General features: G+C 36.3%; 41 protein-coding genes. 19 read left to right on the forward strand and 22 right to left on the reverse strand.

The window, feature by feature from the left end; all coding sequences use genetic code 11:
- The coding region (locus FJ213_04770) for a hypothetical protein (GenBank protein MBM4175471.1) at positions 1-1201 on the reverse strand (1201 nt) is incomplete at its 3' end.
- Between the two features lie 14 nt (positions 1202-1215).
- Positions 1216-2079 (reverse strand): hypothetical protein, encoded by an 864-nt coding sequence (locus FJ213_04775; protein ID MBM4175472.1) that lies wholly within the window; start codon positions 2077-2079, stop codon positions 1216-1218.
- 306 nt (positions 2080-2385) lie between these two features.
- Here FJ213_04775 and FJ213_04780 point away from each other — a divergent pair, with 306 nt between their 5' ends.
- A complete protein-coding gene (locus tag FJ213_04780; GenBank protein MBM4175473.1) occupies positions 2386-2865 on the forward strand; it encodes a hypothetical protein in 480 nt (159 codons plus the stop codon).
- Between the two features lie 95 nt (positions 2866-2960).
- Here FJ213_04780 and pcaF read toward each other — a convergent pair whose 3' ends face one another.
- Genes pcaF through FJ213_04805 form a run of 5 tightly spaced genes read right to left on the reverse strand, consistent with a single transcriptional unit; the run spans position 2961 to position 8394 of the window.
- Positions 2961-4163 (reverse strand): 3-oxoadipyl-CoA thiolase, encoded by a 1203-nt coding sequence (gene pcaF / locus FJ213_04785; GenBank protein MBM4175474.1) that lies wholly within the window; start codon positions 4161-4163, stop codon positions 2961-2963.
- The gene (locus FJ213_04790) at positions 4163-5524 is read right to left on the reverse strand and encodes an aspartate aminotransferase family protein (protein MBM4175475.1); all 1362 of its coding nucleotides are present in this window, start codon (positions 5522-5524) and stop codon (positions 4163-4165) included. The genes pcaF and FJ213_04790 overlap by 1 nt, the downstream gene beginning before the upstream one ends.
- Before the next feature lie 14 nt (positions 5525-5538).
- On the reverse strand, positions 5539-6192 hold the full coding sequence (locus FJ213_04795; GenBank protein MBM4175476.1) for a CoA transferase subunit B: 654 nt from the start codon (positions 6190-6192) through the stop codon (positions 5539-5541).
- A complete protein-coding gene (locus FJ213_04800) occupies positions 6189-6899 on the reverse strand; it encodes a 3-oxoacid CoA-transferase subunit A (GenBank protein ID MBM4175477.1) in 711 nt (236 codons plus the stop codon). The genes FJ213_04795 and FJ213_04800 overlap by 4 nt, the downstream gene beginning before the upstream one ends.
- Positions 6889-8394 (reverse strand): hypothetical protein, encoded by a 1506-nt coding sequence (locus tag FJ213_04805; protein ID MBM4175478.1) that lies wholly within the window; start codon positions 8392-8394, stop codon positions 6889-6891. Before FJ213_04805 ends, FJ213_04800 begins: the two co-directional genes overlap by 11 nt.
- A 528-nt stretch (positions 8395-8922) precedes the next feature.
- On the opposite strand from FJ213_04805, the gene FJ213_04810 reads away from it, so the two are divergent.
- The 13 genes from FJ213_04810 to FJ213_04870 all read left to right on the forward strand — a co-directional run bounded on the left by FJ213_04810 (position 8923) and on the right by FJ213_04870 (position 23892).
- Positions 8923-10056, forward strand: coding sequence for a sulfite reductase subunit A (locus FJ213_04810; protein MBM4175479.1), 1134 nt, complete (start codon positions 8923-8925; stop codon positions 10054-10056).
- The gene (locus FJ213_04815; protein ID MBM4175480.1) at positions 10056-10532 is read left to right on the forward strand and encodes a cyclic nucleotide-binding domain-containing protein; all 477 of its coding nucleotides are present in this window, start codon (positions 10056-10058) and stop codon (positions 10530-10532) included. Before FJ213_04810 ends, FJ213_04815 begins: the two co-directional genes overlap by 1 nt.
- Positions 10529-11368: a Ni/Fe hydrogenase subunit gamma gene (locus FJ213_04820; GenBank protein ID MBM4175481.1), complete on the forward strand. Its 840-nt coding sequence runs from the start codon at positions 10529-10531 to the stop codon at positions 11366-11368. Before FJ213_04815 ends, FJ213_04820 begins: the two co-directional genes overlap by 4 nt.
- A gap of 1 nt (position 11369) precedes the next feature.
- Entirely contained in the window at positions 11370-12146 is a 777-nt protein-coding gene (locus tag FJ213_04825) for an oxidoreductase (GenBank protein MBM4175482.1), read from the forward strand.
- Positions 12139-13428, forward strand: a complete 1290-nt coding sequence (locus FJ213_04830; GenBank protein ID MBM4175483.1) for a Ni/Fe hydrogenase subunit alpha — start codon at positions 12139-12141, stop codon at positions 13426-13428. Before FJ213_04825 ends, FJ213_04830 begins: the two co-directional genes overlap by 8 nt.
- A gap of 78 nt (positions 13429-13506) precedes the next feature.
- Positions 13507-13965 (forward strand): hydrogenase maturation protease, encoded by a 459-nt coding sequence (locus tag FJ213_04835; protein MBM4175484.1) that lies wholly within the window; start codon positions 13507-13509, stop codon positions 13963-13965.
- Positions 13966-14191: 226 nt separating this feature from the next.
- Positions 14192-15082, forward strand: coding sequence for a DMT family transporter (locus FJ213_04840; protein ID MBM4175485.1), 891 nt, complete (start codon positions 14192-14194; stop codon positions 15080-15082).
- 161 nt (positions 15083-15243) lie between these two features.
- The gene (locus FJ213_04845; protein MBM4175486.1) at positions 15244-16179 is read left to right on the forward strand and encodes a hypothetical protein; all 936 of its coding nucleotides are present in this window, start codon (positions 15244-15246) and stop codon (positions 16177-16179) included.
- Positions 16180-16184: 5 nt separating this feature from the next.
- The gene (locus FJ213_04850) at positions 16185-17681 is read left to right on the forward strand and encodes a GAF domain-containing protein (protein MBM4175487.1); all 1497 of its coding nucleotides are present in this window, start codon (positions 16185-16187) and stop codon (positions 17679-17681) included.
- Entirely contained in the window at positions 17633-19252 is a 1620-nt protein-coding gene (locus tag FJ213_04855) for a PEGA domain-containing protein (protein MBM4175488.1), read from the forward strand. Before FJ213_04850 ends, FJ213_04855 begins: the two co-directional genes overlap by 49 nt.
- Positions 19253-19314: 62 nt before the next feature.
- Complete coding sequence (locus FJ213_04860) at positions 19315-20592, forward strand: T9SS type A sorting domain-containing protein (protein ID MBM4175489.1); 1278 nt, start codon at positions 19315-19317, stop codon at positions 20590-20592.
- On the forward strand, positions 20592-21440 hold the full coding sequence (locus FJ213_04865; GenBank protein MBM4175490.1) for a hypothetical protein: 849 nt from the start codon (positions 20592-20594) through the stop codon (positions 21438-21440). The genes FJ213_04860 and FJ213_04865 overlap by 1 nt, the downstream gene beginning before the upstream one ends.
- A gap of 298 nt (positions 21441-21738) precedes the next feature.
- Positions 21739-23892 carry a T9SS type A sorting domain-containing protein gene (locus FJ213_04870; protein MBM4175491.1) on the forward strand — a complete coding sequence of 718 codons (2154 nt, stop codon included), beginning with the start codon at positions 21739-21741 and terminating at the stop codon, positions 23890-23892.
- Positions 23893-23981: 89 nt separating this feature from the next.
- Here the strand turns inward: FJ213_04870 and FJ213_04875 are convergent, their stop codons facing one another.
- Entirely contained in the window at positions 23982-24455 is a 474-nt protein-coding gene (locus tag FJ213_04875) for a nuclear transport factor 2 family protein (GenBank protein MBM4175492.1), read from the reverse strand.
- Positions 24452-25372, reverse strand: a complete 921-nt coding sequence (locus FJ213_04880; protein ID MBM4175493.1) for a polyphosphate kinase 2 family protein — start codon at positions 25370-25372, stop codon at positions 24452-24454. Before FJ213_04880 ends, FJ213_04875 begins: the two co-directional genes overlap by 4 nt.
- 147 nt (positions 25373-25519) lie before the next feature.
- On the opposite strand from FJ213_04880, the gene FJ213_04885 reads away from it, so the two are divergent.
- The 4 genes from FJ213_04885 (at position 25520) to FJ213_04900 (ending at position 31096) form a co-directional block, all read left to right on the forward strand.
- The gene (locus FJ213_04885; protein MBM4175494.1) at positions 25520-26374 is read left to right on the forward strand and encodes a WYL domain-containing transcriptional regulator; all 855 of its coding nucleotides are present in this window, start codon (positions 25520-25522) and stop codon (positions 26372-26374) included.
- 90 nt (positions 26375-26464) lie between these two features.
- Positions 26465-27244 (forward strand): hypothetical protein, encoded by a 780-nt coding sequence (locus tag FJ213_04890; protein ID MBM4175495.1) that lies wholly within the window; start codon positions 26465-26467, stop codon positions 27242-27244.
- A 78-nt stretch (positions 27245-27322) separates the two neighbouring features.
- Positions 27323-28699, forward strand: coding sequence for a sigma-54-dependent Fis family transcriptional regulator (locus FJ213_04895; GenBank protein MBM4175496.1), 1377 nt, complete (start codon positions 27323-27325; stop codon positions 28697-28699).
- A gap of 15 nt (positions 28700-28714) precedes the next feature.
- The gene (locus FJ213_04900; protein ID MBM4175497.1) at positions 28715-31096 is read left to right on the forward strand and encodes a PAS domain S-box protein; all 2382 of its coding nucleotides are present in this window, start codon (positions 28715-28717) and stop codon (positions 31094-31096) included.
- A gap of 3 nt (positions 31097-31099) precedes the next feature.
- Here FJ213_04900 and FJ213_04905 read toward each other — a convergent pair whose 3' ends face one another.
- The 10 genes from FJ213_04905 to FJ213_04950 all read right to left on the reverse strand — a co-directional run bounded on the left by FJ213_04905 (position 31100) and on the right by FJ213_04950 (position 41391).
- On the reverse strand, positions 31100-31798 hold the full coding sequence (locus FJ213_04905; protein ID MBM4175498.1) for a response regulator: 699 nt from the start codon (positions 31796-31798) through the stop codon (positions 31100-31102).
- The gene (locus FJ213_04910; GenBank protein MBM4175499.1) at positions 31798-32169 is read right to left on the reverse strand and encodes a response regulator; all 372 of its coding nucleotides are present in this window, start codon (positions 32167-32169) and stop codon (positions 31798-31800) included. Before FJ213_04910 ends, FJ213_04905 begins: the two co-directional genes overlap by 1 nt.
- A 13-nt stretch (positions 32170-32182) precedes the next feature.
- Positions 32183-33445, reverse strand: a complete 1263-nt coding sequence (locus FJ213_04915; protein ID MBM4175500.1) for a type II and III secretion system protein — start codon at positions 33443-33445, stop codon at positions 32183-32185.
- Positions 33442-34335, reverse strand: a complete 894-nt coding sequence (locus FJ213_04920) for a hypothetical protein (protein ID MBM4175501.1) — start codon at positions 34333-34335, stop codon at positions 33442-33444. The genes FJ213_04915 and FJ213_04920 overlap by 4 nt, the downstream gene beginning before the upstream one ends.
- Positions 34332-35867, reverse strand: a complete 1536-nt coding sequence (locus FJ213_04925; GenBank protein MBM4175502.1) for a hypothetical protein — start codon at positions 35865-35867, stop codon at positions 34332-34334. Before FJ213_04925 ends, FJ213_04920 begins: the two co-directional genes overlap by 4 nt.
- The gene (locus FJ213_04930) at positions 35867-37135 is read right to left on the reverse strand and encodes a twitching motility protein PilT (GenBank protein ID MBM4175503.1); all 1269 of its coding nucleotides are present in this window, start codon (positions 37133-37135) and stop codon (positions 35867-35869) included. The genes FJ213_04925 and FJ213_04930 overlap by 1 nt, the downstream gene beginning before the upstream one ends.
- Before the next feature lies 1 nt (position 37136).
- Complete coding sequence (locus tag FJ213_04935; protein MBM4175504.1) at positions 37137-38930, reverse strand: type II/IV secretion system protein; 1794 nt, start codon at positions 38928-38930, stop codon at positions 37137-37139.
- A gap of 2 nt (positions 38931-38932) precedes the next feature.
- A complete protein-coding gene (locus FJ213_04940; GenBank protein MBM4175505.1) occupies positions 38933-40306 on the reverse strand; it encodes a type II secretion system F family protein in 1374 nt (457 codons plus the stop codon).
- Positions 40307-40322: 16 nt separating this feature from the next.
- Complete coding sequence (locus tag FJ213_04945; GenBank protein ID MBM4175506.1) at positions 40323-40706, reverse strand: hypothetical protein; 384 nt, start codon at positions 40704-40706, stop codon at positions 40323-40325.
- Positions 40707-41007: 301 nt separating this feature from the next.
- On the reverse strand, positions 41008-41391 hold the full coding sequence (locus FJ213_04950) for a hypothetical protein (GenBank protein MBM4175507.1): 384 nt from the start codon (positions 41389-41391) through the stop codon (positions 41008-41010).
- Positions 41392-41545: 154 nt separating this feature from the next.
- Here FJ213_04950 and FJ213_04955 point away from each other — a divergent pair, with 154 nt between their 5' ends.
- Positions 41546-42277, forward strand: coding sequence for a DUF547 domain-containing protein (locus FJ213_04955; GenBank protein ID MBM4175508.1), 732 nt, complete (start codon positions 41546-41548; stop codon positions 42275-42277).
- Positions 42278-42347: 70 nt separating this feature from the next.
- On the opposite strand, the gene FJ213_04960 is transcribed toward FJ213_04955, so the two are convergent.
- Genes FJ213_04960 through FJ213_04970 form a run of 3 tightly spaced genes read right to left on the reverse strand, consistent with a single transcriptional unit; the run spans position 42348 to position 44561 of the window.
- A complete protein-coding gene (locus tag FJ213_04960) occupies positions 42348-43481 on the reverse strand; it encodes a hypothetical protein (protein ID MBM4175509.1) in 1134 nt (377 codons plus the stop codon).
- A gap of 15 nt (positions 43482-43496) precedes the next feature.
- Positions 43497-44072, reverse strand: a complete 576-nt coding sequence (locus FJ213_04965; GenBank protein MBM4175510.1) for a hypothetical protein — start codon at positions 44070-44072, stop codon at positions 43497-43499.
- Between the two features lie 3 nt (positions 44073-44075).
- Complete coding sequence (locus FJ213_04970; GenBank protein MBM4175511.1) at positions 44076-44561, reverse strand: hypothetical protein; 486 nt, start codon at positions 44559-44561, stop codon at positions 44076-44078.
- Between the last annotated feature and the right edge of the window lie 185 nt (positions 44562-44746).

The following is a 44746-nucleotide window of genomic DNA, read 5'->3' on the forward strand; positions in this document are numbered from 1 at the left end:
CCCCCGAAACATCTTTGAATTTTACATCAATATCAAACTTACCCCCTTTTGTAAATCGGGTGATTTTACCATTGTCTCCCACAGCAGTTCCGTTATTTGCATCTGTGAAGGAGACTGCGTAAAGATCTTCAGTTATTCCGCTTGTCTGCTTTGTCCATGAAACCCCTCCGTTTGTTGTGCGGAGGATTGTGCCATTGTCTCCCACAACAGTTCCGGTATTTGCATCTGTGAAGGAGACTTCGGAAAGACGTTGAGGTGTTCCGCTTGTCTGCGGTGTCCAGTTTGTCCCTCCGTTTATTGTGCGGAGGATTGTGCCTCCACCTCCCACAACAGTTCCGTTATTTGCATCTGTGAAGGAGACTCCGTGAAGAAATTGAGTTGTTCCGCTTGTCTGCTTTGTCCATGTAACCCCTCCGTTTGTTGTGCGGAGGATTGTGCCACCACTAATATCAAGTCCCACAGCAGTTCCGTTATTTGCATCTGTGAAGTAGACTCCGTGAAGAGCTTCAGTTGTTGGGCTTGACTGCGGTGTCCATGAAGCCCCTCCGTCTGTTGTGCGGAGAATTGTGCTACTGTATCCCACTGCAGTTCCGTTTTTTGCATCTGTGAAGGAGACTCCGGAAAGACGTTGAGGTGTTCCGCTTGTCTGCGGTGTCCATGAAGCCCCTCCGTCTATTGTGCGGAGGATTATGCCATCAGATCCCACAGCAGTTCCGTTATTTGCATCTGTGAAAGAGACTCCGTAAAGATTTTCAGTTGTTCCGCTTGTCTGCTTTGTCCAGTTAATCCCTCCGTCTGTTGTGCGGAGGATTGTGCCACTCCATCCCACAACAGTTCCGGTATTTGCATCTGTGAAGGAGACTCCGGAAAGAGTTGAAGATGTTTTTCTTGTCTGCGGTGTCCATGTATCACGATTGGTGGCGTTGTCTTCTATGGTTTGTAATGTAACGAATGAAATTACTTTGTCCTCAATAAGATTACTCTTCAAATCTTTATACGTCTTGTTTTCAGCGTAATCAAAACTACCTGAAGTTTTGAGTTTGTCTTCTTTATAAGTAAGTATATCTTCTACAACAATTGGTATTTCTGGAGAATTTTCTATCTTCGTTCTATCAGGGGCAACAATAAGTTCACAAGAGCTGTATATCATACCAAATATTAATACTATTGGTATTATTACTATTTGTTTTATTCTTTTCATTTTATTTTCCTCTATTAAAATTTCAATGTTATTCCGGCTATTGCTGTGCCTTGGTTCCCTAAATTGTAATCTAAATGCAAGGCTATTAACTCATATCTAAACTCTGCACCTATTGTTAATCGAAGCTTGTTCTCTCCCTTTACTTCTGTATTTACTTTTATTTCTTTTCCCAATTCTGTCTTTTCATAGTTGAACTTCATATCTGAGGATTCCATTTGTATTCCGCCATATGGTGTTAACATTCCAAATGTCTTCGATACTGCAATGCCAAATGCTGTGTTTGTTGACGATACTAATTCATCTACTTTGAAGCTGTTGTAAAATCCGTGTATTGATACATCTACTGGTAAATTAAAATATTGCCCGAATGAATGTCTTACGCCCAACCCCAGTAAATTGAATTTTTTATCCACTATCTTTATTCCCGGAAAATATCTTACTAAAAGCTCTGTATGATATGCATGTAATGATATCTGCGGTAATACAAATGTTGCATGAGCTAAATTAAATCCTCCAGGAAATGCCGCCATACCATCTCCGCCAGTAAATATTTTTGAACCCGTTGGGCCGAATATTGTCGATACTTTTGTTGTGTTGTTATAGCCTTTTGCCGTATCAAGCGAGCTTGGCTGATATGTTCTTTGCTCATCCGGGATCATCACATATATTGCATTGAATGCTATGGATAATCCAAAACTCTTGGGGATATGTGCTGAGCTGTAAACTCCAGAGTTTAATGCTGTGCCTACTGTCGTGGCAAGCGGTGTTGTATATGATTCTACATCTTTATTTGTCATTGTACCCAAAATACCTTCTAACTGAGCAAATGAGCTTAGTGATGTGAATAATATCATCAGAAATGTTATTTTTAACTTCATGATTCTCCTTTTAGTAAATTATAAATTCTAAACATCTTAAACCCTTTTTAAAGTTCCCGAGTTTATTAAAAATAAAAAACCTCTCAAATTGAGAGGTTTTTTGTTTTAAAGACTTTAACTTTTTTTTTTATTTAAAATGTACAAACCAGATGTGGACTCTACACTTAATTTCTAGTTTGTTGGCTAAATTCCTTCCCAGGTTAATCCTGCACTAATCGCTATTTGAAGTTTAAGCTTAAAATCAAATTTTGAATCTTTTGGACCTACAGTTACTTCATAATTTACTTTAGTATTAGTTTTTAAGTAATTACTTATTCTTGTTTTTTCATCATCAGTAAGTGGAATCCAAATTATGTTATTGAAAAAACTAAAACCAAAATCGATGTAACTGATTTAAATGGAACTCTTCCCGATTCAATTTTAATCAATTCAATTTTATCACGATTAAATGAGACAAGAAAGTTAAACAGTTCATTCAGACCTGATAAAAATAGTATTCAAATATATTTGGAAGGAAATACTATTAAAGCCAATCTTCTCACAGGTGAAATTGAAAACGAAATTGTGAGCAGCCGCGGTTTTCTACGTGAATTAAATTTCCTGCACTTGAATCATCCTAAAAAACTCTGGACATACGTTGCTGACATTTACGCTGCTGTACTCATATTTCTCGCTGTTACTGGATTATTCATGATCGAAGGGAAAAAAGGAATTACCGGGAGAGGAAAATGGTTTACAGTAATTGGAATATTGTTACCACTCCTGTTTTTAATTTTATATTTTTAGTTCAGCTAAACAATCGGAGTGTAAATTTTCTGAGATACGATCTGCCCTCTCAATTCCACATTCCGCATTCTGCATTCCGCATTCAGCATATATTCTCAAATCCTCTCAAGTACCATCGCTATCCCCTGCCCTACGCCAATGCACATAGTGCACAAAGCATTTTTGAGTTTGTTCCTTTTCATTTGATAAACAGCAGTCGTAACTAATCTTGCTCCGCTCATTCCGAGCGGGTGACCTAAGGCGATCGCTCCACTGAGCGGATTTATTCTTGGATCATCATCTTTTAATCCCAGCAGCCTGATGCATGCAAGCGACTGAGATGCAAATGCTTCATTCAGCTCGATAAGTTCTACATCATCTAATTTTAAATTTAGATGGTTGAGAATTCGTTTTGCAGCTGGAACCGGACCGATTCCCATTATTCGCGGTTCAACTCCAGCAGCTTTGCTTCCCAAAATCCGCACGATGGGTGTAAGTCGATATTTCTTGATTGCTTTATCAGACGCTATTATAAGCGCTGCAGCTCCATCATTTACTCCCGATGCATTTCCCGCTGTAACAGTTCCATTTAAATTTACAATTGGTTTTAATGCGGCTAATTTTTCTATCGAGGTTAATCGCAAATGTTCATCATCTTTAAAAATTATTGCCTCGGCTTTCTGTTGCGGGATATTGACTGGAATTATTTCATCAATGAAGAGTCCCTTTTTCTGTGCGGCTTGAGCTTTAGTTTGGCTTCGAAATGCAAATAGATCTTGATCCTCACGGCTGATTTTATATTCAACTGCAAGATTTTCGGCAGTTTCGATCATTGAATCGCTGCCATACTGTTCTTCCATTTTTTTATTTATGAATCGCCAGCCAATCGTTGTATCGTATAACTGTGCATTTCGGGAAAATGGTTCTGATGCTTTACCCATGACGAAGGGAGCTCGCGACATGCTTTCAACACCGCCAGCAATAATAAGATCAGCTTCTCCAACTTTTATGCTTCTTGCAGCCATTGCAACGGCTTCCATTCCAGAGCCGCATAATCTATTTACAGTTACGCCTGGAATCGTTTCTGAATAATCTGCCAACAGCAGAGACATTCGAGCGACATTTCGATTATCTTCCCCTGCTTGATTTGCACATCCTAATATTACGTCGTCAACTTCCATCCAGTTGATTCCAGGATTTCTTTCGACCAAAGCTTTCAGCGGTATTGCAGCTAAGTCATCAGTTCGTATTGAAGCAAGAGTTCCTCCATACTTTCCTACAGGTGTTCTGATTGCATCGCAAATGTATGCTTCGTTCATTATTTATTTCCCTTATCCTTCGAGTCTAAATTCGGTTTGATATGTTTAAATGCACTTAACATTGCTTCAGTCAAGAAATCTATTTCGGTTTGTGACATGATGGTTGATAACATACAGGAACACGAGTTAACAAGAATCACTTTTTTTTCATAAAGATGATCAAGAAACATCGTATTGATTTTTTTCATTTTATCATCGGAGAATGATTCTCTATACGAACCAGGCGGCTTCTCAAGAAAATGCAGCCGAAACATCGAACCTTCTCCCAGAATTGATAATGGAATATCTGCAACTGCAGCTGCTTCCTGAATTTGCTTTTTTGCAATTTGCGTCAAGTTATTTAGCTTTAGTACGGCATCTTTATTAAATAATTCCAGAGCAGTTTTCCCGGCTGTCAACGAAATTGGATTTGCGGAAAATGTCCCAGATAGAGGAAAACGTGCATTTCCAGTTCGCGGATCGAGTACACTCATTACATCTCTTCTCCCAGCAAATGCTCCAATTGGAAATCCTCCACCAATCATTTTACCGAGTGATGTAAGATCCGGCTTTACATCGAAAAAGCTTTGTGCACCATCGTAGTTTACTCTAAAACAGATAACCTCGTCAAATGCAAGTAAAGAATCATTCTTTCTTGTCCAATTATAAAGTGTCTCTATATATTCGCTTGAAGCTCTCATCATTCCAATTCGATGTGGTATTGGATCAATAATTATACATGCTATTTCATCTTTGTGTCTGTCGAGAATTGCAATTGTTCTTTCTGAATCATTGAATGGAAAGATGATAACATCGTTCATCACACCTTGAGGTGTTCCATAAACATTCGGAACGCTGTTCGGGGAATCAATATCCCCCCAAGTCAAAGGACTCGCATTTTGACTAACTTCAGCATAGTCGTAGCTTCCATGATACGCACCTTCTGCTTTTGCGATTTTTGATTTGCCTGTATAAGCACGAGCCGTTTTTATCATACCCATTACTGCTTCTGTGCCGGAATTGACAAATCGAATTTGATCGAATGACGGAACTCTCTCACACAGTAACTGCGCATAGTTAATCTCGACTTCAGTAGCCAGCGTAAAAGCAGTTCCTCTTTTAAGCTGATCGATAACAACTTCTAAAAGTTTTGGATGCGCATGACCGTGGATCAATGAAGCAATGTTATTTTCGCAATCAAGTCGTTTAACGCCGTGGATATCAGTTACATAGCATCCCGACGCACTCACAACATAATGCGGGTGGGGTTTCCGGTAAATAATGTTTCTGCTCAATCCACCAGGCAGATATTCACAGGCTAAATTATAAAGTGAGTCTTCTGTTTTTAGTATTTGTTTGGGATCAATAAAATTGGAACTCATTTTAAATCTTATTATTAATTTTTATGAAGAGGGGCTGCAGTGTTTTTCTGTAAAAACTCGAAATCAATACCAGGAGCCATTTCACGAACAAAAAGGCTTCCTTGATTAACATCTATAACAGCGAAATCAGTATAAATTCTTGAAACAACATTTTTCCCTGTTAGCGGATAGGTACATTCTTTCACTATTTTTGGCTCACCTGATTTTGTGACATGTTGAGTGATAATGTAAATAGTTTTTACGCCTTGAACTAAATCCATTGCTCCACCAACAGCGGGAATCGCTTTTGGCTCACCTGTAGACCAATTGGCTAAATCACCACTTTCTGAAATTTGAAATGCACCGAGGACACAAATATCAATATGTCCGCCTCGTATCATTGCAAAACTATCTGCATGATGGAAGTAACATGCACCTTCGATAGCAGAAACTGCTTTCTTTCCTGCATTAATTAACTCGTCATCTTCGAAACCGGGGGCGGGTGATGGTCCGACTCCTAGCAAACCATTTTCTGTATGAAAAACAATTTCTCTATCACTAGGAATATAATTAGCAACGAGCTCAGGCAATCCGATGCCAAGATTCACGTAAGATCCATCGGGAATATCTCCAGCTATTTTTTGAGCGATTTGTTCGCGGCTCCATCCGATACTTTTTTCTGAACTCATGGATATCTCCGATTTTCTTTCAAAAGCTGATTTTCGCTAACTGGATTTTCTACTAAAACTACTTTTTTTACAAATATTCCCGGTGTTATAACGATCTCAGGATCTATTTCACCAGCTTGAACAATTTTTCTTGTCTGGACAATTGTGCTCTTTGAAGCCATGCACATGATAGGACTAAAATTCCGAGCAGTTTTATTGTACAATAAATTACCAAATCGATCTGCAATTCTACATTTGATAAGGGCGAAATCCGCTTTGATTCCAAGCTCCATTACGTGCGTTTTTCCATTAAACTCTCTGACTTCTTTGCCAGCTTCGAGCGGAGTACCAACAGAAGTGGGTGTAAAGAAAGCTGGAATTCCTGCTCCACCAGCACGGATTCTCTCTGCAAGTGTTCCTTGCGGAACAAGTTCAAGTTCAATTTCCCCTTTTGAATAGAGGTCAGGAAAAACCACAGATTGAGCAGTTCTTGGAAATGAACAGATCATTTTTTTTACTTGTCTGTTTTCGATCAGTGCAGCTAATCCCACATGACCGTTACCGGTATTGTTACTTACAACAGTTAAATCTTTTGCTCCATGATCAACCAATGCATGAATTAGCTCGATCGGGCTTCCAGCTTCGCCGAAACCGCCAATCATGATTGTTGCTCCATCATAAATTTCAGCTACAGCTTCGGGAACAGATTTTACAATTTTATTGATCATATTCAACAACTTCAGGTTCAATTTGTAAATTCTGCTTAATTGCTTCATGAAGCTGCTGCTCAATCTCAATCAACTCATCTTCGTAGAAATGTTTTTCGGCATCAAAGGGCATTAACTTTTCAATTGTATTTTCTTTCTCATCATATTTCGCAAGATAGATATTGTCTATCCATTCCATATTTCGAGCTTCATTAAATTTGAGGACAAAAAGCTTCTCGCCTTTCACTTCGACGGTTCCCATCATTGAAATTTTCCCAGCTGAGGAAGTCATCGTGATATAACGTGATGGACGATTGATCGACGCAAGCGACCGATAAACTTTACTGAAAATTTTATTAATATCAGCAAGCGGTGCTGTAAAATAATGATGTTCGCCAGTCGGTCTGGCGCAATACATCGAATGAAAACCAACTGAAAGCATTGCTAATAAATTACCCAAGTCAATCCAATTCTGTGCTGATCTATCTACATCAACTGTTCCATCTGGTTTTGTGAATAAGCTGATGTGATTCATAATCGGACTTTGACTTTTCACAACAGCACCAAAATTTCTCAATCTGCGGATTGCAGCAATTGTTGATAGATTAAGAATTTCTCTTGGTGTTGAAAAGTGCGACATGAAAACCAATTGTATTCCATTATCATTTAACTTCTTGAATAGGTTCAGCATTTTCTCGTATGATCTTGAAAGTATCAATTCAGGGTTATAGGTTAAAACTCGGGTTCCAAGTCGAATAGTTTTAATATGACTGAGTTCAGGATCTTCAATAATTGAGTTTATGTATTTCTCAAATCGATCTGAGGTTAAATAGCCAGCATCACCGCCGGTAATTAAAACATCAGTTACTTCTTTGTGCTGCTTTAAATACTCGTGAATCTGATTAATATCTTTTTGTACAAACATGTCTTCATCACCGCGAACTTGTGCATGTCTGAAACAGTAAGTACAAAATGCAAAACAATATTGAGTTTGAACGTCAAAAATTAACTGGCATTGTGGATATTTGTGCTGAGTTCCTTCAACAACATCATAAGTCCCATCTTCCTTTTTGAAAATCGGTTTATTGAGTTTTTGCTTTCCGTCGTGTGGATTGGTCTCTTGTATGCAATCTTTTATAATTTGCTGTTTCTCAGCTTCACTCCCAGCATTTAAGTAAGCATCAACAATATCTTTTCTTATCATTCCCGGCTGAGGAAAAACAAGCTGAAAAATTGAATCTTTATTATAGTTCTGCCAATTGATCGCATTCAATGCATGCTTTGTAGCCATAAAGCGGTAAACTTCAATGAAGAGTTCTCGTTCTCTAAGATCACCCAGAACAATTCCATTGTCAGATAAAATTTGCACTATTTCTCTGAATCCATTCAATCCGGAATATTGTTTTTTGTCAGTGAAAAAGAATTCAGTTGTCTCATTAAATCCGGAATATTTGGGAAATGCGATATGCAGGCGATTCAATAGTCCTTCAGGTAAAAGATTCTCTTTTTTAATTATCTCCTGAATTTCGTCGGTATAGTGAAATCTCTTGATTAGACTTTCGACATTAATTGAATACGTGTGATTGTTTTTATTGCTTTTTTGTTGACTAGTAGTGTTCATGTTTTTGATTTTTGATTTGGCATGTTTGAAAATTGTATTACAAATTTAAACAAATTATTAATTGCATAAAAATGAATCCGCTCAGTTCTTTATATTTTTTAACTCTGACATTTGAAATTAGACCAGAAAATTATTCACGTTGAGGTGCTACCTATATTGCAGCCTTCTATTTTGTTAATATCGTAATGTTTATATTATTTCCGTTCAGGCGGCATTATTACATGCGACGCCTGATTATCAATTACGAATTAGTTTCTCATTTCTAAGATTGTTTGAATAAATAATTTATCAAAATTGAGAATAATTAGAATTAACACTTCATCTAAAATACTTAAACGCAATTCTTTGTGCGGTATAAATCTTGCCTGTTTATTTCAATCGCAACCAAATTAAAAATGGTTAATATTCAAACATAAGGTCATCATGTATAAGATCGAGATTAAAGAAATTGATGCTCTATTTGAACTTCTGAGAGGTGATGGGTATAATCTCATCGGGCCAGTTCTGAAAGATGGAGCTGTAATCTATGATGAAATTGAAAGCTCAAGCGACTTACCGATTGGCTGGACAGATGAGCAAGAACCTGGCAAATACAGAATTAATAAATCTGGGAGAAATACTTTATTTGAATTTACTTGCGGACCTCAATCCTGGAAAAAATTTCTTTTTCCCACTGTCCAAAAACTCTTCGAGATTAATAAAGAGGAAAAGAATCTTTTTTTCAAACCGATTGATGAGCCGCCGAAAAAATATGCTTTTATCGGCGTTAGAGCATGTGAATTAAATGCAATTCAGATACAAGATAAAATTTTCACTCAAGGGGAATTTATCGATCATTCCTACAAAAAAAGAAGAGAGAATTTATTCATCATCGCGGTGAATTGCACTTCCAGCAAAGGGACATGTTTCTGCACATCAATGAATGCCGGACCAAAAGTTAATAATGGATACGATATTTCTCTGACAGAAGTTTACCAAGATTATTCACACTATTTTATCTCCCATATAGGAAGTGAAATCGGTAAGAAATTTATAGAAAAAATAAATCCAAGCACTCCGAATGAAAAAGAGATTCAAACTGCTGAAAGTTTAATTCAAACTACAGCCGCTCAGATGGAGCGCAAGATTGATGTATCTAAAATCGAAGATATTCTATTTGAGAATTTTGAACATCCAAGATGGGACGAAGTTGCAGAAAGATGCATGTCATGTGCGAATTGCACAATGGTATGTCCGACTTGCTTCTGCACAACTGTAGAAGATATAACAGATTTAACTGGAACAAAAGCTGAAAGAATTCGAAAGTGGGATTCATGCTTTACACTTGACTTTTCATACATTCATGGCGGCAGCATTCGTAATTCAACTAAATCACGTTACCGTCAATGGCTGACACATAAATTTGCATCTTGGCACAAACAATTTGAATCATCTGGCTGTGTCGGATGCGGAAGGTGCATCACTTGGTGCCCTGTTGGGATAGATATCACGGCTGAAATTAACGCAATTCGTGAGACAAAAAATATTAAACAAGTTTTAATAGAGGAGAACCAATAATGGAATCACTTGAGAGGATTCTGGTAGAACATCCGTTTCTAAAAGATTTAAGTCCAGAGCATGTTCACCTAATAGTTGGATGTGCGAGGAATATTGTATTTGAACCAAATAAATTTCTCTTCAAAGAAAATGAAGAAGCACACGAGTTTTATATTCTTCGATCGGGAAAAGTTGCACTTGAAATTTATACCCCAGAATACGGACCGATAACTATTCAAACAATCGGTGAAGGAGAAGTACTCGGTTGGTCGTGGCTGATCCCTCCATACGAATGGAATTTTGACGGAAGAGCAACAGAGCTTACGAGAGCGATTGCTTTAGATGGAAAATGTCTGCGCGGAAAATGTGAAGATGATCATGTACTTGGTTATGAATTAATGAAGAGACTCGCAAGTGTATTCGAACAACGGCTTTATGCGATGCGATTGCAGCTTCTCGATGTTTACAGCGGAACAACACCAAAAATAAAAAAATGAATCACTCAATAATGGATCCGATGATTCCTCATCCTTATAAAATTCAACGAGTAATAAAAGAGACGCACGATACATTCACACTTGAACTTAAATCAATTGAGAAAAACGGAACATTCTCATTTGCTCCTGGGCAATTCAACATGCTTTATATTGCCGGAATTGGTGAAGTTCCTATTTCAATAAGCGGCAATCCAACTAAAAATGGATCATTGATTCACACAACACGCGCTGTTGGAACTGTTACAAAAGAAATGGCAAAATTAAAAAGAAGCGATGTGATCGGCATCCGAGGACCTTTCGGAACAAACTGGCCGGTAAAAGAAGCCGAAGGAAACGACGTGTTACTTGTTGCCGGTGGGATTGGACTGGCTCCATTAAGACCTGTGATTTATCATATACTTTCCAAACGTGAATATTTTGGAAAAATTATTTTGCTTTATGGAACTCGAACTCCGCAGGATATTTTGTTCCGTAAAGAATTAGAAAAATTAAAATCAAGACTTGATATTGACATTTACGTAACTGTTGATAGAGCAACACGTGCATGGAATGGTAATGTCGGTGTAGTAACCAGACTAATTCCACGCGCCCCTTTTGACCCGATCAATACGATTGCTATGATCTGCGGTCCCGAGATAATGATGAGATACACGATCACTGAAATATCGAGGCGTGGTATTGCCTCTGAGAACATTTACGTTTCAGTGGAAAGAAACATGAAATGCGGAATCGGTTTGTGCGGACATTGCCTATACGGCACCGAGTTTATTTGTAAAGATGGACCAGTCTTCCGCTATGACCAGATTCAAAACATTTTCGGAAAAAGAGAGTTTTAATATGTCAAAAAAAAGTAAACCTAAACTGGCTGTTTGGAAATTCGCTTCATGTGATGGCTGCCAGTTAAGCTTACTCGATTGCGAAGATGAGTTATTAAGTGTTGCCGGATTTATCGATATAGCTAATTTCCCCGAAGCTTCACGTGCTGTTTCAAAAGGTCCTTATGACCTTTCGCTCGTGGAAGGTTCTATCACTACACCGCATGACGCTGAGAGAATTCATAAAGTAAGAAGACAATCAAAATTTCTTGTAACGATTGGTGCATGCGCAACTGCCGGCGGAATTCAAGCATTGAGAAATTTTAAAGATGTTAAAGAGTTCACAAATATTGTCTATGCAAATCCCAAATTCATAGATACATTAAGCACATCAACACCGATCTCGAATCACGTTTATGTTGATTTTGAACTGCGCGGCTGCCCAATCAATAAATATCAACTGCTTGAAGTTGTGAACGCATTCCTGAATAATAGAAAACCAAATATTTCACCTCATAGTGTTTGTATTGAATGTAAAAGACGCTCAAGTGTGTGCGTAATGGTTACAAAAAACATCCCTTGCTTAGGTCCAGTAACTCATGCCGGTTGTAATGCACTCTGCCCCTCTTACGATCGAGGCTGCTTTGGATGCTACGGCCCGAAAGAGACGACAAATACAAGCTCGTTGGCAGAGTGGTTTAGCTCAAATGGTTTAAAAAATGATGAGATTGTGAGAACCTTCCGTGGATTTAACGCTTATGCAGATGCATTTCGTAAGGAGAGTGAGGCTCATGAATAGTAAAACGATTAAAGTTGATTATCTTGCACGAGTTGAAGGTGAGGGCTCACTCCTTGTAAAGATCAAAGACAACAAAGTTAAAGATGTAAAATTTAAAATTTTCGAGCCGCCGAGATTTTTTGAAGCATTTCTTCGCGGCAGACATTATACAGAAGCACCGGATATAACTGCTCGTATCTGCGGAATTTGCCCCATTGCATATCAAATGAGTTCAATTCATGCAATGGAAAATATTCTTGGAGTAAAAATCGATGGTCAGCTTCGAGAACTCCGCCGCTTACTCTACTGCGGAGAATGGATCGAAAGCCACACACTTCACATTTATCTTCTTCATGCACCAGATTTTTTGGGGTATGATGACGCCATTCAAATGGCAGCCGATCATCCTGAAACAGTTAAAAAAGCTTTGGAGCTTAAAAAAACTGGAAACGATATTGTTAATCTTCTGGGTGGGAGAGAAATCCATCCAATTAATGTACGTGTCGGGGGTTTCTATAAGATACCCGCAAAATCGGAATTCCTCATAATTTCAGACCGGCTTAAGTGGGCTCGCGATGCAGCTATCGAAACAGTTAAATGGACTGCGTCTCTTCCCTTCCCAGATTTTGATCAAAATTATAAATTTGTCTCTCTTTCAAATCCAAATGAATATCCATTGAACGAGGGAAGATTGATTTCGAACGATGGGCTCGATATTAGTATCAATGAATACGAAGATCATTTTATCGAAGAACATGTTCAACATTCGAATGCACTTCAATCACTAAAACTAAAAGAGGAAAATTACTTTGTCGGACCTCTTGCGCGATACAACCTAAATTTTGACAAACTCTCAACGATAACAAAACAAGTCGCTAATGATGTTGATTTAACTCCACCAATGAATAATCCATTCAAAGGAATTATTGTACGTGCACTCGAAACACTTTACGCCTGCGATGAAGCGCTGCGAATAATTGAGCAGCTTGATATTCCGGAAAGACCTTTTGTAGATGTAGAGCCGAAAGCTGGAACTGGATATGCATGTACGGAAGCTCCACGAGGAATTTTATATCATCGATACAGAATTGATGACGAAGGGATAATTCAAGATGCGAAAATCGTCCCACCAACTTCTCAAAATCAAAAACAGATTGAAGACGATCTCTTAAAATTCGTTGAAAAAAATATTAATCTTCAAAAAGATGAATTAACCTGGAAATGCGAACAGACGATAAGAAACTACGATCCTTGCATTTCCTGCGCCACACACTTTTTGAAACTGAAATTTGAAAATGACTGATTTATTCTTCTCCAATTCTTTTCTCAATCTGCGAAAATCTGTTCAATCTGCGTCATCTGCGTTCTATTTTTTCAATCCATGTTGAATATTCTTCTAATCGGCATTGGCAATGAATTCCGCAGCGACGATGGAATTGGTATTCTTATCTCTCGAAAAATCAAGCAGTTGAACCTGCCAAATATCGTAGTAATTGAGGCAAGCGGCGAAGGTTCTGAATTGATTGAATTATGGAAGAACCAAAAATTTGTAATTGTTGTGGATGCGGTTAATTCTGGAAGCAAGCCAGGAAAAATATTTAAGTTTGATGTAACAGAACAATCGCTTCCGATAAAATTTTTCAATTATTCCTCACACGCATTCGGATTAGCGGAAGCGGTCGAAGTAAGCCGAAAACTAGGAGAGTTACCTGAACGATTACTTATTTATGGAATCGAAGGAAAGAACTTTAGTTTTGGCGAGAAGATCTCTGAAAAAGTAATTGAAGCATCTGATCATGTGATTAATTTGATTATTGAGCGTATTAAAATTGAACAGTAGAGATTTTCTCAAAATGACTTTGTGAGACCTCGTGACTTAGTGACTTTGTGGTAGCTACATTTAATTTGTTTAACTATTGAATTTATTGCCACTAATCCGTTAGCTAACGGAACTAAGACTCAAAGAATCACGATGGAAATTAGTTGAATCACAATCCAAAAATTATTTCACCCAAACTCCCTAGTTCTTATCTTACATATGATTGTTAAATGAATAAGACACAACTATGCCCCTTTTAGGTGAACTAAGCGCACTTCTAACTGCCATCCTTTGGTCAGCCACCTCAATGCTGTTTGCTGCCGCAGCAATACGTATCGGTTCAACACAACTTAACGTCACTCGCCAGCTTTTTGCTATTATTATTTTGGGACTAATTATTCTATTATTCCAAATCGATTTTTCCCTTTCGGGATCTCAGATTTTTAATCTCGCTGTCAGCGGTTTATTCGGACTTGCATTTGGTGATTCGTTTCTCTTCAAAGCTTATCAGCAAATTGGCGCAAGAGTCAGCATGCTGATAATGTCAAGCGCTCCAATAATTTCTGCTCTGCTCGCATATTTTGTTCTGAAAGAAATTCTATTTTTCTGGGGAATCGTTGGAATGCTAATTACAATTTGTGGAATTGCACTTGTAGTTTTGGAGCGGAATGAAAAGGATAAGTCCTCTAAAAAACACAACTACACAGGAATAATTTTTGGATTTCTTGGTGCTGCAGGACAAGGGGCTGCATTAATTTTTGCTAAGTTCGCTTTCAACGAAGGAAGCATAAATGGATTGATTGCGACAATTGTAAGATTAATTTCCTCGATCATCATACTCTTCCCTATAGTACTCCTTCTAGGGAAATTCAAAAATCCAATCAAAACATTTCAGAAAGACACCAAAGCATTAACTTTAACTATTGGCGGATCAATTGCCGGTCCAGTTCTTGGGATCACTTTCTCACTTATCGCCATTGCAAACACCAAAGTCGGTATCGCCGCAACGATTATGGGGACAGTTCCTGTGATCATGCTTCCACTCGTAAAGTATTTCTACAAGGAACCGCTCAGCTGGCGAGCGATTCTTGGCGCTTTCATTACAGTGCTCGGTGTAGCAATTTTGTTTCTGAGATAAACGAAAATTCATTTATTATCAGTAACAAAAAGTCATATCTTGTTTCCAAAAAAATTATATTTGACAAAGATTGTTCGATAATTAAATAGATGACATTTCCACATCTGAAAATACACAAGCAGCATCTTTGTAATAAGTTCTTAAATTTTTCGGTATTTGTTTTGTTTGTGTTATCAAATATTTCATGCGATGCACCGCGCAATAATCCGCTTGATCCGAATAATCCAAATTTTGCTTTTGCCTCAATTGAAGGAACTATCCAGACTTTTGCGGTACCAAGAAAAGCCATCAGCGAGGTTTTAATAAACTGGAGCGGAGAAAATAAATTGGTCAAAACCAACGCTTCAGGATATTTCAAAATTGAGAATGTGTTCCCCTACAATGGATGGCTCACAATTCAAAAAGAAGGTTACGCCATCGATTCAGTTTACATTGACTGGCAGGACAAAAAAAATTATAATATTCAATCGTTCCTAAATGAAATTCCAAAACTCGACAGTCTTGTGCTTTTTACAACTGTTTTAAATCAATATCCGGATATTCAGACGGCTTCTTTAGAAGTAAAAGCAAAAGTTTCAGACAAGGACAATGACATCGATTCGGTTTTCCTCGAAAATACAGATCTCAATGTTAAGCTTGATTTGATTTACAATGCAACATCCAAAATGTATGAAAAAATATTTTCGCAGAGTGATCTCAAAATTGATGATATTGAAGAAGCAATCGGTTTACAGTTCAATATAATCGTTAAGGATTTGTTCAGCAAAACACATACAATTGGAAGTGATAAGCTCAATCGTGCAATTAAACAGGAAATAATTCTTGATTACCCATTGAACGGCGAATCTGTTACTTCATCTCCGATACTTAAGTGGAGAAGGTTTACGCCTGGTTTCGAATTCACATATACTGCGGAGGTTTTAACTGATGATATTCCTCCTGCAGCTGTCTGGCAGAAAGATAAAATCAGTGCGGATAGTATAGCAGTTACAATTACGGCAACTCTCCCCTCTCGAGGATATTTTTGGGTTTTATGGTGCGTAGATAAATTCTCAAACAAATCAAGATCGAAACCGGCTTCATTCAGAGTTAATTAAATATTATGCCAAAAGTAAAACCTGAAATAGAACAAATCAAAACCATCAGCAGAGAGCAGTTCGATATTCTTTATCACATCAGCCAGAGATTGAATTCTGTTGCTTATCAAGAAACGTTAATTGAAGAAACTCTCGATTTAATAATCCAAGTAATCAATGCTGAACGCGGCTTGTTCGCAAAATTTGATGCGAATACAAGTCAGTTCTTGATCATCGCAGCTCGAAATCTTCAGAAGGAAAATATTCAAGACCTCTCAACTTTTTCATCAGGTATTCTTCAGCAAGTAATTAGCTCAAAAAAACCCTGCCTTTATCACGATGTTCAGAGCGATCCAAAACTTTCACAGTTCGATAGTGTTCAAATTCACAATATTAAATCAGTTCTTGGCGTACCAATTATTAGAGATGAAAATGTTTGGGGAGTTATATTTGCTGACAGTCGAATAAACAGAAAAGAATTCACTGAAGAAAATCTGATCTTTCTTGATTTCGTTTCGAATTTAGTCTCACTTGCTTTAGAAAAGATTAGCGACATAGAAAAATTGAAAGATGAAAATCTTCTCCTGCGAAATCAACTTCAATCATTTCAAAGCATTCCAGATATGATTGGTGAGAGTCCTGCGATGAAAAATCTTGTAAGCTTAATCCACAAAGTCGCAGGGACTGATGCGACAGTGCTTCTTCTTGGTGAAAGCGGAACTGGAAAAGAGCTTATTGCACAAGCAATTCATAATTTGAGTTCGCGGAGAGATAAACCGTACTTGGCTCAATTCTGCGGCTCAATTCCCGACACTTTACTCGAGAGTGAACTATTTGGTTATAAGAAAGGAGCTTTTACCGGAGCAACTTCTGATAAAAAAGGCTTGTTCGAAGTCGCCGAACAAGGAACATTTTTTTTGGATGAGATTGCAGATATCTCATCAGCACTTCAGGCAAAATTGCTGCGTGTTCTTCAGAATAGAGAAATCATCCGTCTTGGTGATACGCAAACCATCAAGGTAGACGTAAGAATCATTGCTGCCACAAATCAAGACTTAAAAGAACTTGTGGGCGAAGGGAAGTTCAGAGAAGACCTTTATTATAGGTTAAATGTCTTCCCAATAATTATTCCACCGCTTCGTGAACGCAAAGGGGATATTTCAATTCTTGCACATCACTTTACAAAAAAATTTTCCAACGATAATGTTAAGCTATTACCTGATACAGTTAAGAAATTAGAGAGCCATTATTGGCCAGGGAATGTAAGACAGCTTCAAAATGTGCTTCAGAGAGCATTAATACTTTGCGACGAAAGTGAACTGGCACCGGAACATATTGTAATTGAAGAAGGACAAAACTTGGTGAACTTTAAAGGTACACTCGAAGATTTTCAAATGCAATTATTGAATAAAAGATTAAAACAGTTCGATGACAACCGCACACTTACTGCAAAATCTCTTGGAGTTTCTGTTCGATGGGTGCAAATGAAATTAAAAGAAATCGAAGGCAAGGATCCAAATTGAATAATCAAAAAGATAAATATCTTTTCGAAAAATTCGAAGTTCTAGAGACTCTAAAAAAAGATGAGTTCACGAGTGTTTATCTAGCCAACCATATTTTTCTTGGAAAGAAAATAATTTTAAAGACTCTAGATTCAGTTAATCTTTCTGATCCAACAATACTTGAGCGGTTTAAGCGTGAAGCAAAAATCCTCGCAAAGCTCGACCATCCGAATATTATTAAGGTACTCGATTTCGGAATGTTCAGGGAACACTTCTACATTTCGTTCGAGCATTTTGAAAGTAGAAATCTTCGGCAGGTCTTGAAAAGTAATACACTCAGCATCGAACAAAAGTTATCAATCGTTGTTCAGATGTTTAAAGGATTGGCTTACGCTCATAAAAATTCGATCGTCCATAGAGATCTAAAACCCGAAAACATTCTTATCAACGATCGTTATCATCTGAAAATAGCAGACTTCGGATTAGCTCTCACAAGTGAAGAAAATCTTGTTACAAATAAATCTTCAATTGTCGGAACTCCTAGTTACATGTCACCAGAGCAAATCCGAGGAGAACAGCTGACAAATCAAAGCGATCTATTCTCTGGAGGAATTGTCGCCTTCGAAATATTTGCAGGCAAAAATCCATTTGTAGGACAAGATTTAAATTCGACAATAAATAACATCCTTACTTTTGATGATGAAAATTTTAATAGTCAATTGGCAGGCCTCCCGAGCCATTATCAAACTGCGGTTCGATCCCTTTTGAAGAAAAGTCTGAGAAGCCGAGCAGATTCTGCCGAAACCGTCTTGAATATACTTGGAGTTACTATTGATAAGCAAACTGAGGTTGTCTCTCAAAACAATTTTACACTAAGGAAACTATTACCGGTATTTGCAATTTTAGTAATTGCTGCCCTTTTGTTTTTTATTTATCATTTTTCAACTAATTCAACCTCAAATGCGACTAATGAAAATGCACCAATTATTGACACCGCCAAGTCTTCTAACGCTGATGATAATAACCTAACTAAGAATACTGATGAATTAAAATCCAGTCAGAATAAAAACGAAAGAGAGGATTCAGGGCAAATTTCAGATCCAATTGTTGTCAATTCTGAAAATCTTCAAGTGAATAATTCGAACAATAAAACAATTCCATCAAATGTTCCGGGAAAATTGACAATTGAATGTCTTCCTTGGGCTGATGTATACATTGACGGTAAAAAAATCGATACTACGCCACTCGAACAACCAATACGTTTCTTGCCTGGCGAATACGAATTAAAGCTGGTTCACCCAGACTTCCCGGTATACACGCAAAAAATTTCTATCAGACCAGATGAATTTGAATTATTGGAAGTAAATTTATTTGATATTTACGGATTCCTAGAGTGCCAAATCTACCCTTGGGGAGAAATTCTCTTAAATGGTAATTCATTCGGACAAACCCCATTTCGAAGACCGATTTCACTAAAGCCAGGTAAATATAAACTATCGATTTCAAATCCAAATTTTGAGACTTTTACTACTCAAATCGAAATAAAAAAAAGCGACACATTGATATTTAAATATAATTTTATCCAAAAGTGATAATGCAGATGAATTTACTGGTACGATTATTGAGTTATTTTATAATAAATGTTTTTTAGGTCATGAAAGTATATGTTAAAATATTGATTATCTTACTGGTCATAACCAGCAGCATGATATATTCCCAGACACCAAGTTGGAAGATTGTAAGTCAAATGCCATTTCCAGTTTCTGACGGACAAGCAGTTGTGAAAGATTCTATGATTTACATCTTAGGTGGATTTTCAGACTCACTCGGAATACCGATTAATCTAATTCAAGAATATAATCCGAAAGCGAATCGATGGCGTGTATTTGGGCACATGCGACTAAGCCGCTCGGCGTTTCTCGCTGCACAGTTTAAAGACAGTGTAATCATCTGCGGTGGCAGCGTTAGAGGCCCATCCCCTTCAAATTATTTTTCAATGGAGATGTGGAATCTTAAAAGCGATCCATACTTTTTCCGATTCAATGAAAATTTCAATCGCATTTTTCTCAGCGGAGAAGTAATAGGGGAAAAATTGTATTTAATCGGCGGATCAAAAAACAATCCTTCGATCATGCCAAACCATTTAGCATATATTTCTGAGTATGATGTAAAAAATGATTCCGTTACATTTATTTTTGATTCAGTTTATACGAATATCCAATTGCCAATTCATCAAGCTGTTGCATCTATTAGGAACGACATTTTTATCTTTGGTGGAGTTGCTTTTGGTGTGACTCCGAAAATATTCAGATTCAACGCATTCACTAAACACTTTCATCAAATATCAATTCCATTAAATCTTGCAAGGGCTGGTGCTGCAGCCATCAATTTTGATGACGATAAAATTATAATTATTGGGGGATATAATGAAAGTATTCGAGCCATGACTTCAACTGAAATTTTCACTGCAGCGCCGGGCAATATCACAATCCGATTTGGTCCCTCTCTTAATTTTCCACGACGAAATCCAATTGCAGTAAGATTTAAAAATTCTGTTTACGTTTTTGGCGGCGAAGATTTATCAAGACGGGATGTGCCATTCGTCGAACATTTAGATTTAATGACTAATGTCGAAGAAACTCATCTGTCTCCTACAGAATTTACATTAATGCAAAACTATCCGAATCCATTCAATCCTTCGACAACAATTTCTTTCAAAATTGCTCAAAAATCGAATATTTTGATAGAAATCTTCAATCTCTTAGGGGAAAAAGTAAAGACACTTTGCAATGAAGAATTTCAAGCTGGTGTACACGAATTGGAATGGCTGGGGAAGGATGATCTTAACAATCCGCTTTCGGCAGGTGTTTATCTTTACAAACTTTCAGCGAAACAATTCACAGCTTCGAAAAAAATGGTGCTCTTAAAATAATGCTTAGATACTGCATATTGCTGATAGTACTTCAAGGCGCCAGTCTGAAGCAGGAGCTTTTCTCACAACAGATTTCCTCAGAACTTGATTCAATAAAAAATAAGTTTGAAACATTTGATTACAAAAATGTTATCTCCCTTTCTGAAAAAATTCTTAATACCAGCGATTCTTTGCTGCTCAATGATAGAATCGAAATTCTAAGGATGAAAGCGATTTCACACTACTCTCTTTGGGATGAAAATTCCTCAAAAGAAAGTTTTAAAGAAATTCTAAAACTCAACAATCAATACAATTTGGATTCACTCAAAAATTCACCAAAGATTGTTTCATTCTACAAATCAATAAAAAAAGAATATTCAAGCGAGCCGCCAAAGCAAATTAAAGTTGAAGAGAAAATTAATATTGATTCTTTGTTAAAGATTGAAAAGGACAAGTTCCAATCTAGTTCAACGAATTTAAAAACTTCATTTATTAAATCACTAATTCTTCCAGGCTGGGGACATCTCAATAATGGAAGCAATACAAAGGGATGGTTTTTGATTTCTTCAACAGCTGTTACGCTCACCTCATCTATTTACTTCTCATTCGATGCACACAGCAAGGAAAAGGATTATCTTGCCGCCACAACACAACCACAAATCGATGAACTTTATAATTCTTATAACACATCTTATAAACTGAGAAACATTTCATTAATTTCACTTACTCTTGTTTGGTTATACTCCCAAATTGATCTTGCATTCTTATCGAACAGTGGTGCGGAATATTTTACCTCAAATCGGGATTACAATCTCACTCCTTTCACAAGAAACTTTGATGCAATTTTTAGATTAAGACTCCCACTTTAAGTCTGAAATCGGATTTGGATAAATCAATTTATCCATGAAAAAAATTCGTCAACTGCGAAAATTCTGCGTAGTACCAAACTTGCGAAAAACTATTCCATTCTGAGAGGAAATTTTTTTTAGATGAATTTCTTGGAATTTTTACATTTAAATCTTGAAAAAATCCACAAAAAAACTAATTATCACTCATCCTGCAGATTTTTCATAATATTACATATTCCCAATAGCCCAAAACTGAACCTCGGCATTATTATTGACTCTCAAACTGCAATGAATTCAATCATTAACAAAAGAGGACAACATGAAAACAATAAATAAGTATACAGCATTTTTTCTACTGCTATTTGCTGCATCTATTTTTGCACAAATACCAGCGCCGGAAAATCTAACGGCGGAATTCAGGACACACGGTCCGACACCAACAAATGCTTACGGTTTTGTTGAATTAAATTGGACTATGCCGTCTTCCCCAACTCCAACAATGTATCATTTCAAAATCTTTCGGAAAGATCCAAATTCAACGGAATTTCGTATGATCATGGATGGCTGGCGCGGCACAAAGTTTTTTGATTATAATGTAACTCCGGAAAAAACTTTCGAGTACTACGTTAAGGCATTCAATTCTTCAGGAATCAGTCCAGAATCCAATCATGCGACAGTAACAACACCCCCAATTCCAGATTTCGTAAAATTTGTGAGCGAACCTCCACGAACAGGTTCAGTCGGTGTGCAATTTGTTTATGATGCAAACGCTGTCAGCAACAATCCAACAGCAGTTATCACCTACTCTTTAGAATTAAGTCCCGATGGAATGACAATAGATGCATCGACTGGATTAATTCTCTGGACACCAACAATGAGCGGTGATTTCCATGTTCAAGTGAAAGCAACAAGTTCAAAAGGCGGGGTTGCTTTTCATGGATTTAAGATTTTCGTTTATGGTCCACTTGGGTTTATCACCGGAACTGTCACAGATGATTCTACAGGCAGCCCGATATCTGGTGTTGCAGTCTATTTTATAAATCTTGGTGCGAACAGACATGATTTAACATATACTGACAATTCCGGAAATTTCAATAAAGCTCTTCCTATTGGCTGGTATAAAATCAAATATTTAAAAGCATCCTACATTCCAGAATTTTACAATGACAAATCAGATTTCCGAACAGCGGATTCAATTCTACTAGGAGATTTTGCTCCATTCAATGCATCAGCAGGATTAAGCAAAGTTCCTCCACCGGTTTTTTATAATATCAGCGGATGGGTAAAAAATGCTTCTGGTGAGCCGGTAAGATCTGCTATGACAGTATTTTTAATTCGCAATACTCCAAATCCAAATCCCTCAATAGTCCCACTTCATCACACAATTGTAACTGACAGTCTCGGTAATTACAATTTTAGAGTGATAGGCGGAATGGAATATGTTGTATTTGCAAAACCGTTTAATCATACATACTATCCGGAATATTGGAATAATAAAAGATCTTTCCTCGAGGCAGATAAAATCCTCGTAAATGAAAATAAAACTGACATCAACTTTACAATGGATTTGAAACCAGTATATGCAAATGGTGTCAGCGGACAAGTTAAACACTTCACTTCGAGCGAGGGTGTTCCAGCACATATTACTCTTTATCGGTTGTTGAATATAGGATTCAGACCATTCAAATCTACCAGATCAGATTCGCTCGGAAATTATCTAATTGAAAATCTCGAACCAGGTAAATATATCATTCAAGCAATCCCGAGATTTCCTTTCTTCCCAGGATATTACAAACAAAGCGGCGTAGCAAAAACCTGGAGACAAGCGGATACTGTAACAGTCACAGAAACAGGAGTATTATTAGCATTGGATATAAATCTTCTTGCAAGAACCGATACCGGCTTCGCTGTGATTGCCGGAAAAGTTAGAACTACACAAGGTGATAATTTAGTCGGTGGAATAGTCCTCGCGGTCGATGTTGAGGGGAATATTGCCGGATCAGCTGAAACAGATGCAGATGGCAAATACTCTATAGAAGATTTGCCTGCTGGAAATTATACACTTGCTGTTGATGCGGTCGGTTACTTACAGGGAACTACGCCTAGCTTAACCGTTGATTATGCGAATAACTCATCGAAAGATGCAGATTTATTAGTCAGTCCGACTTCAACAACCTCAGTTGGAGATAAGACGAATGGCACGATACCGAACGGATATAAATTAATGCAAAACTATCCAAATCCATTTAATCCGAACACTGTTATTCGATTTGGATTACCTGAAAAAGCTAATGTAAAGATCGCAGTTTATAACTTGATTGGTGAAAGAGTGGCAAATTTAGTGAGCCAAGAGTTAAACGCTGGTTATCATGAAGTTCAATTTGATGCGAATGGACTTTCTTCCGGAGTTTATCTCTACCGAATTGAGGCAGGCAGTTTCATCAGTGTTAAGAAAATGTTACTCCTCAAATAACTCTCTCTATCATAGAGTGCTTCCCAATCGGGAAGCACTCTTTCTTTTTAATCAACTCTCTAAATAAAGAACCGAGCTTGAACCCAAACTTATTTTCTTAACTTCAATTTCTCTTGGACAATCTGTTGAATTTCTTTAACAGCTTCGTTAGGAATAGTGAGGGCAAGATTATAATGCACTAACTTCCAATTGTTTCCTTTTTTCACTAGGACTCCAGAACCTCGGCAAGGTCCCATCCCAGTTTCAAGATCTTCATCAAACCAAGCGACCGCCGTATCCCCCGAAAATATCACATTTCTGCGAATCGGAATTAATGACCAGGCAGACGATCTTTCAAAATATGGAGCTGACCATTTCAAGAATTCGGTTTTAGTCCATCTTTCTTCAGCGTCTGTTCCCAAAAAGATTCCCTCAGCATCAATGAAATTAAAATAAGATTCTTGGTCAGAAATCTCAGCGGATTTATGCCAACTATCTAATAGGTTATTTACCATCGTGTTTTCATCTTGCTGAGAAACTGCTTGCGAGGCGAGGAAAAATGTTAACAAAACAAAATACTTCATGATAACCTCTGCGAATTGGATGGATCCGTGGATTGAGTACTATCTTTATCTTTCAGGAATTGCTCTTTGATTAGTTCCAACTTGGATTTTGTGTCAGCATCTAAAAGGGGATAAGTAAGTTCACATTTATCCAATTTTTGGACTATTATTTCGCTGACTGCATAGCGGGAGAACCATTTTCTGTCTGATGGAATTATGTACCAAGGTGCGTAATCTTTACTCGTATAGGAAAATGCATCCTCGTATGCCTTCATGTAGTCGTTCCAATATTTTCTTTCTTCAATATCTTTAAGTGAGAATTTCCAATTTTTTGTTTCTGAATCAATCCTTGAAATGAATCTTTCCATTTGTTCTTCAATAGAAATGTTCAGGTAAAACTTCAAGATTATGACACCATTTTGGAACAAGTACTTTTCAAAGTCATTTATCTGTTTATATCTTTCACGCCAGATGTTTTCGGTTATTAGCTTTTGAGGAATATTTTGTTTACGGATCAAATCATGGACCTGAACAATTACTACTTCTTCATAATGTGAACGGTTGAATATTCCTATCCTACCACGTTCTGGAATTGCTTTGTGAATCCTCCAAAGATAATCATGGTCGAGTTCTTCTTTCGATGGTTCTTTAAAACTGAACACTTGACATCCTTGCGGATTAACTCCCGACATTACATTTTTGATTATTCCATCTTTTCCAGATGCATCCATCCCCTGCAGTATTATCAGCAATGAGTATTGATTTTGTGCATAGAGTTTCGACTGGAGTCGGCTCAATTTTTTTCTATTGGTTTTTAAAAGAGATTTAACATCGACCTTACTTGTAAACTCACCAGTGAATTTTGGATCGTATTTACTAAGGTCTACATTTTGACCTTCTCGCACTAAAAATTTTTCTGTATTAAATCCGTTTGTCATTTTTTATACCGTCTAAAATAATTTATTTCAATGTAATACATTTAACAATGTCTTTCAATCGAATTGGATATTTACGGTCGAATAATGTATTAATTGTATACAAATCATTTTTTCTTTTAAGAATGATTTTGCATCTTATATGTGAATATGTCAGAATACAAAAAGAAAATTAAACGTCAATTGGAAATTATTGGATCCGCGATTTCAGGTGAAAATGTCTTCACAACTTTCGATTTAGCTGATAGGTTCGATGTCGAGGAGTTAACCATTAAGAGAGACTTACGAGAATTGCGATCTCAAGGAGTTGACATTCACTCTTCAAAAAACAAAGGTATTCGAATTCTCTCTACTATTTCAAATAGCAAATTAAAGGAATTAATACTTGAGTATATCAGTTTTTCTTACTCTGAGTCGTTTCATGATAAAGCGACCTCGCTGCTAATAAAGAAACATGGATTGAAATCACTGAACTTGATAATTCAGATACAGGATGCAATTGAAACTCATAAAATTTTATTGATTAGCTATCATTCAAAAGCCGACGTACTTAAAAAAGATATTCGGATTAATCCAATTAGGATCTTTCAATCTGGCAACGATTGGCGGGTACTCGCTGAAAACAATGGAATAATCAAACAGTATATTATATCTAAAATTGAATCCGTGCAAAAGACCTCACAAAGTTTTTCTCCAATTTCAGATGATGTAATTGATTCGATGTTTAAGTTTTCACTCAGAAGCTGGGTCGGAAAAGAGCATTATGATATTAAGATTCAATTTTCAAAGAAGTGGGCTGAATTCATAAAAGAACGTGAGTATATTGAAACGCAAAAAATAAAAGACTTCGGTGATGGTTCGATAATTTATGAAGCGACGGTAAATTCCCTTGCAGAAGCAGCAACTTGGATTATTTCATTCGGTGAAGGTGTAAAAGTGATATCACCAGTGTCATTGAAAAAGGAAGTAATCCGTTTGGCTAAAGAAGCCATTTCTAACTACTAATCGGGCAAATCCATTATTAAAAAAGTATCATTAAATGATACCAATTTTCTTTCTCAGAAAATTATAATTGCATCAAAAAGGAGAAAGAAAATGAGCAACCAAAATCTACTAAAGCTTATTGGCAGAAATAATAGAGCGATTCAGACAAAAGAAATTTTTGTACTGGGGACTCACTCACTGAATAATATAATTCAGTTTTTCAAAAAGAATGGTTTTGGAGTAATAACTCTCCAAGGGATTGAAAATCCAAAAAATAAAATTCAAAAAATCGAAGTCAAAAAACTGGAGATTGAACTTCAACGGCTTGGTTTAAACTATGTTAAATTTCAAGGAAGGTGGATGATCAATTTTAAAGAGCCAATAAACACACGTGAAATATCATTTTTTATATTAAAGCCGGATTTGAAAACTATGGTATCACTTTCAAAACAGTTCCAACAAGGGACTTTTATCTTTTCTGAAAATGGAGAGCACAATCTTTACTATATGGATGGCTATAAAGTTATGCTCGAAAAAGATGAACATTTATACGGCGAAATAATAGAAGAGGCTTTTTTGTTGAAGTTTAAAGATTTCAAGTTCGTATTTGATACAACAATTGATTTCAATTTCCAATTCATTGACAGCAGGAGCCTCAAGTCTGGCGACACTGTTATTATTGAACGGTCAGATATTAATGAAGATGTGCATAATGTCGAAATAATTAGTATCGAAGACGTAAGACAAAATGCTCTGATAAACTTCACCAGGGAAAATGTTTATAATACAATCGAACCCAAGGTTTTTCATTTCGATGAGTTGAAGTATATGATAAAGCTGAACTTAAAGAATGAGCCGAATGGCCAATTCTTGATGGCACAGGCTGTTTAATAGAAATTGATAATCCTTAAAAAATAACAAGTGGAGATTTGCAAAATTATTTTTATATTTTAGCCATTAGGAGCATATATGGCGAGTATAAAGAGAGGATTTATCCTCATTTGTGATGATGATATTAAAATAGCGAACTCGATTCAAGAAGAATTATCAACTTCTGAATACGAATGTCACACCGTGAATGCCGGGGACGATGCAATTGAAAAATTGAAAGCATCTCCTTACGACATTTTACTGCTTGACCTTGACATCCCGAGAGTTCCTGGAATAGAAGTTCTAAAATTTGCATCGTCTAATACCCCCTTCACTCAAGTAATAATGTTGACCGGTTCAGCAGACGTAAATACAGCCGTTCAATGTATGAAACTTGGGGCCTACGATTACATCAACAAACCATTTCGAATGGATGAATTGCTGCAAATCGTTGAAAAAAGCATTGAAAAGAAAAATCTGCTTACTAATATTACTATTCTCTCGAAGGAAATTGAACAACGGCAAGGAATAAATATAATCGGAGAAAGCCCTACCATTAAACAATTGCTTGAAGTTGCCAGCAGAGCAGCAAATTCTGAGCTGCCAATCCTTATTCAAGGTGAAACTGGAACGGGAAAGGAATTATTAGCGAAATATATTCATTCTGTCAGTCCGCGAAACTCTAAACCAATCGTAACATTGAACTGTGCCTCCTTTCCAGACACGTTATTCGAAAGTGAATTATTCGGTCATGAAAAAGGTTCATTCACAGATGCAAAAAATACAAAACTTGGTCTTGTAGAAATTGCCAATGGCGGAAGTCTATTTTTGGATGAAATCGGCGAGCTTTCTCTTCAAATCCAACCTAAGCTTTTAAGATTTCTTGAAACAGGCGAATTTCGTCGTATTGGAAGTTTGAGTACTCGTAAATCGGATGTGAGAATAATTGCAGCAACAAATAAAAACCTCGAAGAAGAGGCGCAGGAGAAAAAATTTCGGCAGGACCTTCTGTTTAGATTGAATGTGATAACTTTGGTTGCCCCCCCCTTGCGTAATCGGAAAGATGATATAATTCCTCTCGCTAATTTTTTCTTAAAGCTGAAATCAAAATCTAAGTCTATAAAATTATTATCAGAGGAGGCTGAAAACTTTCTGTTAACACATCAATTTCCAGGCAACATAAGAGAACTGGAACATTTAATTGAGCGCAGTCTAATCTTCAGTGATGGTGAAACAATTTTCCCAAAACACTTTAATTATAATTATCTGCCTGCTGCTGAAAGTAACGGTTCGACTATTAAAGAGAGTGAAATCTTTGATAAACCCCTTTCTGAATACTCATCGGAACAGATTGAAAAGATTCACATTGAAGCAGTACTCAAGGAGAATAATTGGGATCGTGATAAATCAGCGAACAAGCTCGGAATCAGCAAGAAAACCTTATACTCAAAGATCAAAAAATATAATATTGAGTGAGCATAAAGGAAAAACTTGAACCTAAATAGTAAATTTTTCCCCGACCTAATAAAAACATTTTCTTCCGCAGGTTTTGGTATTTGCATTGTCGACACAAAATTCAATATTAAATGGGCTAATGATGTTCTTACATTTTGGTACGGTAAAGATTACATAGAAAACCACACCTATCATAAAACGATAAACAATTCTGATTCCGCCGAAATTTGTACGCCTTATCGTGCCTTCAAGGATAATAAAATTATTTCCGAAGAAGAATATGATCCCAACAATAATCGATGGTTCTTGGCTACTGCATATCCAACTAAGGACGAAAACACATCTGAACATATAGCCATTGTACTTCTTGAAGAAATTACTGAGAGAAAATCTGTCCTCGAAAAATATCTTTCGCAATTAGATATGCTTGATAATGTTGAGGATGCTATTTATACAACTGATTTCAATAACCGTATTCTTTTCTGGAACAAAGGAGCTGAAAAGATCTATGGCAGGAAGTCAAATGAAGTAATTGACAAGATTATAAATAAAGATTTTAATTTATTCCCGGAGCCGGATACCGAAGTAATACTACAAATGACCAAGGAACTGGAAGTTTATCGAACTTATTATTTTTTGCGCGAAGAATATAAAGCGGACGGTTCGGTCATGTGGGTTGAAGGGAATGTTTCTTTGCTGAGTGATATTACTGATACACCTCTGGGTTTAATTTATATTTCAAGAGACATTACCACGCGAAGAAATTCAGAAAAATTAAATCATTTAAATGCACGGCTTCAAAGAGATTTAAGAGAAATTTCTTCATTATTACTGAGTGGAGCCGAGCTCCATACTCTCGAAAAAGAAATTCTATCAAGGTGCGTAAATCTTACAGAAAGTAATATTGGAATACTTGCCAATGTAAGCGATGAAGTAGTAGATATTTCTTCATCTTATTCTCATTTAGAACAATCTGATAAATTGGATGTAACTACACATCTTCAAAAAATATATGAATGGATTACATTAAACAGCTCGAGTTTCATTTCCGACAAGGAAGACGATAAGGAGATATCACTTGCAATTAAGAGAATATTAAAATCGAAGGATATCATTGTTTCGCCCATTACAGTCAAAAAAGAAATTATTGGTTTGATTTTAATAGCAAGTTCGAAATTTGAATTTTTCAAAAACACTATAGATGCTTTGAACTCATTCATTTCGATTTATTTGTTCGTACTTAATCACTTTGATAGAAAAAGATTTCAAGAGACATTAGAAGATAAATTAAGACAAACTCAAAAATTTGAAACTGCTACAGCACTTTTAAGCGGGGTTGTTCACGATTTTAATAACATTCTTACAGGAATCCGCGGCGCTATCGGTCTTCTAAAGCATAAAACTATCGACGAAAAAAATATCGAATACATTAATAGTATCGATTCTTTGTTAGACCGAGGCACAACTCTATCTAAAAATCTTTTAAATGTCGGAAAACCAACTCCGCCAGAGAAGAGTGTTTTCACTGCGGAAAAAATAATTGAAGAAGTAACTCACTTTATCAAACAAATTCTTCCAGCTAGAATTCAACTTGAAGTTTCCCTTTCAGAAAATCTCCCGAAGCTCGAAGCCGATTATTCGCAATTGCATCAAGTTTTAGTAAATATTGTATTGAATTCCAGGGATGCTATTTCAGATACTGGTAAAATCTCAATTAACGCAGATATAAAAAGTTTTTCCCAAAACGATTACAATCAAAATGCTAACATAAAAGTCGGTAGATTCTTAGGCATATCAATCTCAGATTCAGGATCCGGAATTACGAAAGAGCACTTGAAAAAAATATTCGATCCTTATTTTACGACCAAAGATAGCTCGAAAGGAACTGGACTTGGATTATTCGTTGCTTATAATATAATCAATTCGCACGGCGGTTTTGTAATTGTTGAGAGTGAGCTTAATGAAGGGACAACTTTTAATATTTATCTTCCTTATAAAGCAAGTTCTTTAGAAGCTTCCGCGGTAAAAAACTCAAGAAATGCGACTCACTCAGGCACGATCCTTCTCGCTGACGATGAGAACACCATAAGGACTCTTCTTTCTGAAATGTTGAGATTGCAAGGGTATAAGGTTTTAGAAGCTAGTTCGGGAGCTGAAGCAATCCATTTATTCTTAGCTGAACAAGAAAAAATAGATCTTGCAATCCTGGATTATCACTTAGATGATATGAATGGCTTTGATGTTTTACAATCAATTGGTGAAGTGAATAAACTGTTTCCAATATTTATAGCTACTGGTGTTACGGAAGAAAATATTATTGTTAACTTAAAATCAATTGGTGTAACGAGGATAATTGAGAAACCCTACGAATTTGAGAACTTATTGGATTTAATTGATGCAACTCTTACCGGCGAGTAGAACCTAGCTGCTTGTCTTTTTTGTCAAATCGTTAAAATCTATCATTTTTATTTCTCTGTCGTAAGCTGAAAGTGCAGGATTTTTTAAGGCATTTAATTTATTCAAAATTGAAGTTATGGTTGTTATACCTTCGTCAATTAAAGCAACTTTTTCTTCTAACACTTTTTTGCTCAAATCTTTTTTGTTCAATTCGCGTTTTACTGCATTTAGTGCGAGTGACATTAAAGTAAGCGGCTGCTTAATTTCGTGATTAGCAGTAACTACCGTAGCTTCATAGATTTGATATTTTTCATTACGAATGGCTCTTTGCTGATATTCAGCAAATCTAATTGCTGAATTAATGCGTGCAATTAATTCAACTTTATCGAATGGCTTTTTTATATAGTCGAAAGCACCAACTTTCAAGCCCTCTTCCACATCTTTCGCATCAACTTTTGCAGTTACTAAAATAATTGGAATTAATGCTGTACTGGTATCTTTTGAAAGCTGCCGGCAAACCTCGAATCCATCCATTACTGGCATCATGATGTCAAGAAGTATTAAATCTGGTTTTTCGCCTTTTGCTTTTTCAATTCCATCCTTTCCTGAAAAAGCTGTCAGCACGAGAAAATTCTCATGCTGCAATCTTGATTGAAGATAATAAACGTTATCAGGACGATCATCGATTACGAGAATTTTATATTGTTCGGATTGAGTTATCATTATTGTGAATGTAAAACTTTCCTTATAGTGATTAGCAGTTCATCAAGATCATAAGGTTTGCTTAAGAAATCCGTTGCCCCCAACCGACGAGATTCCATTGCATCTTCAACATCTGCGTAACCAGTCAGGACAATTACTTTACCAGGATACCCACGCTTGTTTAATTCCTTAAGAACATCGATACCGTTTACATTCGGCATTCGGAGGTCTAAAAGTATTAATTCAAAAAATTCATTTTGGAGCCGTTCAAGCGCCTCTGCTCCATCGTTTGCTACTTGGGTATCATATCCTACAGAAGTTAATTCTTCTTTGAGGATAGTTGTCATTTTTATATCGTCATCGACTACTAGGATTGTTTCTAAAGCATTCACTATAACTTACCTTTTATTTTTCGTCAATTGGCGTCATTTGATGAATCTTAAAGTCTTTATTATACTGATCACGTCTTTCTTGGATCAGATTTTTGTCCTGTTTTTTTTCTGCAAACCGTTCTTCGAGAGTTGGGTTTAATTTCGCTTTAAGTAAGATTATCAATTCCTTTTTGGCTGACACTTTTGAATCGAATCCAGCTAAATATCTTATACCAAACACCCACCATGGTAAATCTTTCAGTATTGGAATACCATTCCTTTCAACCTTATCTTCTGTTATATACAAACCGCCAATAATAGTCTCTTCTCCATCAATTAAAATTACATTGGTAGAAGCTTTCGTTTTTTTGATCTCAGTAGTGATCTGGCCTGGTATTGCAGAGCTTCTCTCAGCATCAAGATCGATTAAAATGTAATTCTTCCCATCTTCCTCAAATACGTATGGAGTGACCCTAATAATCGTACCAGTATTATAAAATCTTTCAACAGTATTACCTGCAAAGTCTTTTTCACGGGTTGAGAAATCTGCACCTACTTGAATCTCTCCCTTCATCCGATCTCTCACAGAGATTTGCGGCGATGCGATAATTTCACCCATCTGATTCTGCTCGAAGAAGTTAAACATCGCAGTTGCCTTACCAAACATTCCTAATACGTCATTTGACTCAGTACTTACACCCAAGTTAAAAGTTTTCTCCTGTTGAGCTGTACCAGTAGTTGTTGATGTACCTCCGGTAGGATCCAATAAAGTTGGATCAACTTTACCTAACTCTCCTCCGAAATGAAACTTATTATTTTTACTGGAGAGCAGCCACTTCCAATTCATTCCCACATCTTTTGACTTCTGCACATCAAGCTCAAAAAATACTGCTGAGATACTCACTTCCCTAGTGGACATATCTACACCTTTCATCTCCTCAGGCATAGTGAGCAATCCAGCTTTTTTTGGAAGAATTTTAAAATATTCCGGCGTCTCGGCAAATTCCAATCCCTTATATTTAAGAATCAGCAGCAAAGCTCTGTACCAATTCATTGAGACTATGTCAATTCCGATTGGCTCAATAATTTCTTCACTAAGAACAATAATCTTACTCATGTACTGCTTACTTAATTTGCTGAGCATTTGCATTGCCTGATTAAACGGAAGAGATCCGGATAACGACACTATCTCTTCAGGAGCATTTGACACAATAGTTCGAATTTCTCTTTGACTTTGAGCAGGAGCCATCGAAGTAGTTAAAAAGAGAACGGCAAAAAAGTAAATAAATGTTCTCATTGTTTAGTCTCCTTTACATTGAAACTTTTTAAGTCTAAAACAATTTTTTCAACTATACCGCCGCGATTAAGCATGAATTCGCATTTTTGACGGTCGTAATCAATTTTAGTTAAGTATCCCAGATAAACGGGATCGCCTTCCATAAGAGTGTAAGAATTTCCATTTTTATCCATAATGAATACTCCATCAGGAATGATTGCAAGTAAAGATGCACCTTCAACTTCCAGCAGTTCTTCATAATTAGGGGGAATATCGGGCGTAATGAGAGGATAAAAGTAGTCAGAAATTTTAAAATATTTTTTATCCGATGCCTCTTCATAATTTAGTGCAAGATTTTTATCGGAAGTAAAGTAGGAATCTAAATTAATATTAAACAATACTTGGTATAGAATCTCACCAGAACCTTTCGTTAACGTTGAATTTTTCAGATTCACACTTTTGATTTTATAAAGTTTTTTCGACTTCTCCAATTCATATAATAGCCTAAAAACGTCATTAAAATCTCCCTGTCCGTGTAAAATGAAATGATCAATTGAAGCAGCACCAACCGGCTCTGTGTTTTCATATTCTATGTCCATCCGTGTATATGGAGTAAAATATTTAGAAATTCTGATCACATCATTATACGTATCAGTCATTGATTCGCGAAATGGGATTGCTTTCGTCCTATTGAACAAAATTGAATCAATCCTTTCCGATTCACGGGTTAATGAATCGTATGTAATCGCCAGAGCTTTTGTATCAGTGAATTTTTGATTCAACTCATTCAACTGTACATTCTTTGCTTTAAGTGTTTTTGGCTGAGAAATAAATATGTAATAACCCGCACCAAGACCGATTACAAGAAATAATATTATCAAAATTATTGTGTTTCTAGTTTCATGACTCATGGCGCTAATCCCCTGTATCCATATTTATCTGGATTCATATTAATTTCGAATTTGTTTACACCACGTTCTCTAATTTCTTGACTGATTATATTTTTCAAAATGGAGTTCTCTAAATAATCTGAAAAATCTGGAATGATATGCCGATTAATACCAACACCTTGTATATTTACGCTTCCATCGGTTGCAGCGATATTTGTGATCCAGATCTTCTTACTTTCAGGATGAAATTCCTGAATCTTTTTCAAAATGTTGGTCCACATCTCTGCCCCTTGAACAAGTGTATCAAGCGTTTGCTGAATTTGAAGTCCAGATTCTATTCTCCATTGAAGCTGTTCCACACGGCTGACCATCTCAGCGTTCTCTGTAATCACTAATTGCTTGTTATCAATTTGCGATTGAACATTTGCAATCTCTTTATTATTTCCAACAAACCTTTGAGTGAAGAAAACCACCATCAAAAATATTAGAGCAAGAAGTGCATATCCAAGTGTACCAAGTTTAAATACTCGCTGTGATTCTCTAACAGATTCAGGAAGTAAATTAATTTTTGGCAGAGCCTTTGTGTCAGGCTTGAGATAATTCAGAACAGGCAGAATAGCTAATGTATAGACAGGAATCTGAGTTCTTTTTTCCTCACTGAGTCTCGTCAGATCCCATCCGTTAAATTGAAGTATCTCAATATCAGATAGTGGAAAGCTGCCATAAAAAGTCAGTTGTATAGTCGACTCAATTACTTCACCACATAAAAAGATTTTATGCAATTCAGCAATTTGAGCCATATCCATCTCTAAGGATATTTTACTTATAATTGTGTCGTGAAATCCATGAGTCTGAATTCCCACGCTGAGGTAATCAGACATGTGCTTAATCTTGTTATCCTGAATGAATATTAATCTCGAAGATTCAACACCGACATAGGCAATGAGATAAGTTTTCCCTTTTTCAAGATGATATTTTTTCAATACATGATCGGCGAGTAATGCATCGGCACTTGTGATGTACGGAATTTTTAAGTTCTTTACGTTAAAACTTGCAGCAATATCATCAAGATGCTTAAGAACAGGGAAATATTCATTCGTATAAATGGAAAGTATGTTCCCATCTCCAAAATCAACAGAATTGATATTTTCAACAGATGCAGAAGATTTCTGTGACTCAAGCCATTTCTCGAGCATCAATTTTTTTAGATTTTTAGCATTTAGCTTTTCTACATTGGATAGTAGATGGTACGAAACATGCGGTTCGCTAACACTCGGGATGAATACCAAATCTTTAATTCGATACCTAGATAAAGAACCAACTAAAGGATTCTCTGATTTATCTTCAAGCTTGCTTTCGTCCTCAGTGAGAAGAATTGCAGAGTCATCAACAACGAATCCTTCTTCATTTGTTTCTGCCTTAAATTCAAAATCTCTAAGCCCCGCACCGCCAAAAGAAAACAGTTCTAAAATCGATAGCTTAGCCCCCGATTTCTCAAGAATGGCGACTTTTGTCTCGGGTCCATCAACAAAAATTCCAACGATTTTTTTCATTACATTTTACTCGCTAATAATTGTTGAATTCTCGTTTTTTGATTTGCATAAGATATTGCGGTTTCATAAGTAATTCGTCTCTGGCGGTATAACCGAGTTAAATCCTGCTCCATCGTGATCATTCCATGCTCATTCCCCTGGTGAATCATCTGATAGATCTCAGTTGTATTATTATTTCTAATTGCTGATTTAACAGATGACGTTACAACTAAAACCTCTTTAGCCAGTGCACGTTTCCCATCAACAGTAGGAACCAGTTTTTGGGATACTATGCAGCGAAGTACGTCTGCCAATCGGACACGCACTCTCTCTTGCTCATTTACTTCTATCTCTCCAATTATTCTATCAAGTGTTTCAACGGCAGAAGAAGTATGCAATGTTGAAAAAACTTTGTGACCGCTATCGGTAACATCAAGGGCAGCTACTATTGTGTCGTTATCGCGAAGCTCGCCGATAACAATAATGTCTGGATCCTGCCTTAATGCTTGAATGGTGCCTTCTTTAAATGAAAGTACATCACGTCCAACTTCTCGATGCCTTACTATACATTTGTCTGATTTGTGAATATATTCGATAGGTGAACTGATTATTATTATATGTCCGTTGGATGCATGGTTATTCTCATCAATTATTGAATCCAGCGTAGAAGATTTTCCCGAGCCGGTGATTCCAGTGACTAAAATCATTCCCTCTTTCAAAAAATTGATGTTCATGAGTTTTGCGACACTCGGATGTAACTCCAAGGCACTGAAAGGTCTAATCGTTGCAAGAATTGCACGAACATTTAATGACAATTCATCAATTTCAAAGTATGAATCTGCTCGATATCGATATTCTCTTAAAAATGGTTTCTCTTCCCGTATATCAATTGAAAAATCTAGATTTCTGTATTGCAGCAGAAGTTCGGTCTGCTTTTCAGTAAGTACGTTGAGAATAAAAACATTCATTTCTGTGTTTGTGAATTCTGGCAGATGACCCATGGGCTTTTTATTCCCGTGTATTCTCATCCAAAACTTGTTTAATCCTCCAGCTCCTCCAAAATCCAAATCGGATGCTTCAACTCTATGCATATCAAAAAGAATCGACTCGACAAATTTCCTAAGCGCAGCCCTCTTTACTAGGTTCATCTCCTCAAGGAAATTTCTACAAAATAAGATTTTTTCCACACCACGGACCTCTTTCGGCACGTTTTCATTCAAATTGGAGATAATCTCTCGAACGTCCTTTACTAATATTTCAAATTCTTTTGTATTCGTTTCTATGAACATACTATTCTTCCGTTGTTGAAGATACCACCTCTTCTAAAGTAGTTAAACCATTCTGTACACGAATAAATCCTGATTCACGGAGCGTTAACATATTGTCTTTCTTCGCCTGAATACGCAATGCTTCTTCATCAATATCGGAACCTGCATTAACAATCAATTTGCGTATATCTTTCGAAAAATAGAGAGCCTCGTGAATTGCCATTCTTCCCTTGTAACCGGTATTTGAACAAATAGGACAACCGACTGCTTCATAGAAGTTTGTTTCTTCAACTTGTTGTTTTGTCATACCAGCGGCTTTCGCAAGTTCCTTATCAAAACTCTTTGCTGGTTTTTTGCAGTTTTCACAGAGCTTCCTGATCAATCTTTGTGCTACTATAATATTTATTGCATAGGCCAAGAGGAATGGTTCAATTCCCATTTTAAAAAGACGGGAGACCGCGCTTGGGGCATCATTTGTGTGAAGAGTTGAAAAGGTGAGGTGACCGGTATTGGCTAATTTGATTGCGATCTCCGCCGTCTCTTTATCTCTCATTTCTCCTACCAGGACGATATCAGGATCATGCCGTAGAATTGATCTGATCGCCTGTTCAAAATTCATTTTTGGTCCGATTTTTAATTGCCTCGCACCACGAATTACATACTCAACAGGATCTTCAACAGTTAAAACGTTTACTGTTGGATCTATTACTTGATAAAGCGCGGCAATAAGTGTTGTGCTTTTTCCAGAACCAGTCGGTCCGGTCATAATAACCATCCCTTGTGGTTTACTTATTGACCTCATGAAGAAGTCATTCGCAACTCCATCGAAACCAAGCTTTTTAATATCAGTTATAACTTTTCTATCGTCAAGAATTCTAATTACGCAGGATTCAAACTTCGTGCTCAACTCGGTTCCAACCATCGGAAGAATTGAAACTCTAAACCGAATGATTGTACCATCAATATTTCTCTGGATGAATCCATCTTGGGCAGATTCTCTCTCGAAACGATCTAAACCTCTCGACCTATCTTTGACTACTGATAATACCGCTTCAGGATATGTGTTTTCTTGCACATGCCAAAGTGAAAGATTGCCATCAACACGGAAGTGAATTTCCGTCTTCATCCCTGATTTTGGGACAAAATGAATATCACTTACACCTTTTCTGACACCTTCAACTAAAGAGGCTTCTATCAGATTGATCAATGCACTTTTGGATATCTCTGCTTCAAGTGCGGCTTCATCGATTCCTTCTTCTTGAGCCTGTTCAACCGCAATTTCTTCAGAAACTTCTTCAAACATTCTCAAGAATGGATTATCGGGAGGAATAACTTTATTTATTACGTCGTCATAATCTTTTTTTGTGATGAAAATAATTTCGTACTTGCGTGCTCCAAAACCAGCAGCGATTTGCGAAATGTACCTGTTCGTTGGATCAGTCGATGCAATGATCAGCTTATCCTTCATTTTTGGATCAAAGGATATCGGAATAATTCTATTTTCAAGACAATATGCTTTCGAGGAATCCGGTAATTTATCCATTAGCTTTTTGATAAATTCAAGTTCCTTATCAGCTAACGGATAGGAATGTGTACTGAATATTTTGAAAGCATAAATATTTGCAACTTCATGAAAAATCTGATCGTGATCGAACTGAAAATCTTGAACAAGAATTTGAGCAAGATTTCGCCGAGGGACAGATTTGTCATTGCGTTTTGTTTGGAGCGCTTTTTCTAATGTCGGAAGATCAATCAATCCTTTCCGCAGCAGCCAAAAACCAATTTTATCAGTTTGCTCTAAAGTCTCGATGCTCATCGTTAGAATAGTCCCGTTATAAAGTTGATAAATTGAACTCCTGGGGTCTTCGGGCGAATTGTTGCTGTTTCAGCGGAAACAACTGTCAACGCTGTAATTACTACCATAATTATCATGGCAATTACCAATTGAATTCCCTCAATTAAATATTTCAGTTTATGAGTTGTTTCGCTTTCATAATAATTCGCAATCTGAAGTGCCGAATTTTTTACGGTGCCCGTTTCTTCACCCGAGTGAAATCTTGACAAAGCAGTTTTTGAAAAAACTCCAGATGCTTCAAAAGCATCAGTCAGGCCCTTCCCTTCTTTGATCATCAAAGGGATCGCAACATTTTTTATTCGATCTTCGAAATATTTATTCCCTGATGCCTCGGCTGCAATTTTTATTGGTTCGATATTTTCTGCTGATCCCGTATATAAAGAATAAAACACACGGCAAAAAATTTCAATTACTGTTTTGTGAACCAAATTTCCAATGATCGGCATTTTAATCATGTAACGATGAAGAACTATTTTCCCCTGATGAGTCGAACTATAATAGAACAATCCAATTGCAGGAAGGAGGAATGCTAAAAATAGATAGAGATAATTATCTTGAATAAAGTAGCTAAGATCCAGTGTTGCAGCGGTCATTGGAGGTAATTCGATGCCAAAATTCAGAAATAATTCGGCAGTAGCTGGAAAAACTTCGGCAATATAATAGAGGCAGGTCAAGATCAAAACTACTATTGTGATGGTTGGTGTCAACATAGCACTTTTTAAATTCTTTCTAAATTCCTGCTGCCTCTCAAGAAATTTTGCTGTGGCTGTATAAACTTCAGCCATATTACCGCTCTTCGAAGCCAGACCCAGCATGTAGCAGGTAAAATTGCCAAATACATTTTCGTACCGCCTAAAAACTTTTTCACTGTCTTCACCTTTTTTCAAATCATTGTTGATTTCCCTCAATGATTCACGTAAACTTTTATTTGTCACGTCATTGATCATTAATTGAAGAATTTCACCATAAGAAAGCTTTCCGTTTAATAGGTCTGCGCTGATTCTTACAAACGAAACTATATCCGAAGTAGGCGGTTTCATTTGGAAATCGAAAAGTTTCTTTCTAACGTATATTACCTGATACCCAAGTTTTAATAATGCCTCTTCAACTTCCTTCCGTGTATATGCTTTCTGTTCACCGTAGATAGGTTTTGGAGTGCCGGATTTTTTAACCTTGTAGAAAAAACCAGATTTTTTCTTAATACCCTTGATTACAAGCTTATTCCGTGTAGCTACTTCCTTGACTTTTTTCTTAGCTGTAAATATGTTGTTACTGTAAATTATTCCAGCTACGTTTTTACCAGAAGTTGTAATAGCATTAAATCTATATTCAGCCATTATTCACACAAATTCATCAGTTGTTAATTGTAACAATAATTCCCGCAGTTGTAACTACTGCAGTAGCTTTTACTTTAGCCGAACCATCATTCCCAGTTTCATTCCCAGTTCCGATTATCGTTACGGTTTGCGCGGCTACAGTCGCAGTAAACGTTCCATTACCGGTTGTATCGATATTAACTGGGATTGTCCATCCAGTGAAAGTATTCCCACCTCCTCCCATTCCGGTTGGAGTGCGATAATATTGGTGTGCAAAATTAGCCAATGTATTAAGATCTGAAATTAATCCATCTCGATTCGCACTCTGAGCGCTTGTAGTTGCAATGTTAATTCCTACAACGATTGCGATTCCAACTATTATCACTCCGAGCACAATTAATAACAGTTGCTGTTGACCCATTTTCGGAACTCCTTTTTACTTTTCAGTAATAATAAATTATCACCAACACTCAGTCTTTTCATAAAAGAAACTGTTATAATATAATCAGTTATAACAATTAATTAAAGACATTTCCTAAATGCAATTATATAAAAATTTATATCATTGTCCAGTAAAAAATTTAGAAATTTTTCTTATTAAACTACCCCACCACAGTGAAAGCTTCCTTCCCATTTTAAGCATGAAATAAATAAAGCCCTAAAAATGAAAAAGCCCCTGATAACAATAACAGAGGCTTCGCTTCTTTGTAAATCTATAAAAGCTAATTATTAATCGTTACTGTAATTCCTGTAGGAGTGACTATTGCAGTAGCTTTAACTTTAGCCGAACCATCATTACCGGTTTCAGTTCCAGTTCCAACTATTGTAACTGTTTGTGCTGCAACTGTTGCTGCGAATGTTCCATTTCCTGTTGTGTCAATTGCCGGAGGTATTGTCCATCCTGTAAATGTATTATTACCTCCACCCATTCCAGTCGGTTTACGGTAATATTGCTGTGCGTAATTTCCGATAGTATTTAAATCGGCAATCACTGCGTCACGGTTCGAACTCTGTGCACTCGTTGTTGCAATGTTAATCCCAACAACAATTGCAATTCCAACTATAATAACACCGAGCACGATTAATAAAAGTTGTTGTTGTCCCATTTATTTTCTCCTTCTAATGCTTTTTGTTAATTATTATAAAAAGTTTTATTAAATAGTTATTAGTCATAATCGTTTCTCTTCACTAATGTTATAAAAATAATATTCAAAATCAACAAAAAAATATTATTTTAAATTAAAACGAGGTTAAAATGATATGAGACAAATCAGAGCGTTTATTCCAAAAGTTACTTTTTTTTGTATAATTCTATTGAACAGTCTACTGGCACAAAATTTTAGTCATTTTGTTTTTAGTGAGATGCTACGTATTAGTACATACAAGGGAAAAATCGATTACAATCGTTTCTTAAATAATACTAAATTTGATCAATATCTTAAATCTTTGTCTAATTTCAATTTAAGCAAATTGGAAAGTGAGGATGAAAAGTTAGCCTTCTTTATTAATGCTTATAATGCACATGTAATAAAAAATGTCGTGTCGGACATTGGGATTAAAAACGTTAATAAGAACTTTTTTACTGTCCATAGATTTGTAGTAGCCGGGATGGAATTCAATTTAGAGAGTCTTAATGATTTTATTTCATCAGAATTTCAAAATCCGTTAGTACATTTTGCCTTGATTGGAGCGGCAAATGGATTTCCATATATCAATGACCGCGCCTATGAATCGAATTCTTTGAATAAATTTCTTGAGCTAAATTTTAAAAATTTTATACAAGATACACTAAAAAACAGATTAGATAGAAAAACTAAAACTTATTTTTTATCTGAATTATTTAAATGGTACAAAGATGATTTTGAAAGTGAAGCGGGATCAATTATCAATTTTATTTTACCTTATCTTCCTATCAATGATAGAAGCTTCCTTAAATTAAACAAAGTTGAAATGAAATTTACTCCTTTTGATTGGACATTAAATAAAAAATAATTCTATTAATTCTTCTAAGTCCCAAAAAATATTTAACAAATAGGATCCTTAAGAGTCACATTAAGTATATCTACTCAAACCAATATTGTATTTGAACTCTTTTCTGGGCAAATCCATAGCCAGAAGCATAACCGCCGCCACCACCACCACTTTTTGCAACAATCGAAGTGGCATTTTTAATCGAAGCAGAAGAAAATTTAATCCAGTGATCCCGATTACCTGAGCAATTCTTACTGGTTTCTAAGTTGGGCGATAAAAGCAAAACCGCACCCAGAATATCTAAATGGAAATGAAACATATAATCACCAATTACCAAACCCTGAAATGCATATTTTGCATGTGTTTCTTTAATCCTTGTGGTGCCACTCGGATTATGTATTACAAGAATTCCTTTATTATTTGAATAATTCCCTAATTCGATTTTCTTTTCCTGATTATTTGGAATTTCGATATAAGTTACTCCACTTAAAGGTAATGAGAGAACATTAGGATCTGTTACATACTGGCTACCTTCTGCACCACTCACAGCAATACTTTTTAATGTTCCTTCTGGATAACCCAAAATTTGATCAGGAGATGTTGGGAATGTACCGCCCCAATCATAATACTCCTCTATTGAATTAGGATTTTCAGGAAAGGAGGGTGGATAATCGATACCATTCTTTGTCCCTCCGATGTAGCCTTTCTCAGTATTAACAAAATCAACGCTAGTAGAAACTCCATAAACTCCGGAATTAGGAATAACATTATTTTTCAGGTCATGATCTCTACCATCGATATACATATCACTGATTGTTTTATTTAATGTACTATTTGCAGTCCAAGCTCCTCTTACGACTGGGGGAACAAATCCCTTATTAAACTTAACATAAGTGGCAATATTTTTATTCACATTCATATAATTTGCGGTAACAGATATTTTAATTAGACTATCTCCCGCAAAAAAAGTATCTATAACAGAGTAGTATGCAACCCCTCCAAAAAAGGCTTTGGATAATTGCGTTGGCACTCTCCACGAAGAACTATCGGATAACTGTGATAGTATCATTTCGACCATGCTATTGCTAATATTTCGGGCATTTACATCACTAAAATATTCAACAGTATCTTGTGTTGAATCGTTTGTAGATCTATTTACAGTTATACTAATTACTCCAAAAATTAAAATACTGCCCAAAAGTAATATTAAAACTAATCGTCCCATGAAAAATCTCCTTCGTTAATTAAAATTTTTTGGCCTGATAATTTTTTTCCATTCGGCTCCAGTATAAACACCCTCTATTGGATATGGTGATTCAACTTTCAAATAAACGCCGATACTTCGTATTCGATTTCTATGCGTTTGACTATTTAACGATCCATAATTTATCTGACTACCGGCTGAATCATAGTATGTTAACTTGAAATTAACAACCCCTAAGTTTGAAGATTTTGGCGTTTCGTTATTATAAACCCGATACAGCAGTCTATCATTAGGGTTGGGTGTAGCTGTCAATTCAGAAGTCGAACCAATGTAATATCTCAAAGTATCTGCATTGCCGTTATTATCCATATCAGTATAAAATTTAATTTCAGTAGAATCTGCTGTAACTATTTTATTGCCGGTAATTCTGTACCCGATCTTATAAAAATCGTACTCAATTACAGCACCAAGTTCGGTAATATTTGTTTGAGCCATATTTGAGTTGATTATATCCCTCGAAGAATTTTCTATATAAAAATTTATTCCTATTATCATCAAAATTACAACAGCTCCAATTACTGTAGCAGTCAATATGTCAATGAGATTTCCCATCTATTAATATGAAACAATATGATATAATTTCAATGTGTCCGTTAAACTGAAGTTAAAAACAAATACATCAATCCTTTTAGTAAAAGTTTTCGATAAACTTTTTGTCTCGGGAGTCATTTTTTGAACATAATAAACTTGAACCTTTGTATTAAACGTTCCCATCCTTGAAAGTGAATCACTTCTTGTGAAATTATTGTAGTCATCTATATCATCGAATAGAGTACTTTGAGTTTCACCAGTTTCTGGGCCAAGTGATCCAACAGCAGTTAAAGAATTTGTGCTCGAGACTCCGCTTGTAGTCGTGTTTTCATCAAATGCTTTCATCTGTATTTCATCAATAATCGATTGTGCTATTCCAGTGGCCGAAATTGTTGCTTCATTCACTAATGAAATTGTTATTCTGGCTGTGCTTGCCCTGTAAACTGTTAGGATAAATACAGTCAGCAGTAAAATACCAACTATTACCATTAGAGTTTGACCGGTATTCATATTATTGTCTCGTCATAAGTTTTAAATTTATTCAATAACTCCCGAATTCTCTTGTAATATAATCGGAATAATTCTATGAAAATTCAATATGAATCTTAGGTTCTCAGACAATTGCGATTTTTTATTGCTACAAGCGTTCATTTATTATTTTCATCCATTATTGATGGAGGTATTTCATCCGCTTC

The sequence above is a fragment of the Ignavibacteria bacterium genome (genome assembly GCA_016873845.1).
In the GTDB taxonomy this organism is placed as follows: domain Bacteria; phylum Bacteroidota; class Ignavibacteria; order Ch128b; family Ch128b; genus JAHJVF01.

Bases quoted from the DNA above. Each gene is read 5' to 3' on its own strand.
- FJ213_04775 (MBM4175472.1), bottom strand. From the start codon at position 2,079: ATGAAGTTAAAAATAACATTTCTGATGATATTATTCACATCACTAAGC.
- pcaF (MBM4175474.1), bottom strand. From the start codon at position 4,163: ATGAACGAAGCATACATTTGCGATGCAATCAGAACACCTGTAGGAAAG.
- FJ213_04790 (MBM4175475.1), bottom strand. From the start codon at position 5,524: ATGAGTTCCAATTTTATTGATCCCAAACAAATACTAAAAACAGAAGAC.
- FJ213_04795 (MBM4175476.1), bottom strand. From the start codon at position 6,192: ATGAGTTCAGAAAAAAGTATCGGATGGAGCCGCGAACAAATCGCTCAA.
- FJ213_04800 (MBM4175477.1), bottom strand. From the start codon at position 6,899: ATGATCAATAAAATTGTAAAATCTGTTCCCGAAGCTGTAGCTGAAATT.
- FJ213_04810 (MBM4175479.1), top strand. From the start codon at position 8,923: ATGTATAAGATCGAGATTAAAGAAATTGATGCTCTATTTGAACTTCTG.
- FJ213_04815 (MBM4175480.1), top strand. From the start codon at position 10,056: ATGGAATCACTTGAGAGGATTCTGGTAGAACATCCGTTTCTAAAAGAT.
- FJ213_04820 (MBM4175481.1), top strand. From the start codon at position 10,529: ATGAATCACTCAATAATGGATCCGATGATTCCTCATCCTTATAAAATT.
- FJ213_04825 (MBM4175482.1), top strand. From the start codon at position 11,370: ATGTCAAAAAAAAGTAAACCTAAACTGGCTGTTTGGAAATTCGCTTCA.
- FJ213_04830 (MBM4175483.1), top strand. From the start codon at position 12,139: ATGAATAGTAAAACGATTAAAGTTGATTATCTTGCACGAGTTGAAGGT.
- FJ213_04835 (MBM4175484.1), top strand. From the start codon at position 13,507: ATGTTGAATATTCTTCTAATCGGCATTGGCAATGAATTCCGCAGCGAC.
- FJ213_04840 (MBM4175485.1), top strand. From the start codon at position 14,192: ATGCCCCTTTTAGGTGAACTAAGCGCACTTCTAACTGCCATCCTTTGG.
- FJ213_04850 (MBM4175487.1), top strand. From the start codon at position 16,185: ATGCCAAAAGTAAAACCTGAAATAGAACAAATCAAAACCATCAGCAGA.
- FJ213_04855 (MBM4175488.1), top strand. From the start codon at position 17,633: ATGGGTGCAAATGAAATTAAAAGAAATCGAAGGCAAGGATCCAAATTG.
- FJ213_04860 (MBM4175489.1), top strand. From the start codon at position 19,315: ATGAAAGTATATGTTAAAATATTGATTATCTTACTGGTCATAACCAGC.
- FJ213_04865 (MBM4175490.1), top strand. From the start codon at position 20,592: ATGCTTAGATACTGCATATTGCTGATAGTACTTCAAGGCGCCAGTCTG.
- FJ213_04870 (MBM4175491.1), top strand. From the start codon at position 21,739: ATGAAAACAATAAATAAGTATACAGCATTTTTTCTACTGCTATTTGCT.
- FJ213_04875 (MBM4175492.1), bottom strand. From the start codon at position 24,455: ATGAAGTATTTTGTTTTGTTAACATTTTTCCTCGCCTCGCAAGCAGTT.
- FJ213_04880 (MBM4175493.1), bottom strand. From the start codon at position 25,372: ATGACAAACGGATTTAATACAGAAAAATTTTTAGTGCGAGAAGGTCAA.
- FJ213_04885 (MBM4175494.1), top strand. From the start codon at position 25,520: ATGTCAGAATACAAAAAGAAAATTAAACGTCAATTGGAAATTATTGGA.
- FJ213_04890 (MBM4175495.1), top strand. From the start codon at position 26,465: ATGAGCAACCAAAATCTACTAAAGCTTATTGGCAGAAATAATAGAGCG.
- FJ213_04895 (MBM4175496.1), top strand. From the start codon at position 27,323: ATGGCGAGTATAAAGAGAGGATTTATCCTCATTTGTGATGATGATATT.
- FJ213_04905 (MBM4175498.1), bottom strand. From the start codon at position 31,798: ATGATAACTCAATCCGAACAATATAAAATTCTCGTAATCGATGATCGT.
- FJ213_04915 (MBM4175500.1), bottom strand. From the start codon at position 33,445: ATGAGAACATTTATTTACTTTTTTGCCGTTCTCTTTTTAACTACTTCG.
- FJ213_04920 (MBM4175501.1), bottom strand. From the start codon at position 34,335: ATGAGTCATGAAACTAGAAACACAATAATTTTGATAATATTATTTCTT.
- FJ213_04925 (MBM4175502.1), bottom strand. From the start codon at position 35,867: ATGAAAAAAATCGTTGGAATTTTTGTTGATGGACCCGAGACAAAAGTC.
- FJ213_04930 (MBM4175503.1), bottom strand. From the start codon at position 37,135: ATGTTCATAGAAACGAATACAAAAGAATTTGAAATATTAGTAAAGGAC.
- FJ213_04935 (MBM4175504.1), bottom strand. From the start codon at position 38,930: ATGAGCATCGAGACTTTAGAGCAAACTGATAAAATTGGTTTTTGGCTG.
- FJ213_04940 (MBM4175505.1), bottom strand. From the start codon at position 40,306: ATGGCTGAATATAGATTTAATGCTATTACAACTTCTGGTAAAAACGTA.
- FJ213_04945 (MBM4175506.1), bottom strand. From the start codon at position 40,706: ATGGGTCAACAGCAACTGTTATTAATTGTGCTCGGAGTGATAATAGTT.
- FJ213_04950 (MBM4175507.1), bottom strand. From the start codon at position 41,391: ATGGGACAACAACAACTTTTATTAATCGTGCTCGGTGTTATTATAGTT.
- FJ213_04955 (MBM4175508.1), top strand. From the start codon at position 41,546: ATGAGACAAATCAGAGCGTTTATTCCAAAAGTTACTTTTTTTTGTATA.
- FJ213_04960 (MBM4175509.1), bottom strand. From the start codon at position 43,481: ATGGGACGATTAGTTTTAATATTACTTTTGGGCAGTATTTTAATTTTT.
- FJ213_04965 (MBM4175510.1), bottom strand. From the start codon at position 44,072: ATGGGAAATCTCATTGACATATTGACTGCTACAGTAATTGGAGCTGTT.
- FJ213_04970 (MBM4175511.1), bottom strand. From the start codon at position 44,561: ATGAATACCGGTCAAACTCTAATGGTAATAGTTGGTATTTTACTGCTG.